Raw genomic sequence first — 56,767 nt, 5'->3', positions numbered from 1 at the left:
GCACGGCCGTGGCGCAGACCGGCCTGATCGCTTTTGTAGGCCTGGCTGCACCCCATCTGGTGCGTTCCATGGTGCGTGCGCTGTACCGCTGGCTGCTGGTGCTCAGCAGCCTGATGGGAGCGGTGCTGCTGCTGGCCGCCGACCTGTTGGCGCGCTGGCTGATTGCCCCCCAGGAATTGCCCGTGGGCGTGCTCACTGCCGTACTGGGCGGCAGCTATCTGCTCTGGCTGATGCACAAACGTGGCGCCATGCCGTCTGGAGAGGGCGCATGAGTAGCAATATCGAGACAGGTATCGCTTTGGCGACCGAGGCCCTGAGCGTGCAACTGGGCGAGCGCGAGGTGCTGCGTGAGCTCAGTCTGCAGATTCCCAAAGGCCGCTGGACGGCCATCGTCGGCCCCAATGGCGCGGGCAAGTCCACGCTGCTGCGCGCCTTGGCAGGCATGCGTGCCGCCAACCAGCTGCAAAGCGGTGCCGTGTTCTTGCAAGGCCGCAAGCTCGGCGACTGGAATGGCCGAGAGCGTGCCAAGGCACTGGCTTGGCTGGGCCAGAATCAGCCCGTTGCGGCCGATATGGCCGTCTATGACCTGGTCATGCTGGGGCGCTTGCCTCACCAGGGCTGGCTGGCTCCGGCCTCAAGCGCCGATCGGCAGGCAGTGGAGCAGGCGCTGCGCCAGACCCATGCCTGGGACTGGCGCCAGCGCAGCATAGGCCAGTTGTCGGGTGGTGAACGCCAGCGCGTGCTGCTGGCGCGGGCCCTGGCCGTGCAGGCACGGACCCTGCTGATGGACGAGCCACTGGCCAACCTGGACCCGCCGCACCAGACCGACTGGATGCTCACGGCCCGCAGTCTGGTGCAGCAAGGCGTGACCCTGATCAGCGTGCTGCACGAGCTGTCCTTTGCCCTGCTGGCTGACGAAATGGTCGTCATGCAGGCCGGCCGTATCACGCACCAGGGCGCCTGCGGTGATCCTGCCACCCATGCCGCGCTGGAGGCCGTGTTTGACCGGCGCATACAGGTGCGCGAACTCGACGGCCTGTGGCTGGCCTTGCCGCACCTGAGCTGAGCTCGGCCGTAGTTCTTGGATTTTTTGCCCTTTAGCCCTTGATAGACAAGCGAGAGTAGCTATGAATATTGAAACTCCTCCCACCGAGAAGCCTTACGAAAAGCCTGAGGGCGAGCGCCGCGGCCTGATCATCGTCAACACCGGCAATGGCAAGGGCAAGAGCACGGCCGCCTTTGGTCTGGCCTTTCGCGCCACGGGCCGGGGCAAGGCCGTCAAGGTCTATCAGTTCATGAAGGTGCCCACGGCCCGCTTTGGCGAGCATCGCCTGGCCGAGCAGGTCGGTCTGCCCATCGAAGGGCTGGGCGATGGCTTCAGCTGGAAGAGCAAGGACCTCGATCACTCCGCCCAGCTGGCGCGTGACGGCTGGGAAAAGGCCAAGGTCGATATTCTCTCGGGCGAGCTGTTTCTGGTCGTGCTCGACGAGATCACCTATCCGCTGATCTATGGCTGGCTGCCGCTGCAGGAGGTGCTGGACACGCTCAAGGCGCGCCCCAAGGATGTGCATGTCTGCCTGACAGGTCGCCGCTGCCCGCAGGAAATCATCGACATCGCCGACACCGTGACCGAGATGACGCTGATCAAACATGCCTTCCAGGCGGGTATTCCCGCTCAAAGAGGTATCGAAGACTGATGGCTTTTGCCATGTCTGTGGCGCGACAATAGTTCCATGACCGAATCCAAGACCAGCTCCTTCGCGACGATTGCCGCAACGCCTTTCACCGAGGCTGAGCGGGCTGCCGTCTACCGCGCCATCTATGAGCGCCGCGACATGCGCCATTTTGCGGGCGGGAAGGTGGCCGACGAGGTCTTGCTGCGCCTGTTGCGCGCCGCGCACCATGCGCCCAGCGTGGGGTTCATGCAGCCCTGGCGTTTTATTCGGGTCAAGAGTGCCAAATTGCGCCTGCAGATCCACGGTCTAATCGAGGAGGAGCGCGTGCGCACCGCCCATGCCCTGGGCGAACGTGAAGAGGACTTCATGAAGCTCAAGGTTCAGGGCGTGCTCGATGCGGCCGAGGTGCTGGTCGTGGCCATGCCGCCGGGGCGCGAGGCGCATATCTTCGGGCGCCGCACCCTGCCCGAGATGGACATCGCCAGCAGCGCCTGTGCCATCCAGAACCTCTGGCTGGCCGCGCGCGCCGAAGGTTTGGGCATGGGCTGGGTCTCGATTTTCGATCCGCTGGCGCTGGCCAGATTGCTGCAGATGCCTGAAGGCGCCCATCCGCTGGGCGTGCTCTGCCTGGGCCCTGTCGATGCCTACTATGCCGAGCCCATGCTGCAGCAGGAGAAATGGGCCTGCCGGGCACCCCTGGAAGATATGCTGATGGATGATGTCTGGGACGACTCGCGTGTGGTGGCTGCGGCCACCAGGGGCAAGCCGGGCAGCGATGCATGCTCCGCGAAGGGCAAGCCAGACGCATGACGAGTTTTGGCTGGACTGAGCTGATCGGTCTTTCTCTCAGTCCGCTGGCATGGCTCTACCAGACATTCACCGCCGGTGATCTGGCGGCGCTCAACTGGGCTGCCAATGTGCAGGCGGGCCTGCTGGCCGTGTTGGTGGCCCTGCTGCTGGACCGGCTTTGGGGCGAGCCACCGGTGTGGCTGCACCCGGTGGTGCTGATAGGCAAATTGCTGGGCTGGTCGGGGCAGGCGCTTGCGCCGCGTGCCGAAGTGCAGAGTGACTATCTGAGATTCTGCCTGGCAGCGCTTGTCTGGTGTGCACTGGCAGCTCTGTTTTTCATGGTTTATGGACTGACCCAGTTCATGCTGGGTTTTGCCCCCTGGTGGCTCTGGGGATTGGTGATGGGGGTGTTGCTCAAGCCGCTGTTGTCCTGGCGCATGCTCAAGGATGAGGTGCTGGCCGTGGAGGCCGCACTGCAGCAATCGCTGCCCGCCGGGCGGGAGCGTCTGAGCTGGCTGGTGAGCCGCGACACGGCACAGCTGGATGCGGCCACCGTGCGTGAAAGCGCCATCGAGACGCTGGCCGAGAACCTCAGCGACTCCGTGATTGCTCCGCTGTTCTGGTTTGCCGTGGCCGGTTTGCCCGGGGCAGCCGTCTATCGTTTTGCCAATACGGCCGATGCCATGTGGGGCTACCCCGGCTGGCGAGGCCAGGGCGATCGCCGCCGCCACTGGCAATGGGCGGGCAAATGGGCGGCCCGCGCCGACGATGTGCTGAACTGGATTCCGGCGCGCATCACCGCAATGTGGCTGGCACTGCTGGCTGGCGGCCTGTCCTGGGCCGGCTTGAGGCGCGATGCAGCCGTGACGCCATCGCCCAATGGTGGCTGGCCCATGGGCGCTATGGCGCAGGCGATAGGGGTTCAGCTTTCCAAACCTGGCGTCTATCGACTCAACCCGCAGGGGCGTGCACCGCAGGCGGCTGATCTGGAGATGTCTGTAAGATTTGCATCAAAAGTGATCGCAGCGCATGTCCTGGTTGCGTTAGCAGCTATGATTTTGATGGTTGTGTGGAGAGGAAGGCTGCTTGCCAATGTTTGATGTGAATGCGGCAGCCATGCATGGCGGTACTGATGCGCAGGGCGTTCCGGCGCATGATTTTTCGACCAATCGCAATGCCTGCGGGCCTTGTCCCATGGCCGTGAAGGCGCTGCAGGCCGCCCATGTCGCGCAGTACCCCGATCCGCAATACAGGGCATTGCGCGTGCAGCTGGCGGCTTTTCATGGCGTGGCGGTAGAGCGCATCCTGATCGGCGGCAGCAGCAGCGAGCTGATTCATCGCCTCTCGCTGCACGCTGTGCGCAGCGGCGCCAAAAGCGTGCAGTTTCCCCAGCATCACTATGGCGACTATATGCAGGCCGCGCGGGTGTGGCGGCTGGCGCTGTGCCGCCGCACAGAAGCGGCCGTGGCGCCGGTGCTCAGCTGGGCCTGCGAGCCGTCAAGCCCGCTGGGAGCGATGGAGGACGTCTGGCCTGCCTGGCAGCAGCCACCGGCGCAGAAGGAATGGCGCGTGCTGGACTGCGCCTATCGCCCGTTATGGCTGGAGGATCAGCCACCCGAGCGCGATCTCGACGGTGTCTGGCAGCTTTGGACGCCCAACAAGGCCCTGGGCATGACGGGTGTGCGCGCTGCCTATGCGATTGCTCCCCTGCATGCCACAGCCGCTGAGCTGCAGGCGCTGAATGCGCTGGCGGCATCCTGGGTGGTGGGCTCGCATGGCGTGGCAATGCTGCAGGCCTGGGTGACGGACGAGGTGCAGCAATGGCTGGCGCACAGTCTGATGACCTTGCGCCGCTGGAAGGCGCAGCAGCTGGCGCTGTGCGAGAGACTGGGCTGGCAGATCGTTCCTGGTCATCAGGCCAATTACTTTGTCGCAGGCCTGCCGCTGGCGGAGCTTGCCGGGCCTCTGACCAGCCTGCGAGCCCAGGGCATCAAGCTACGGGACTGTGCAAGTTTCGGGCTTGGCGGCCATGTGCGGCTGGGCGTGCTGCCGCCCGTGTCGCAGGCTGCGCTGGAGCAAGCCTGGAAAAGCATCCAATGACCTTGCCGATCAGACCTGATGGGTGCAAGGCGCTACCATTTCCCATGGACACTGAAACCTTGAAGCTGCGCTCGGTGCTGGTGGAGCGCTATGTCACGCCACTGCGTGAGGGCGGCTCCATGCCGGCAATTGTCGAGACCGACGATCTGGGCACCTATGTGCTCAAGTTCCGGGGCGCCGGGCAGGGCGTGCGCGCGCTGATGGCCGAGATCATCTCTGGCGGCATGGCTCGCGCGCTGGGCCTGCCGGTGCCCGAGATCGTGCTGCTGCACTTGAACGGCGACCTGTCCCGCACCGAGTCAGACCCCGAGATTCAGGATCTTATTCGCGCCAGCGACGGGCTGAACGTGGGGCTGGACTATCTGCCGGGCTCCATCAACTTTGACCCGGCAGTGGACGCGGTGGACGACGACTTTGCCTCGCGCCTCGTGTGGTTCGACACCCTGGTCAGCAATGTGGACCGCACTGCGCGCAACACCAATATGCTGATGTACCAGAAGCAGCCCTGGCTGATCGATCATGGCGCGAGTCTGACGTTTCACCATGCCTGGAACGGAGTGGTGGCCGATCCGGCCAAGCCTTTTGCGCCCAGTGCCGAACATGTGCTGCTGCCGCAAGCCAGCCAGCTGGCGCAGCTGGATGCGCAACTGGCCGCCAGGCTTGGGCCCGTAGTTCTCAAGAGCATTCTGGACGAGGTGCCCGACTGCTTTCTGGAGCAGGCCGCTGCCGACAAAGAGGGCGATGTGCTCAAGAATGTGCAGGCTCATCGCGCGGCCTATGTGAATTATTTCGTGGCCCGGCTTGCCGAGCGTGGCCGCTGGTTGCAAGGAGTGATCGATGCACGCGCATGAGGTCTACGACTACGCCATCGTGCGGGTAGTGCCGCGCGTGGAGCGTGAGGAATTTGTGAACGCGGGCGTCATCCTCTCCTGCCAGCGCACCGGCCATCTGCAGGCGGCCGTGGCCCTTGACGAACAGCGTCTGCTGGCGCTGGACCCGAATGTGGATCTGGAGGCCGTGCACCGTCACCTGGGCTCCATCGTGGCGATCTGCGAAGGCCGCGCCGATGGTGGGCCGATCGCGCAGCTGCCCATGCGTGCACGCTATCACTGGCTCACGGCCAAGCGCAGTAGCATCATCCAGACCTCGCCTTCGCATATGGGCATGTGTACCCATCCCGGCGAGGCGCTGGCCCGAATTCTGCAGCGAGTGGTGCTGCCGATCCCAACCGAGACCTGAGACATGACAGCACGTTGCATCATGGTGCTGGGCACCAGCAGTGGCGCGGGCAAGAGCTGGGTGGCCACGGCATTGTGCGCCTACTACCGCAGCAAGGGCCTGAAGGTTGCGCCGTTCAAGGCGCAGAATATGAGCAATAACGCGCGTGTCGTCGCCACGCCCGAGGGCCAGTGGGGCGAGATCGGTACGGCGCAGTATCTGCAGGCCCTGGCGGCGGGGGCGGTTCCCGATGTGCGCATGAATCCGCTGCTGCTCAAGCCCGAGGCCGACACGCGCAGCCAGGTCGTGCTGTTCGGCCAGGTCAATGACGAGCTGAGCGCCATGCCCTGGCGAGGTCGCAGCCTCAAGGTCTGGCCGCAGATCGCGCAGGCGCTGGACGAGCTGCGCGCCGAAAACGATGTGGTGGTGATCGAGGGCGCGGGTTCTCCGGCCGAAATCAATCTGCATGCCAGCGATGTGGTGAATATGCGCGTGGCCAAACATTGCAATGCACATTGCTTGCTGGTATCGGACATAGACCGTGGTGGTGCCTTTGCTCATCTCTACGGCACGTGGGCATTGCTGCCTGAGGACGAGCAAAAGCTCCTCAAGGGTTTTGTGCTCAACAAGTTCCGAGGTGATGCAGCACTGCTGGCCCCGGCGCCTCAGATGCTGGAAGAGAAGACGGGTGTGCCCACGGTAGCCTGCATTCCCATGCAGTTCCAGCACGGTCTGCCCGAAGAGGACGGCGTGTTTGATGATCGCGGCAGCACGGGGGCCGGGCAGGCTGTTCACACCACGATCGCCATCATCGCCTATCCGCGCATCAGCAATCTCGATGAATTTCAGCCCCTGCTGCAAGTGCCGGGCGTGCGTGTGGTCTGGGCGCGTTCGCCCGCGCAGCTCGCCGATGCGGACTGGGTCATTTTGCCGGGCAGCAAGGCCACGGCGGCCGATCTCGCCTGGATGCGTGCACAAGGGCTGGATGCAGCAGTCGTCGCTCATGCCGGGCTCGGCAGGCGCGTGCTCGGCATTTGCGGCGGTCTGCAGATGCTGGGCGAGGCGCTGATCGATCTGCATGGTGTGGACGGCAATGCTGCAGGCCTGGGCCTGCTGCCGCTGGCGACCCTGTTTGCGCAAGACAAGACCGTGCAACCCACTACCTTGCAGCTGCCTGCTTTGCAAGCCCCATGGAGTGCCCTGAGCGGCGTATCGGCACGTGGTTACGAGATACACCATGGCCAGACCCAGCTGCGAGCAGACATGCAGACGGCCAGCATGCGACCGGGACAGGAGCTGTTGCCAGGCATGTTATGGCAGGGAGGCAACAGCGCAGTCATTGGTACCTATCTGCACGGCCTGTTCGAAAACGCCGAGGTGATCCATGCGCTGTTCGGCCACGATACACCCAGTCTGGAGCAGGTATTTGAGCGGCTGGCGCAGGGCGTGGAGCAATGGTTCGAGCCGGCTGCGCTCCCGCTTGCTAGCTGATTTGTAGGATTGATCCTTCGGACTCATAGCCGCTGAACCGATAAGCCCTGCCTGAGAGTGCGTGCAAGCTGACCAAGCTATTCACTTTTTGGAATGGAGTTGCGTATGGCTTTTTTCAAGGTTCAGACTCTTCAACTAGCTTTGGGTGCAGCGGTTCTGTCACTGGCAGGCATGGCCAGTGCTCAGGTGGATGCAGCCAAGCCAGCGGCTGAGGCAGCTGCGATGGATGCGGCCAAGCCTGCGATGAAAAAGCACCACCATCGTCACCATCACAAGGGCCAGCGCCCCATGCGCGAGAGCAATTCGTCTTCTCGCGAGGCAATGGCGGCCAGTGCCGAGGCCAAGAAGGGCAAGCTCGACGATGGCCAGGGCATGAGCCAGTACCAGCGCAATGCCTATGCCCGCTGCGCGGTGTTCAAGACAGAAATCGACCAACAGGCCTGTATGGCACGTGTCAAGGATGGCGCGGTCAGTGGTTCGGTCAAGGATGGCGGCATCCTGCGCGAAATCACGGTTGAGGAAGTCATTCGCTGATGCCTTTGCCGCGTCTTCAGCCAAGGCCCTTCGGGGCCTTTTTTCATGCAGCTTCTGGGCAATCGGCGAACTTGGCGTTGCGATGCCGATGAAAGCGCGATACTTGCTAGATCGCAAAAACGTGCCTTCCGTATCCCGGTGGTGGATGGCACCCAGGCCTGATGCACCGGGAATGACTGCACGCATGAGTTCCGCTTCCTTTTCCGAATTCCCACCGTCCACCCTCTGGTCCTGCCCGCAGGTGCAGGACATCCATGATGCGGCGCTGCAAGCCCGGGTTCAGCATCGCCTGGATTTCAAGACCAAGCCCCAGGGATCGCTGGGCGTGCTGGAGCAACTGGCCTTGCGCATTGCCGGCATCGTGGGTTGCGAGACTCCCGAGCTGCATGCACCGCAGATGGTGGTGTTTGCCGCGGATCACGGACTGGCCGCCCAGGGAGTGTCGGCCTATCCGGTCGACGTGACCTGGCAGATGGTGGAGAACTTCCTCGCTGGCGGTGCTGCGGTGAGTGTGCTGTCTCTGCAGAACGGAATTGATCTGAATGTGGTCGACTGCGGCGTGGCCCGCGACTTTGAGGCGCGTGAGCAGGATCCCGCTCACAAGCTTCCGAAGGCCCATGAGCCGCGCCTGTGGCGGCGCAAGGTGGCCTATGGCACGGCGGACTGCAGCCAGGGCCCGGCCATGAGCGAAGCCCAATGCGCGATGGCGCTGCGCAATGGCTCAGAACTGGTCAGGAAACTGCCGGGCAATGCCCTGTTGCTGGGCGAGATGGGTATCGGCAATACATCCAGTGCTTCATTGCTGCTGGCGCGTCTGTGCGGCGAGCCGGTCGAGGAAGTGACCGGGGTGGGCACGGGCCTGAGCAGTGAAGGTCTGGCGCGCAAGATCGCCGTGCTCAGGCGGGTGCTGGACTTTCATGCCGGCGTGCAAGAACCATTGGCTGTGCTGGCTGCCATGGGCGGGCTGGAGATCGCCACCATGACGGGAGTCGTGCTGCAGGCCGCTGCTGAACGACGCCTGATTGTGGTGGATGGCTTTATCACCACGGCCGCTGTGCTGGTGGCCAGCCGCCTGCAGCCCCATGTGCTGCAACGCTGTGTGTATGCCCATCGCTCGGGCGAACCTGGACATGCCCGCCTGCTGGCTCACCTCCAGGCCCAGCCCATGCTGGACTGGCAATTGCGCCTGGGCGAGGGCTCTGGCGCGGCGCTGGCCTGGCCGTTGCTGCGCTCGGCCTGCACCATGCTCAACGATATGGCCAGCTTTGAATCGGCTGGCGTCAGCGGCAAGAGTTGATGAAAAAATATAGCTGAAAGCGCTTTGTTGGTGTGCGTTTAAGGCGGTTTTAGCTCTTTTTTCCTGTTGCCGGTGCCGGGGTCTTGGGCGTGAAATCGCAGTATCTTGAAGCCACGCATTCCCAGCAGCGGGGTTTGCGAGCCTGGCAGACATAGCGACCCAGCAGGATCAGCCAGTGGTGGGAGTCCACCGCATATTCGTCGGGCACGCGCTTGAGCAGTTGCTTCTCGACCTCCAGCGGATTCTTGCCAGGTGCCAGCCCCGTGCGGTTGCCGACACGGAAGATATGCGTGTCCACGGCCATGGTGGGCTGACCGAAAGCCACGTTGAGCACCACGTTGGCGGTCTTGCGGCCCACACCGGGAAGGGCTTCCAGCTCTTCGCGGGTGCTGGGAACTCTGCCGCCATGCAACTGAACGAGCATGCGGCAGGTCTCCATCAGATGCTTGGCCTTGCTGCGGTACAGGCCTATGGTCTTGATATAGCCCTCCAGCCCTTCAAGCCCCAGATCCAGAATGGCCTGCGGAGTGTTTGCGACAGGGAAAAGCCTGCGCGTGGCCTTGTTCACACCCACGTCGGTGGCCTGGGCAGACAGCAGCACGGCGGTCAGCAGCTCGAACACCGTGGTGTATTCCAGCTCGGTTTGTGGCGTGGGGTTGGCGGCCTTGAGCGCAGCAAAAAACGGCGCTATATCGTTTTTCTTCATGGGCGATATTGTGGCTTGTGGTTCAGGGGGCGCAATAAAGAAAAAGCCGCTGCGGCATGCAGCGGCTCGGGAGCGGAGCGGTAGGGGATCAGGGATCCAGGTTGTAGCTCAGCACCAGGCTGTAGCGCAGTTCCCGATCGGGATTGTTGATGGAGCGGTCGCCCAGTGGCTTGCTCATGGCAAGGTCCAATGCGTAATGGCGGCTGTCGGACAGGCGCAGCCCCAGGCTGGCGGAGCGCAGTGTATTGCCTTTGACGCCGCTGGTCTGCTGATGCGTACGTGCCCACTCGTAGAGCAGATAGGGCTCGGCCGACTTGATCCAGGCCTGGTTGACGAGAAACTGGTAGTTGAGCTCGGCGCTGGCGCCCATGCCGGAATCGCCTGAAAACTCGCCCGCCTGATAGCCGCGGCCGAAGCGGGTGGAGCCAAAGGAGATTTTTTCCGGGACGGGAAGGATGTCGGCACTGTATTGCCCGCCCACGGCAAAAGCGGCGCCCATCTTGTTGGCGAAGCGATGGCGCTGTGCATAGTCTGCGGTGATGCGTGTGAAGTCCAGCTTGGCCGGGTTTTCAAGCTTTTGCAGAATGCCCTGCCGATAGTAGAGGTCCAGATTCTTGTAGGCCCCCAGGCTGTCCAGGCCGTGGGCCAGCAGGACCGATGCCGAGCGGTTGGTGGTCTTGCCGTAGGACGCCCAGGCCACCTGCGCATAGAGCGTGCGAACCTTTTCCTCGCGCAGCAGGGAGGCCTGGCTATCGGCCAGCTCGCGGCTGTAGTTGATGGCATACAGACCCGCCGTGGTACTGAGCTGGGTGGTGTTGCTCAAGATCCATGGGTGGCTGATATTGAAGTCCAGCTTGCGCTGCTGCGTCAGGTCGTCAATGCCTGGAATGCGCGTTGCCGGCGGGTTGAGGCTGCGGTAGTCGGAATAGCTGACACGAGCCTGTGTGCCCTCGGGAGTCAGCTGCTGCGTGAAGCCGATGCTGCCGAAGCGCTCCTTATCGGGGTTTTGCAGCATGGCCGAAGCCTGCAGCTGGCTGCCTGACCACAAGGGGTCGTTCAGGGTGAGGGAGGCAATGATGCGTGGTGTGGGCTTGCGTGCTTCGCCACCTACGGTGACGGCGATGGGTTTGTGCTTGGATTTGATGATCAGGGGCACAGCACCGTCCGTGGTGGTCGGAAGATTGGCCGAGGCCGTGATCTGCACTCCGGGCAGGCGTGCCATCAGCTGGGTCTGGTGCTGAAAAGTCTTGGTGGTCAAAGGCCTTTCGTTGAGCAGCGGCTGGGCAATTTCGCGTATCTGGTCCTCGGAGCGGCCGAAATTGCCTTCCAGATTCAGGCTCTGCACATAGCCTTCGACCACGATGACCTGCACCGCGCCATTGGCAAAGTCCTGTGGAGGAAGGTAGGCAAAAGACAGGGCGTAGCCATGGCGCTGGTACAGCTCGCTGACCTTCTGGGTCGCGGCATTGAGTTCACCGACCGTATGCGTGCCATTGATGAAGGGGGTGAAAAGTGCGCTGACCTCTTCGAAAGGAATCGCCGTGCTTCCCTGCACGTTGATGCCACGTACCGCGACCTGGAGGTTGATGAGATCCTGGGGACTTGGCGGGGGCTTGTCGATCTGCACCGGAACCTGCCTGGGCTGCAGTTGCAGATTCCTTGCGGACTCGGGCGTCTGCGGCAGGCTGTTGAGCGGATTACCGCCCTGCTGTGACCAGGCCAGAGGAGCCCAGGCCGCAAGTGCCAATGCCTGAATCCTGTGGCCGGTTCGGCCCTTTGGTTTTGCTTTTGACTGCAAAAGTCCCTCCTGTTCTATTTTTATGGCTCTCATTGTTCCCTACATCCCCAGAACTGGGTATGGGGCTGTCGTAAAAAAGCCCGCCTGAAGGCGGGCCAGGCTCAAGCGGTGCACTGGCCACCGCTGTTTCCCTTACTTGCTGGTGGCTACCGCTCCACCACCCAGGCCAAGCGCCAGATTGCCACCCAGCAGACCGCCCAGCAGGCCACCCGAGGCGCTTGCACCACCTGCAGCACCTGCGCCAGCCGTGACATTGGTCACGCCGCCCAGCACGCCGCCTACGAGGCCGGTGACCGTGCCCACGGTATTACCGACCAGGCCAGTGACTGCGGTGCCGGCATTGCCACTGCCTCCTGCTGCTCCGCCTGCTGATCCTGCGACACCGCCGACCAGCCCGGTCACACCGCCCAACACGCCACCGACCAGATTGCCTGCTCCTGCAACTGGGCTGCCGGCATTGCCGCCGCTCACGCCACCGGTCACGCCGCCCACCAGGCCCGTGACCGAGCCCAGCACGCCGCCGACGATATTGCCGGAGCCGCCGGCAGAGCCACCCGCGCCGCCCGTGACATTGCCGAGCACGCCACCGAGCAGGCCGCCGCTAGGTGTGCCAGGGCCAGTGACCACGCCACCCAGACCGGCCACGGTCTGGCCGACACCCGAAACCACGCCGCCCAGCGGAGCCACAACTGGCACGCCGGTGCTGGTGACGGAAGCTCCCACATGATTGACCACACCGCCCACGGTGCCCAGCAAGCTGTTCACCGGCTGGCCGAGGCCCGTGGTCTGAACCAGATTCTGGGTGGTGCCCAGAACGGTGCTCAACACCGGCGTTGCGACCTGGCTGACCTGAGTGGTCAGACCCGAGACCAGCGGATTGCTGGTCAGCTGAGCAACCGTGCCTTCGACGCCGGAAACGGTGGTGCCGAGGATTTGCACCGTGCCGCCCGCCAGGCCCGCCACATCGCCGACCACACCAAGCTGAGGAGTGTCCAGCGCACTGACCGTCTTGCCTGCCGAAGTGACCGCAGCGCCCAGATAGCCGACGGCGGGAGCCACGCCTTGCAAGGTGGTGCCGATGGGGTCGGCCGTCTTGCCGATTTGACCCAGGCCCGCGCTGACGCCGCTACCCACGCTGTTGACGGCATTGTTCACGTTGCCAAGAATGCCGCTGGCAGGTTGGGCCACACCGCTCAGAGGCGTGCCGCTGGTGGCCGTGCCCAGAGTGGAGGTCACGATATTGTTGACGTCGCTGATGACGCCGGTGGTGCCGGTCAGCGTTCCCGTGACATCGGCCACGGTCTCGCGTACAGGAGTGAGAGGCGTGCTTGCAACGGGCGGATTGACTGTGCCGCCACCATCACCGCCGCCGGTGTTGCCGCCACCGGTGTTGCCGCCACCGGTGCCGCCGCCCGTGCCCCCACCCGTACCACCGCCTGTGCCACCCGTACCGCCTCCGGTACCTCCACCGGCGACAACGTCTCCGCCTCCGGTGCCGCCGAGGTCGCTGCGCAAAGAGCCGCTCGAGCCGCAGGCTGCCAGGCTGGCAACCAGAGCCACGGCACACAGGCTGCGCAAGCTCAACGGGGTCTTGCCATTAATCGCGGCTGACAGGGCCTTGCTGGTAAAAGTGGTAATACGCATAAATCCTCCATCCCAAAAACAAGTGAAAAAATCCGTCAAATACGCGGTCCGTGGATCGGTAGGCGTATGTTCTTGTCAGAGAGGCGGGGCTGTCCAATTCAAAGTTTGAGACACGAAGTTATGCGCAATTAACAATTGCTATCAACTTCAAATGTTTGGTAGGAGTTTGATTACTTGCAGCATGGAATAGCGCCTACACAAAAGCCACTTCCTCTCTCTGGGGCGTTTCGCGCGCCACAATGGACGCCTGCCGCTCAGGCAGCGACGAGATTTCTGTAGCGCTTTAACCAAAAAAACCGTATGCAATTTGCCAAACGACTCGATAACGTAGAAACCTCCGCGATCCGCGAACTCTTCAAGCTGCTGGGCAAGCCCGGGATCATCAGCTTTGCGGGTGGCTTTCCGGACAGCGCCATGTTTGACGTAGCCGGCATCAGCGCAGCCTCTGCTGCAGCCCTGCAGCAGGAGGCGGGATCTGCATTGCAGTACGGTGCAACCGAGGGCTATCAGCCGCTGCGCGAGCAGCTGTCGGCCTTCATGGCCGGCAAGGGCGTGCCCGATGTGGCGCCCGATCAGCTCGTCGTCACCACGGGCAGCCAGCAGGCACTGGACCTGCTGGGCAAGACCATGCTGGACGAAGGTGACAAGGTCATCGTGGAGGGCCCCACCTTCCTGGCCACGATCCAGTGTTTCCGTCTCTATGGCGCGCAGGTGATTTCCGCGCCTGTGGATGAGCATGGTGTGAAGACCGATGAGCTGGAAAAGCTGATTGCCGAGCACAAGCCCAAGCTGGTCTATCTGATTCCCACTTTTGGCAATCCCAGCGGTGCCATGCTGAGCCTGGAGCGCCGCAAGAAGGTGCTGGAGCTGGCCGTCAAGTACCAGACGCTGGTGGTGGAAGACGACCCCTATGGCGATCTGTATTTCAACGAAGCCCCACCTGCCAGCCTGCTCTCGCTGACGCGCGAAGTTCCCGGCAGCCGCGAGTGGCTGGCCCACTGCGGCTCCTTGTCCAAGGTGCTCAGCCCCGGCCTGCGTATCGGCTGGCTGATCGCCCAACCCGAATTGCTGGCTCGCGCCGTGATGTGCAAGCAGTTCAGCGATGCCCATACCAGCACCTTTGCCCAGGCCACCGCCGCCCAGTACCTGAAGTCCGGCGTCATGCCTCAGACCCTGGCCCATGTGCGCGAGGTCTACGCCAAGCGCGCCAAGACCATGGGCGATGCACTGCGTGAGCAATTGGGTGATGCCATCGAGTTCGTCCAACCTGAAGGCGGCCTGTTCATGTGGGTGCGTTTGACGGGCGCTCGCGGCCAGCTGGCGGATGCCGGAGTGCTGGCTAAGAAGGCCATCGAAGAGGGCGTGGCCTTTGTGCCAGGTGCTCCGTTCTATGCACAAAACCCCGACGCAGCGAGCTTTCGCCTTTCGTTTGCCACTGCCGACGAAGACAAGATTCGCGCAGGCATTGCCCGCCTTGCCAAGGCACTCAAAGCATGAGAGACAGCCAGGAAGCGCTGCAAGAGCGAATCATGGAGCTGGAGATCAAGGCCAGCTACACCGAGGATTTGCTCGAGCAGCTCAATATGACGATTTATCGCCAGCAACAGCAGATCGATCTGCTGATTGGCGAAGTGCGGGAGCTGAAGCGCCAGGCGCCCGAAGGCGGCGGAGCGGCGGTGCGCAATCTGCGCGACGAATTGCCACCGCATTACTGACCGCGGCTGTGCCTGGAATTGCCGCTTGAGCTGCGGCCGATTCAAGATGCCTGCGGAGGCTCGAGCTGCAGGCATCTGCGCTGCGGCTGCCTTCTCTGTTGGCGCAAAGCGGGCTTTACCCGCATGAGATCGTGGGCGGCGCATCGCAGGGTGCCTGTTTCTGAGTTTGAAGGAGGCTGGTGGCTTGAGCCAGCGATTGCCGGCCCGGCAGGGACGGCACAGCCTTATTTCAGCGCCGCAAACTCCTTTCGGAGCGCCTGGTTTTTGCGCTGGTAGGCGCGTGGCGGCAGGCCGCACCAGCGCTTGAAGGCGCGGGCAAAAACGCGCTCCGATTCGTAGCCGCAATTTTCGGCGACCTGTACCAGGGGCAGGCCCGATTCCAGCTGCTGGGCGGCATGGGCCATGCGCTGCTGCAGCAGATAAGCCATGGGCGATGCGCCGACCAGGGCCTTGAATTTTTCGGCAAAGCGCGAGCGCGACATGGCGGCTTCCCTGGCCAGGGTCTGCAGGGTCCAATCATGGCTGGGGTTGCCGTGGATGCCGGCCAGGGCAGTGGCAATCTGCGCATCGGCCAGGCCGCGCACCCAGCCCTGTTCACGCTCTTGCTGAGCGGCAAAATAGTTGCTCAGTACATGGACCATGGCCAGTTCGCCAAGGCGCATTGCCGCCAGACGCCAGCCGGGGCGCCGTTCCAGCGAGTCCTCTATCAGTGTCTGCAGCACCTGTCCCAGAATGGCCGGCGGAGTGGCTTGCTGTGCCGGTATGTGCAGCAGCGGTGGCAGCAGGGGCAGGATGGTGTGGCGACAGTGGGCCGATATCCATAGCAGCACCGAGTCGATGCGGGTCTGGGCCCCGCTTCCGCCATGCTCGAAGGTGAGGGGGTTCTCGTCCTTGGGACCCTGGGCAAAGCGCTCGATCATCTGGGCGAACGAAATCGGTGGGAGTGCCAGATCCGAGGCCATCACATGCGGGCTGCCCAGCGGCAGCAGCACCAGGTCGCCCGGCATGACCTGAACCGGAGCCTGGCCTCGTACCTGCAGCCAGTATGGCTGCCCCTGGCCGATGCGGATCATGGTGCCAGGCACTCCTTCGGAGGCCAGCGCCCAGGGGGCGTTCAGGAAAAAGCGCGCCGTTACCGCACGCTCTGCCCGACAGATGGCCAGTACATCGCTTAGATGGTCGTTGCTTTGCTTCATGGAGGATTTGGGACGATTTGTGCCATTTTAAGGATGTACTGCGCTTCACGCCGCCGCAGCTCTTGCCGACACTGGCTGGCACCGGGATCAGGATGCCTGCATGGACCGACCCGAGAAACCCATACCCATATCAAGGAGCAAGCATGAGCAAGACAGGACTGAAGATAGGCATTGTGGGAGGCGGCATCGGCGGCCTGGCCGCCGCCAACGCGCTGCACAACTGCGGACACCAGGTGACGGTGTTCGAGCAAAGCCGGCAATATCTGCGCGTGGGGGCCGACATCAATCTGACGCCCAATGCCGTGCGCGCTCTCGATGGTCTGGGTGCCGGCATCGCGGCCGCCACCCGTGCCTCGGCGGCCCGTCCCACGCACCGCATCAGCCGCAACTGGGACAGCGGCGAGGAAACCTCGCGACTGACGATGGGTAATGAAGCCGAGCGCCAGTACGGCGCGCCGCAGCTCACCATTCATCGCGCCGATCTGTTGGCGGCATTGGCCGATGCCTTTCCCGGCGAGCAGGTGAAGTTCGGAAGACGCGTCAGCCGGATTGCCCAGGACGATGCCGGCGTTGCCGTGGAATTTGCCGACGGCACGCAGGTTGAGGGACTGGATGCGCTGATCGGCTCGGACGGAATTCATTCGGTGGTGCGTTCCGCCCTGTTCGGCGCCGAGAATCCGCGCTTTACCGGTGTGGTGGCGTTCCGCACCGTGGTGCCCACCGAGCGCGTACGCGATGTTCCCGATATCGGGGCCTTCACCAAATGGTGGGGGCCGACTGCGGAGAGTCAGATCGTGACCTTTCCGCTCAACCAGGGGCGCGACACCTTTATCTTCGCCACCACGGCACAGGAATCCTGGCACGAGGAGTCATGGACCACCGAAGGCAGCGTGAGTGAGTTGCGCGGCTTTTATGCGGGCTTTCACCCTCATGCGCGAGCCTTGCTGGACGCCTGCGACAGTGTGCTCAAGACCGCTTTGTACGAGCGCGATCCGCTTGCGCAATGGTCGCAGGGCCGGGTGTCGCTGCTCGGCGATGCCAGTCATCCCATGATGCCGTTCATGGCCCAGGGCGCCGGCATGGCGATTGAAGACGCCGTGGTGCTGGCGCGCAATCTCGATGCAGCGCAGGACGCCGGCGGCGTGCCGCAAGCCCTGCAGAACTACGAAGCCATGCGCAAGCAGCGCACCAGCCAGATCCAGATCGGCTCGCGCGGCAACAACTGGCTGCGGGCCGGCGGCAATGCCGACTGGGTCTACGGCTATGACGCCTGGCAGGTGGCCTTGCCGTCCGAGACTCCGGCCTGCACGGTCTGAGGGGCCGCCGCCCCCGGCAGCCGTCCTAGCTGATGGCGTGCTGCTCAGAGGCCTGCAAGCTGCGCTGCGGCCAGATCTGGTCAAAGGCGCTGGACGGCCGCGTGGCGCTGCGCGATGTCTTGCTGCGGTCTGGGCTAAGCCTGCCTGGAATTTCAGGATTTGCCTAGCGCTGACTTTTTGTGCAAGAGGCCGGGGCGAGGATGTGCGCTCTGGCTTGGACGGCCTTGCGGCGAGCGAGGGCCGGCGGTTTCTGATACAGCCCGGGAAGCTGCGGATTCGGACCCTATTGCCCAGAAATACGTGTCACTGGCGCTTCTCTGACGCTGGGCCGCCCTATGCGGCCAGGTCTGCTGGCCCCGACGCTTGCGTGTGCATGTATTGCAGCAACTGCTCGGTGCTTGCCTGACACGCTACATCCCGCCTTACTCCAGACCCGTTTCGTCTTCGGCGGACCCGGTGGCTGCTTGTTCGCAATGTGCACGCAGGCGCATCAAGGCCCGGTACATGGCGTTGCGCTCATCTTCGGGCAAGGCCCGAATCGCGGCAGCCTGGCTGGCACGCGCCAGGGGCATGACCTGTGCATGCAGGGCCTCGCCCTGTTCTGTGATCCGGCAAAAAATCTTCTTGCGCGGCGTATTGCCTTCACCCTGCAGATCCACCAGACCTTTGGCTTGCAGCCGCTTGAGAGCGCGGCTCACCAGGGCCTTGTCCGAAGTGGACTGTATGACCAGATCCGAGAAGGCCAGCCGCCTGGCGTGGGCAATCAGGGCCAGCAAGCGCCACTCCGAGACCGTCAGATCGTGCTTCTCGGCATAGGGCACGGTAATCGTGCGCCGCAGAGCATTTCCCACCTGGCTCATCAAGGTGGTGATGAAGTCATCCACCGTCAATCCGTCGCCTTGCGCATTGAGCTGCGACCAGGGCGTTTCGCATGTTTTCTTGTTCATGTGCCATTGTTTCATTTGAATTTGCAAATTCAGATGTCAATAGTGAAAACGGCAATTTGATCGATCAACTATAAGCGTATAACTCCGTCTCTTGTTTCTCTTGAGATTCAATGTTTCATTAATGAATCAATTGAGATGAGGCACCAGATTTATACCCACGGCCCAAGGAGAGGCGACCATGTCAGTTGATAGACGCCAGTTTTGCTTTACCGCGCTTGCCTGCGGCACGCTGCTTGCGCAGCCAGTGCTTGCTGAAGAGACTTATCCGAGCAAGCCCATCACGGTGATCGTGTCTTACCCGCCGGGCGGAGATACCGACGCAATCGCCCGCCTCTTTGCCGACAAGCTCAGCCACAGGCTCAAACAGACCGTGCTGATCGACAACCGCCCGGGTGCTGGCGGCGCGATAGGCAACGGCATGGTGGGGCGTGCACGTGCCGATGGCTACACCTTGCTGTTCACTCCCAACCCCTTCACCACCGCTCCCCTGGTCATGAAGCTGTCAGGCGCTGCAGCCTACGACGTGCTCAAGGGCTACGAAGCCATCATCAACACCGCCACCCAGCCCCTGGTGCTGGTCACAAGCCCCAAGCTCGGTGTCAGGAATCTGCCCGAGTTGATTACCAGGGCCAAGAGCGGCGCCACCGTCTCCTATGCCAGCCCCGGTGCCGGCTCGCCCATGCACATCGCCGGCGAGTGGCTGAACAAGGCCGCTGGCGTCAAGCTGTCCCATGTTCCATACCGCGGCGTCGGGCCCTCGGTGACCGATGTCGTGGCCGGCCATGTCGATACTGCCTGGGTCACTTTCGGGCCTGTGCGCCAGTATCTGGACTCCGGCAAGCTGGTGGCGCTGGCCATCGGCGATACCAAGCGCTCATCGCTTGCACCTGCCGTTCCGACATTGACAGAGCTGGGCTACAAGGATGTGGTGGTCAGCGCCTGGAACGGCTTCTTCGCGCCGAAGAAGACGCCGGCAGCGGTGATCAATCTGCTCAACGAGCACCTCAATGCCATTTTGCGAGAGCCCGAAGTCGTGGAAAAGCTCGCGGTCTTCGGTGCCCTGCCTGCGGGTGGATCGCCCAAGGTGCTCAGCGATCTCAATCAACGCGAGTACATGGTGATGGGCCAGGCCATCAAGGAACTCGGCATCGTGGCCGAGTGAAACCGATGAATCGCGCAGGCCCAGGCCCGGGCGATTCGAACTGACCTCTATATGACTGACGTGGCACAAGCCCGGGGTCTGCAGCGACCCGGGCCTTCTGCTGCGAGGCACGGATATGACATCTGCTCTTTCATCTCGATCCACGCTGGGCATGGACACTCCGCAGGTAACGGCTAAGGCCAAGGTGCTTGGCCGGGCCGTCTACGCCGGGGATCTCAAGCTTGCCGGCATGTTGCATGGCAAGGTTCTGCGCAGCCCTTACCCGCATGCGCGCATCGTTCGCATAGACACTGCAGAGGCGCGCGCGCTGCCTGGCGTCAAGGCGGTTCTGACTGGCGAGGATGCTCCCGCCACTCTCTGGGGGGCGCATCACAAGGAGCGCGCCGTCCTGGCCAAGGGTGTGGTGCGTTATTGCGGCGAGGAAGTGGCCGCCGTGGCTGCCGTGTCCGACGAGATCGCACGCGATGCGCTGGATCTGATCCGGGTCGAGTACGAAGAGCTGCCCGCCATTCTCACGCCCGAGGAGGCCATGGACGAGGAGGCCTTCGGAATCCACCCGGGACGCAACAATGTGGCCCAGCATATCCAGTTTGAGCGCGGAGATGTGGATGCAGGCTTTGCCGCTGCGGATCTGATTCACGAAGCTACCTACACCACGCATTCGCAATATCCCGGCTATATGGAGCCCATGGCCACGGTGGCCTCGCTGGACCCCGATGGTCGTCTAGTGCTCTACACATCGACCCAGGCCGTGAATCTGGTGCGCATGCAGGTTGCGATGACCCTGGGTCTGCCGATCTCCCGCGTGCGCGTGATCCAGGCCGCTACCGGAGGCGGCTTCGGCGGCAAGATCGTCGAGGATGACAACCAGTTGCTGGCCGGCCTGCTGGCCCTGCATACCCGACGCCCGGTGCGGCTGGTCAACAACCGGCTGGAGGACTTCCAGGCAGCATGTGCCAGCGTGCCCGAGCGCATCACGCTCAAGCTGGGTATGCAGGCGGACGGCCGCATAGTCGCCAAGCAGGTGGGCATTGTTGCCGAATGTGGTGCATATGCCGGTCTTGCCGGTGATGTGATGCATGTCAGTGCCATGCGCAGCGACAACATGCATCGCAATCCCAATGTGCGCTCCGAAGCCACGCTGTACTACACCAACAATCCGCCACGCGGTGCCTTCCGCGGCTTTGGTGGAACCCAGATGCAGTTCGCGCTCAACAGCCATATTCACACCATGGCGGAGAAGCTCGGACTAGACCCGGTGCAGGTGCACAAGATCAATGCGCTCAAGGCCGGAGAAATTTCGATCCACGGCTGGCATATCGGCAGCATCGGACTGCTGGAGTGCATAGACCAGGCCACCGAGGCCATAGGTTGGGCAAGCAAACGTCAACGCGTCAAGGCCAATGGCATCAAGCGCCGCGGCGTGGGTATGGCCGCAGCCATGCATGTGAGCGGCAACCGCACCATAGGCAACTGGGACGGATCGACGCTGGTCATCAAGATCAACGAAGACGGTCGCGTCTTTCTCATCAGCGGTGAATGCGACATGGGCCAGGGGGCGAGCACCATGCTCAGCCAGATCGTGGCCCATGAGCTGGACCTGCCTCTGGCCGATATTCATGTGCTTGCGCCCGATACCGATGTCTCTCCGGTGGCAGTGGGCACTCTGGCTTCACGCGTCACCATGTCGGGCGGCAACGCGGCCATCATCGCTGCGCGCAAGGCGCGCCAGGAGTTGCTGAGCCTGGCTGCCGAGCGCCTGGGTGTGCCGCCCGATGCGCTGACGCTGGAGGGCGGGGCGGTCTACGTGAGCGCGGAGCCGGAACGCCGCAGCACCGTGGCCGAGCTGGCACGCCAGCATATCTGGCGCCATGGTGGCGGTGGCATCCAGGTCACCGGGACCTGGGACCCCAAGACCGTCATGCATGACGACAAGCTCTACGGCAATATCGCCGCAGCCTACTCCTACGCAGCCCAGGCCGTCGAAGTCGAAGTCGATATCGAGACCGGCCAGGTCAGTGTCATCGACAGCTATGTTGCCGACGACTGCGGCAAGGCGCTCAACCCGATTGCGATCCATGGCCAGACCAATGGCGCCACCGTTCAGGCCATAGGCTGGACGCTGTATGAGCAACTGCACTACGAGGGCGGACGCCTGGCGAACGGCAATTTTGCGGACTACAACATGGCCACTGCCGATGCGGTTCCCATGCTGCGCGGCGGCTTTGTGGAATCCAACGATCCCAACGGTCCCTATGGCGCCAAGGGGGCCAGCGAGACCGCCATCTTGCCAGGCGCACCAGCCATCGCCAACGCCGTCTATGACGCGATAGGCGTGCGCATCACCGATCTGCCCATCACCCCGGAAAAAGTGCTGGCTGCATGGCGCGACAAGCAGCAGCAAGGAGCAAGCCATGCGTGAATTTGATTTTGCGGAGCCCCGCTCGGTAGCGGAGGCCAGCCAGATGCTGGCCGATTACGGTGACGATGCACGCATCATCGCGGGCGGATCGGCCTTGATGCTGGCCATGCGCCAACGCATGCTTGCACCCACGCACTTGATCTCGGTGGCAAGGCTGCCCCGCCTGCATGGTATCGATTTCGATCCGCGCCAAGGTCTGCGTATCGGGGCCATGAGTCGCCATATCGATGTGGCTCGCTCCGAGCTCGTGAAAGCGCATGCACCGGTGCTGGCCCGGATGGCCGCTCAGGTGGCCAATCCCCAAGTGCGCAACCAGGGAACGATTGGCGGCAATCTCTGCTACGCCGACCCCTCCACGGACCCGCCCGGCTGCCTCATGGCCCTCGATGCCTCGGTCGTTCTGGGCAGCACACGCGGAGAGCGTGTGCTGTCGATGGATGAGTTCCTGATCGACTACTACACCACGGCCATGGAGAGTGATGAGCTGCTGCTGGAAATCCGGGTGCCGCTGCAGGCGCCCGGCACCCAGGGGGAATACACGCGCTTTCTGCGCACGGCGGCAGAACACCGGCCTCTGGTCAGCGTGGCACTGGTTGTGCAAAGGGAAGGGCAGATATGCCATCAGGCACGTCTGGCCGTGGGCGCATCCACACCCATTCCCACCAGGCTGCGCCGCGCCGAGGACTGCTTGCGTGGCAAGACCGTGAATGCGCAGCTTGCTGCGCAGGTCGCCGCCATCGTGGCCGAGGACATCCAGCCGGTATCCGATCTGCGGGGCAGCAGCGAGTTCCGTCGCGCCATGGTCCGCACGGTGACCCGCCGCACGGTGTCCACGCTGTTCGGAATCGATATCAATGAAGGAGTTGCCGCATGAGCACGCATCGCATCGAATGCCAGGTCAACGGCGAATCGCACAGCGCCGAAGTCGCATCACGGCGGCTGTTATCGGATTTCCTGCGGGACGACCTGCATCTGACCGGCACCAAGCGGGGTTGCGAGACCGGAACCTGCGGCGCCTGCTCGGTGCTGCTGGACGGAGAGGTCATCAAATCCTGTCTGATGCTGGCCGTGCAGGTTCAGGGGCGCAGCATCACCACCATTGAAGGACTAGCCGCCAACGACCAGCTGCACCCCCTGCAGAAGAACTTCATGCAGTGCGGCGGCCTGCAATGCGGCTACTGCACGCCGGGTTTCATCATGGCCTCCTGCGACCTGCTCAAGAACACGCCCCAGCCCAGCTGCGAGGAAGTGCGCCACGGCCTCAGCGGCAATCTCTGCCGCTGCACCGGCTACACCCAAATCGTCGAGTCCGTGCTGCATGCAGCACAGGAGATGCATCATGGAAATTGAAAAAACCCTGACCGTTTCAGCCCCTCCACAGCAGGTCTGGGATCTGCTCCTCAATCCTCGGATCATGGCCGGCGCCGTGCCCGGGATGAAGTCCATCGAGGTCATCAGCCCCACGGAATACGTGGCCGAGATGCACCAGAAGATTTCCTTCATCAGCGCCAAGTTCAAGCTCAAGACCAGGATTGTCGAGCAGAAGGCCCCGGAATACATGCGCGTCGAAGGCACGGGCGAGGATGCGTCGGTGGCCAGTTCGCTCAAGCAGACCAGCGAAGTGTTTCTGACGCCTGCGACCAACGGCGGCACGGAGTTGCGCATCAAGGTCAATGTGGACGTGCTGGGGCGACTCGGGGCTTTCGGCCTGTCGGTCATGAAGACCAAGGCTGATCGCTTGTGGGAGGAGTTCGGCAGCAATCTGGCGGCGCGCATAGAGGCCGGTGGCCTGGCTCTCGATGCGCCCGGTGCAGCTTCGCTGGCGCCGGTTGCGCCGTCGGTGGCCAGGCAATCCGTCCTCCGGCCCGAAGTGGCTCCTGTTCCTGCACCCGATCCTGCACCAGCGCCGGCTCCCAGCGCGGTTCCGCGAGACACCATGGATGCTGCCATCACGGCCAGCACCGAGGACGCAAGCCCTGATGCCGGCTGGTGGGCGCGCATCTTCGGCACTGCCCGCAACACGCGCCACTCCGGCCAGTTCATACGCGTAGAGGTGCGTCAGCTGGAAAAGACGATCTGTGTCGAGTGGCCTGTCGCGGCTGCGTCCGAATGCCGGGAGTGGCTCAGGTCGCTGCAGAAATAAACGCGTTTCCCCATAGACCCGAAAGGAGGTTCAGGACCCAAAAGACCAATCGCATCAAGCCACGCATGCAAATAACTAAACGAAATTGGAAACTGGAGACATTCATGCTGAAAAAAATAGCAGGCGCGGTTGCGCTACTAGGGGTGGGAGGTTTTGCCCATGCACAATCGTCGGTGCAGATCTACGGCATCATGGACACGTCTGTCGAGACCATGAACCATGTGGGCGCGAGCAGTTCTACCTTGACGCGCATGCCCAATCTCTCGGGCAGCGTTCCTTCGCGCCTGGGATTTCGCGGCCGCGAGGATCTGGGCGGCGGCCTGAGCGCATCCTTCACGCTGGAGATGGGCATAGGCCCAGACAGCGGTGCGCTCAACCAGGGCGGACGCGGTTTCGGCCGCCAATCGTTCGTCAGCCTGAACGGGCCCTGGGGCTCGCTGGGCCTGGGCCGCCAGTACACCATGCTGTTCTGGTCCGTGCTCGATGCCGATGTGATCGGTCCAAGCCTGCACAGCATGGCCAGCCTGGATAGCTACTTCCCCAATGCACGGGCCGACAATGCGATTTCCTACAAAGGCACGTTCTCGGGCCTGACCATTGGCGCGACCTATAGCTTTGGGCGCGATGCCGTCAATGCCGGCCCCAGTCCTTCAGGCACCAACTGCGCAGGTGAGAGCAGCACGGACTCCAAGACCTGCCGCGAGTGGTCGGCCATGCTCAAGTACGACAGCGCGACATGGGGTGCAGCATTCGCCCATGATGAGCTGCGTGGCGGCCCCGGCGCTTTCGCTGGACTGAGCAGCAGCGGCAAGGCCGACAAGCGCACCATGCTCAACGGCTATGTGAAGCTTGGCGGTGCCAGAGTTGGCGCCGGCTATATGCGCCGCAAGAACGACGGCTATATCGCCTCACCGCGTAATGACCTGTGGTTTGTCGGCGTGAGCTACCCCATGGGTCCCTGGACGCTGGATGCTCAGTACAACCAGCTCAAGTACAAGGACAACGCGGACAAGGGTCAGCTGATGGTGCTGCGTGGCACTTACAACCTCTCCAAGCGCACGGCAGTCTATGCCTCGCTGGGCTATATGAAGAACAGCGGCAATGCGGCTTTTGGAGCCAGCAGCGCTCAGGCTGGAGGAACGCCAATGCCGGGCGTGAATCAGATGGGCTTTGGCGCGGGCTTGCGCCATACGTTCTGACTTCAGAACTAAACAGGCGAGTGCGGGAAGCCTGGTGGCCTGCACTCGCTTTCTTGAGAAGCTGCAGCAGCCTGACACATTGATGCTAGGCGGTGTCTGCTTCGTGGTACCCAGTGTGGCATCGATGTAGAACAGTGCAGTGTCCTCACCTCCTTGAAGCCACTGCCGATGCAGTTCATCGTCTGCAGCAGCTTGTCCAGTAAGCGCCAAGGCTGAATGGGCTAGCCAAACGCTCGCACAAAGTCTGGAATGCCAAGCCCGGGGTATAGCGGCAGGCATCGAGCGTCCACACAACGGCAACGATGACGATGTCGCCCAGTAAAGGGTTTAGGGGAACGGAAGTCGCATGGCGCCGATTCCAGTCACAAACAGAATGCTTCGATGCAGCGTTCAAGGCTGGAATCTCTTTTGATCACGTATGCACTCAACCTGCGCTTCAAAGCGTCTTTGCTGAAACTTCACACAGGCTGCAGGAGGCCGTTTCCTTCCTGTGAACTGTTGAATGTGTCAGTGAAATGGCTTCACCATTGCTTTGTCATGAAATCGCCACATAGCGTGCGTAACATTTACTCACAATGATTCCTTTGGCGACGCTGCATGCCTGAAATCCCCGAGTATCTGAGCGACTTCCGGCCACGCTTTCGCCCACCGAGTGCTGCCGATCTCTGCACCGAGGTCCCGTGCATGACAACCGATGACACGAATGAGAAAGTCATGGAGGTTTTCAGCCGCTACCGTGACCTCGTCAGCCTTCCCGTTGTTGAGGGTAAGCAGCCCATCGGGCTCATCAACCGCAACATCTTCCTGTCGCAGATGAGCAAGCAGTTCCGCATGGAACTCTATGGTCGCAAGAGCTGTATCGCATTCATGGACAAAGAGCCGCTGATCGTGGATGCAGCTTTGGACATCGAGGCGCTGACTTTCAAAACCGTGGAGTACGGCGAAAAAGCGCTGTCCGACGGCTTCATCATCACCCGAGATGGCGTGTTTGCCGGAACGGGCAATGGGCTTCAGCTCATGCGGGTGGTGGCGGATATGCAGGCTTCGCGCAATCGCCAGATCATGCATAGCATTGAATATGCCAGCGTGATTCAGCAGTCGACACTTCGCAGCTCCCTGGATGCGCTCGCCAGAGCCTGTCCCGAAGCCCATCTGGTGTGGGAGCCTCGTGACATTGTTGGTGGCGATTTCTACCAGTTCAGCACCAACTCCGATGGCTGGTTTGCGACCGTGGCCGATTGCACGGGGCATGGGGTGCCAGGTGCTTTCATGACCTTGATTGCGTCGACCAGCCTCAACCAGGCGATAGAGCAGAACGGGTCCCGCGACCCGGCCAGTCTGCTGGGCCATGTCAATCGCAGCATCAAGCAGATGCTGGGTCAGGTCGACGGTCAGGACGCGACACCGGGCTCGGACGACGGCATGGATGCGGCCTGCTTCTGGTTTGAGCCCGCAAGCGGGCGCTTGACCTTCGCGGGCGCACGGCTGTCCATGTTCCTGCTGCGTCCTGATGCGGACACCGTTGAGATGCTGGAGGGGCAGCGCAAGGGAGTCGGCTATGTCGACAGCGAAATCGATTTTGCCTGGCTTAACCAGGAAGTGAGCCTTCCAAGCGGCACGCTTGTCTTTGTCAGCACCGATGGACTGATTGACCAGATTGGCGGTCCACGCGGTATCGCTCTTGGCAAGCGCCGGGTGCGGGAATCACTGCTCGAGCATCGGCAGAAGTCTCCTTCAGAGGTCAATATGGCCTTGCTCGAATTTCTGCGCGTCTGGCAAGGTGAACACCACCGCCGCGACGATCTGACTTTTTTCTGTTTTCGTACCTAGTCTCAAGGCCCATATATGCCTTCCCCCATGATTGCCGAGAAGTACGGATCCTTCTTCAATTTGGCGCGCCAGCACCAGGTCATTTTTTACTACGTCGGGTATTTCTCGCAGCACATCGTTGCGGCCATGGCCGATGCAGTGAAGTTGCAGCTTGAAGTTGCCGGGGTTGCCGCTCCAACCCGACGCAAGCTGTTTTCCTCATTCGTGGAGATGGCGCAGAACATCATTCACTACTCAGCGGATTCGCTGACTCCCTCCAGTCTGAATGACGGGGAGCTACGTCATGGCTCGGTTTGCATCCGTCGAGAGGAGGACGGCAGTTTTTTGCTGCTTTGCGCCAATCCCATCGAGCCAGTAATGGCCGAAGCGCTTCGGGTGAAACTGAATGCACTGCGGAGCATGACGCTTGAAGAGATCAAGCAAGCCTATCGACAGACACTTCGCGAGGAGACGCCTGAGGGGAGCAAGGGTGCGGGCATGGGTTTCTTGACCGTTGCCCGGGATGCCAGAGAGCCGTTGGAGTTCGACTTCGACGCGGAGTCTGGCGACTCGCCTGTTTTCTACCTTAAAGCGGCCATTTAGGCACGGCGAGACCGTCAACGAATAAAGAAAACTGATGGAAAACCTCTACATTGCCCCAACGCCCAGCTCTCCCGAGGTGGATTTCATTTTTGATGCGCATACCTTGAGCATGCGCGGCGAGTCCTATCCGGAAAATGCTGCAGCTTTCTACAGCGACATCATTTCTCGGCTCAAGGACTACCTGTCCGCACAGATAGAGACAAAGATCGAAGTGAATATTGCGCTGGCGTATTTCAACAGCTCCAGCACCAAAATGCTCTTCAATCTGATAGAGGCTTTGAGCAACTGCGCAGAGGCCGGTAATCATGTGGTGCTCAACTGGTATCACGATGAAGAAGACGACACGATTCTTGAGTTCGGGCAGGAGCTGAGCGAGGACTTTCCTGCTCTCGAGTTTGTCGCCCATCCAGTTGGAGCAACCTGAATGGACAGCGCTGGCACTTCAGCGGCGCCAGATCTGTTTGAAGCAGAGAATCAGGCTCTGTTGACTGCGCGAGCGGCACATGCCGGCTGCGCCTGCACAGCGCCAGCTCAATGCAAACAGGCTTTGGGTGAGCTGCTTCTTGCATACGAAAGGCTGTTGCGAGAAACGCGCCGGCTGGTGCGCCGCAGCGATCGCGCGGAACTGGAGATGAATCAGTTGAATTCCCGGCTTCAGGATCTGGCGGCAGAGCTTGAACATCGGGCTACTCATGACACGTTGACGGGTGTCCTGAACCGAGCTGCCGTCATCGAGCTGGTGAACCAGTATTTTGTGCATGATGATCTTTCACTGATCGTGCTGGATATCGATCACTTCAAAAGAATCAACGACAGTTTTGGCCATCCCACGGGTGACAGGGTCATCCTCGGCGTTGTTGCTTGTCTTCAGGCCGTGGTGCCTTCCTCCGCGCAGATCGGCCGGGTCGGCGGTGAGGAGTTCACTGTGGTGTTACCTCGTCAGAGCGCGGACGTTTCCGAAAGACTTGCACAGGATCTCAGGCGCGCAATTGAAATCTGCGATTTCGATCTGCCCGATGGAAGTGGTGTCACTGCCAGTTTTGGCGTGAGTTGGGCGCCTCCGGGCGGCGATTTCGACAGCGCGTATGGCTTCGCCGACGAAGCGCTTTACGTCGCAAAGCGAGGCGGACGCAACCAAGTCTGCCTCTCGTCGTGTTTTTTGCAGTCTCTTGAGCATGAGACCTGAGCCAGCTCCAAGGGGAGATCACTCGCGCCTGGTCTCCGCCGATGCAATGCCAAGCGCAGACCCGACCTTTGGTCCCAGGTGGCGCATCCTCATTGTGAGCGAAGACCCCGAGGTGCACGCGGCAAGCCGTGCCTCCTTGCATGCGCAGATGCTGTTCGAGCGCCCGCTGATGTTTTTGAATGCGTTTTCTGGCGACGAGGCAAGACAGCTGCTTCTGAGCGAAACCGACCTGGCCGTGGTCATACTCGATCTTGCGATGGAGCGGGCTGGCGTGAGACTCGATCTGGTGAAGTTCATACGCCATGCAGCGGCCCTGCGCAATACCCGCATCATTCTCCTTTCCGGCCAACCGGGGCAGGAGCCCGGGCTCGATGCACTGATTGAAAATGACATCAGCGACTACAGAACTAGAGCGGAACTGACTGCGGATCGTTTGCACGTCATCGTTGCCACGGCAGTTCGCTCCTACAAGCAACTGTGCGCGGCGGACACAAGCCGAGGCGGCCTGGAGCATGTTCTGCGATCCAGTGCATCTCTGCTGGAGATCAAGGATTGCTACGAATTCGCATCCGGCGTACTGACACAGCTGGCAGCTTTGCTGAAGGTTGCGCAAGTAGGTGTGGTGTGTGCCCAGGAGGTGGCCAATCCCGACGGCTGCTACTTCGTGCAGGCGGCAACGGGCCGATTCTCCGAGCTGATCGGGCGTCCTCTGGAGTTGTTGCCACAGACCGCGGAGCTGGGCTTGCTAAGAAAGGCCGTTGAAGGCCGCTGCAATGTCTATGGCGAGACTGGCGGGCTGGCACTGCATATCGGCCACGACGATGGACAGAACTTTGTGGTGTTCATCGATGTGCCTAGGCACCATGCCGTGCTGCATCCGCAACTGCTGGATGTCTTCTGTGCCAACCTGAGTACATTGCTGCATAACCGCGGTTTGCTCGGGCGCCTGAAAGAGAGTGCCTATCATGATCCTCTGGTGAATCTTCCCAATCGCGCCCATTTCGTCGAGGCAGTTGATGAATGCGCAAGGCAGGGCCTGCACGACTGCATTCTGGCGCTGATCGACATTGACGATTTCAGTGCCACGAACGACCTGATGGGGCATCTGTTCGGGGACCGTCTTCTGGAACGCGTTGCCCGCTGTCTCGAAGATGTGCTGCCAGGCGATGTGCTGTTGGCCAGGTTGGGCGCGGACACTTTTGGGGTATTGGGGGGCGTTGAACAGGTGCAGCCCAGGCGTTTGCTGGAGTGCGTGCGCCAACCACTGAGTATCGATGGCGTCCCTTACAAGGTCTCCCTCACCTGTGGCTATGTGCTCTTGCCTCAAGAGTTTCGAGCAGGGGCGGACTTGGTCAAGGATGCCACGATTGCACTCAAGCGTGCGAAGCGAGATCATCGCGGCCAGGAGTTGCAGTACTCCGATCAGATGGGAGCCGAGGCACGATCCAGGGCATTGCTTCTGTCCGAGCTCAGAGAGGCGATCGAGAACCAGGAACTGTTTCTGGTATATCAGCCTCAACTCAACTTGGTGACGCGCAGCGTCGTCGGAGTTGAGGCGCTTCTGCGATGGCGCACGGAGGATGGTCGATTCGTGCCTCCGGACAAGTTCATCCCCGTTGCCGAGCACTCGGGTCTCATTGTGGCCCTTGGCCAATGGGTGCTCATGGCCGCATGTGCAACGATGCGCGAATTGCTGGATGCGGGTGTCGCGCCTCAGCGCATCGCAGTCAATGTCTCGACGGTGCAACTGCAGGACCCGGGATTCCTCGAGACCGTCTGTGCTGCGCTTGCCGGCAGCGGATTGCGAGGAGATCATCTTGAGTTGGAGATCACTGAATCCGTGGCGGCGCTTCCCACTGATTTGCTGAAATCAACGCTGTCGGCGCTGAGGGCAGAGGGCGTCTCCATCGCCATCGATGATTTCGGCACCGGCTACTCTTCGCTGAGCTATCTGGAGCAGCTTCCTCTGGACCGGATCAAGGTAGACCGATCCTTTGTGTGTCAGCTTGGTGAACCGGATGGCGCACGGATAGCGGAAATGGTCGTTCAGCTGGGTCGCAAGCTTGGGCTGGGCGTGCTCGCCGAAGGAATCGAGGACGCCACTGTGTGCCGGGCGTTGCTCGCCATGGATTGCTATGAAGGACAGGGCTATCACATCGCGAGGCCCATGGACAAGAGCGTTCTCCTGGCATGGCTTCAGGCGCATTGCCTCAATGCAGACTCAGAAAGTCGCACCCAGCTGATGGTGCCACCGGTCGAACTCTCTTTTGATTCACGGGGTGCTGCCGCGTTCGGTGCGGAACAATCAGCAGCGGCTGTCCTCCCTGCAGTAAGCAGCTCCTCAAGACATGGTGTGCGAGACAGGGACTGGCATACATGCGCTTGACCTTGGCGCTTTCTTTCTGCTTGTGCCCTGGTGCACAGGCATTCCGGGCTGTTGGTCTTTATGTGGCCAACGTGGTGTTTGCCGCTGGCATGGCAGATCGTGGCGCTGAGCCCAACCTGTTGGGATAGACCTGTGGCGCGCGCTTCACTGCAGCTGGATTTTCTTCGGCAAGTAAATGCCCCGAGCACTCTTGGTCGACTCTTGCTTCTTGACGCGTAAAGATTCAAGAATGCCTTGAAACCCAATAGCCAAGTCTTTGACAACTATTCGCAGAAACTCCAGGCAAGAAAAAGGCCCCTTCAAGAGGGGCTGAGAGAGCTTGCACTGACTCTTCGTCCTGGATCGATAAATTGCCGAGGATTAACGAACTCATCGGCTTTTTGCGTTCAATCCACGTTATCCCGCCAGCAACTCAAGGCAGTACCTACGCAGCATGCAGCGAAGCTCGGGACTATTCCAGCGGGGTGCTTGCAACGTTTTTCATCTTGCCCATGAAGAGGCGGGTGAAGAATGCGGCCATGACGATGATCAGCACAATCACGGCCAGGCTCATCAGCCCGTAGTCGGTGGAAAAGAGATCGATCATCAGCTTCATGGTTCCTCCCTGTTGAGTCTCCGCAGTCTTGCGGGCATGTCTCACTATGGCTGCTTGGCCGGGCCGGGGGCTTGTGTTGCATCAAGCTTTGGCAGCCGTCGCGTTGAGGCAGAGCAAGCAGGTGTACAGGGGGAAGATCAATCCTGTCAGACGCTTTCAGGAAATCTGGCCGCGAAGTGCTGTGATCGTTTTCAGGGTAAGGGGCTCACTTCTCTCTTATTTGCGCAGAAAAGGCAAGGCTACCTCGGCGGGAATGGGGCAGACATAGGGCTTGCCTTCACGGCGCTGCAGCAACTCCTCCTTGGCGCGCTCCAGCAGTTCGGGCTGGGCCAACAACTCCACGGCGGTGGCCGTGAGAATCTTTGCAGCATGCACCATGCCGATGTGGGCCAGACCGGACTGGCCTTGCGACACCATCTGCCAGGAGTGCAGAGGCGTGCCAAAGGCATAGCAGGCCACCCAGGCCTGAACCGTGGGCGTGATCCAGCTCACATCAGCTACGTCGGTGGAGCCGAACATGATGTCGCTGGTATCGGGGTCATAGGGAGTCAGACCTTCAAAAATGGCCGGCACCCTGCCGTGCAGCACGCTGGCGAGCGGGCGGCTGACGGCCTCGACATCGTTTTTGTCCAGTGTGGCCTGGAACTGACCGGCAACTGCATGCGCCCGCGCATCGGCCTGCAACTGTCCCAGTGCCTGCATCTGTGCGTACATCACGCCGTTAAGTGTGCTGTTTTGCAGCAGGTTGGAACAGGCTTTGTCGAAGACGATGTCGAGCCTGCAGTCCGTCATCAGCGCGGCGCCGCGAGCCACGTTCTGTACGCGTTCATAGAGTTCGGCGGCTTCATGGTTGCGCGCGGCCCGCACCAGGTAGAGCACTTCGGCACGCGCCTGCACGACATTGGGCGACAGGCCCCCGCTATCGGTGATGGCGTAGTGCACACGGGCATCGGAGGGCATGTGTTCGCGCAGATAGTTCACTCCCACGTTCATCAGTTCCACGGCATCCAAGGCGCTGCGGCCCAGGTGCGGCGAATGAGCGGCATGCGAGGCCTTACCGTGGAAGACAAACTTGGCCTGGATATTGGCCAGCGTGCTCTGGCTGAACAGCCCGGTGTAGCTGGCCGGGTGCCAGGTTAATGCTGCATCCACATCATCGAACACGCCAGCGCGGGCCATGAAGGTCTTGCCGGAGCCGCCTTCCTCGGCCGGGCAGCCGTAGTAGCGCACGCGTCCGCTCAGGCCTGTGCGTTTCAGATGCTGCTGCAACGCAATGGCCGCAAAGTGTGCCGAAGTGCCCAGCAGATGGTGGCCGCAGCCGTGACCGGCCAGACCAGGGCTGTCGATGGATGGGGTGCATACCAGAGCGCCGCTTTGCTGGTTCAGACCTGAAAGGGCGTCGTACTCACCCAGCAAGGCAATGACCGGGCCGGCATCGCCCCATTCGGCCATGAAGGCGGTGGGAATGTCAGCCACATCACGCGTAATGCGAAAGCCAGCCTGCTCCAGGGCATTGATGTGCAACTGGGCCGAAGCATTTTCGGCATAACGCAGCTCGGCCAGCGACCAGATCTGGTCGGCCAATGCCGTCATGCGTGGTGTCTCGCGGTGAAAAAAATCCTGCAGGGCGCTCATCGCTTGCATGGCAAAGGGTCCTTGAGCTGTGGTGAAGAAGACGGGGTGTGAAAAGCAGGCAACCGGGCGAGGTGTGCGCCCGATGCCGAGCCGGCTCTTATTCGGGCTTGACGCCGGCCTTGTCGAGCAGGGCCTTGTTGCGCTTGAGTTCAGCGGCAATCTGGTTCGGGAACTGGGTGGGTACCGTCTCGGTGGCCGTGGCGCCCAGATTCTTCAGATGCTTTTGCACCTCTGGCAGGTGCACGGCCTTGACGGCCGCGTCCTGCAGTTGCTTCACGACGGGCGCCGGGGTGTTGGCGGGGACGACCAGCCCGAACCAGCTGATACCGAGTTCGTTGAGTTCGTCGTAGCCCAGTTCCTTGAAGGTCGGCACATTGGGCAGATCGGGCGAGCGGCCATGCGAAGCGACCACCACCGGAAGCAGCTTTCCGCCCCTGATCTGGGGCATGGCCGAGGGCAACTGGTCGGTCATGATCTGAACCATTCCGGCCAGGGCATCGTTGAGCGCAGGGCCGTTGCCGCGATAGGGCACGATCTGGATCTGGGTCTTCATGGTCTCGTTGAACGAGGCAACCATCAGATGACCCAGCGTTCCAAGGCCTGGCACCCCGGCGCTGTAGGCGCCAGGCTGGGCCTTGATCTTGGCGAGAAAGTCCTTGAAGTTGTTCACGCCCATCTTGGGGTGAGCCATATAGACCGACGGCATGGTCACGAGATTGGCCACCGGCAGCAGCTTGCCCTCGATCTTGCTGGCGCGATGGTAGAGCAGGGGATTGATGGTGGCCGTGCTCACGGTCGCCATGCCGATGCTGTAGCCATCGGGAGCGGCCTGGGCAATGGCTTCGCTGCCGATCAGCCCGCCGGCGCCGCCCTTGTTGTCAACGATCACAGGCTGACCCAGTGTGGTTCGCATGCCTTCGGCAATCACGCGCGCCACGATGTCGGTGGAGCCACCAGCGGCAAAAGGCACGATGAGCTTGACGGGCTTGCTGGGATAGGTGTCAGCGGCCAGTGCCTGCGAGGCTGCCAGGGCCCATAGTGAGCTGGCAACAGCCAGCGAGAGCCGGCCGAAGCGGCCAGTGAGGCCATTGGTGCGGCCGCGAGTGCGTGAAGAGATGGACATGGAAGGCTCCTGAAGGATATCGGCCGAGCCGTGTCCACAACATCAGTGCTGTTCACGAATTTCTGCCGTCATGGAAACGAAATATAGAAACTTGGGAGCCTTGGCAGTACATGCTATTTGCTGATAGCTATAAGCTTCGCCAATACCTGGGGCGTGCTTGTCTCTGGGTGTGTTGACGCTGCTGTCTTTTATTGAGGTTCGTCGCCCCGAGCATAGTTCGTCGCAACTAATGAAACCTTGAGGCCGGAGGCTCTCGCATCGGTGAAGCGCTTCAATGTTTCTTCAACGGGTTCGGCGCTGCCCCAATTTGAGCAGCAACTGCATGCGTTAGGCCGTGAAGTGAGACGGTTGCAGTTGGAACGGGAGTTATTGAAGAAGGCGAACGAGGTCCTCAAGAAAGACCAGTGCATCGAACTTCATCTCCTGACCAATCACGAGAAGACACTGCCGGTTGATGCCCTGCGCCATGCGTACTCGTTTGCCGAGTTGCTCACCTTTCTAGTCTTTGCTCGCAGTTCCTGCTTCTGCCATCGAGCGCGGCTCAACACTGACTAGTGGTATGCCGCGTGCGCCGAATGATCGCGGACATCTTCAAGCGCAGCTACAGCCTGGTCCTTTATGGGTTGTGCCCGACCTGTCAGTGACCATGCTCGGCGTTAGCAATGCTGCATCGGGCTAAAGCGTGCACCACGCTATGCCGACCAGTCTGCGCGAACCTGATCAGATTCATTGGAGCCGGCAACAACAGGCTGCTAAGCCAACCTGAGAGAGATGGTTCGCAAACGGCCGCATGGGGTCGGCAGCACTTATTCGTTGGCCGATATGGCGGATTTCCAGCCGACTAAGCGTCGAGTTATCTATAGGCTGAGCTTTTCAGGCGCACTACAAGCGCCGTCAATGCAGGGGCAGTTGCCAATGCAGTCACTGGCATCCAGTGGAACAGCGCAACCAGGGCAGACCCGATTGCCATGCCGGTGAACAGTGCTGCGTTGAGACGGCTGCGATCGCTGGCATCAATGATCAATGCCGTAAACGATGGTGATGGTCTGGTGGGCGATCAGCGAGGCTTGGTTGCCCGGCTCGAAACCTATGGCTCCGGCCAGCCCGAAAGCGCCTGCTTTGCGCGCGCTGGATAAAGCCCGGGCTCTGCAGCGTTTGCGCGATGTAGACGTCTTAGTTGTTGCTTCGCCGCATGGGCTTGAAGCCTGCCATGCCGCGTATTCCGTTGTGAGTGCTGACAATGCTCATCAGCTCCTGTGGCCTGGCCAGGGTAAAGGCCCGCTGCTAGCTTGCCTCTTGGAGGGTCAAAGCCTCAGGCAGCATCGGGATGCAGGCGCCTGATGCACGCGGTGTAGCTTGCATGCTGCAAAGGGGCCGCAACACCAGTCCGCCAAGACTGCCCCAGCCGAGATTGCAGGGCAGGGCGAGGCAATTTCCGCTGCTTGCCAGCTGGCCGTTACAGCAGATGCAAGGACTTGCAAAGCCCTTGCGCGGGCTGAGTTCTAAGCCGGCTTTTGTATGTTGATGTAAATGAGAATGAATTAGAATCACGCGCTCAAACATCTTCTAAAACCAGTGGCCAGCTCTCTCGAGTTGGCTTGTGCCGGCAGCCTGCTGCCAAGGTTTCGGCACCACCTCTCGCCACTCCATCGTGACTCTCTCTCTTCGCTCCACACTGGGCCTTTATGGCCTGGCCGCCTGTGCTGCCGTGCCCGCTCTGGCACAGACCACAACCGAAAACCAGACCCAGCCCACGGCCGAGCAGCACCAATTGCCCGAGGTCATCGTGCAGGAGAAAGCCCAGGAAATCGGCTACCAGCCAAAGCGCGCGACAACGGCCACCCGCTCCGATGCTGCGCTGCGCGACCTGCCGCAAGCGGTGGCCGTGGTGCCGGCACAGGTGCTGCAGGACCAGCAGGTGCGCAATATCGACGAGGCGCTTTACTATGTCAGCGGCATCACCCAGGCCAACACCCTCGGCGGCACGCAGGATGCGCTGATCAAGCGTGGCTTCGGCTTCAATCGCGACGGCTCCATACTGCGCGATGGCGTGCGTACTGTGCTGGCGCGCAATCTGACCTACACCACGGATCGCGTGGAAGTGCTCAAAGGACCATCCTCCATTCTCTACGGCAGCATGGACCCGGGCGGTGTGGTGAATATGGTCACCAAGAAGCCACAACTCGAATTTGCGGGCCAGGCTGCGCTGAGCGCGTCCAGCTATGGCGGCGGCGGTGCCTCGGTGGACCTGACCGGTCCCCTGGGCAGCAACGGCCTGGCTTATCGCCTGATCGCCGACACCAGCAATGTGGATTACTGGCGCAATTTCGGCGTCAACAAGCAGACGGTGATCGCGCCTTCGCTTGCCTGGTATGGCCGCGACACCTATGTGCGCATGTCCTATGAGCACACTGAATACGAGCAGCCCTTTGACCGCGGCACCGTCATTGACAGCCGTACCGGCAAGCCTGTGGCCATAGACCCGCGCCGCCGCCTCGACGAAGCCTATAACCGCACCATCGGGGATTCGGATTTTTTCACCGTGCAGGGCCAGCACTCGCTGAATTCGCAATGGAAGCTCAACGCCACCTATAGCTACAACCGCAATCGCTATGACGACTACCAAGCCCGTCCGGTATCGCTGAACCCGGTCACCGGCGTGCTCACCCGCCGCCCGGACGGTACGCGCGGCGCGCTCAGCCAGCAGCATGTGGCCCAGCTGAACTTGCAGGGCAATGTGCAGTGGGGTGGCGTCCGCCACGAGATACTGAGCGGCCTAGATATCGAGGACAGCGATATTTACCGCCGCGACCTGATTCGCGGCAGCAACAGCACCAGCTTCAATGTCTACAACCCGGTCTATGGTCTGCTGCCGTATTCCACCACCATCAGCGCTGCAGACAGCGACCAGCGCGACAAGATCAGGCAGCAGGCCTTTTTCTTCCAGGACAATATTCGCTTGTCCGAGCAGTGGATAGCCCAGGCTGGGGGCCGCTGGTTGCACTATGACCAGGAAGCGGGCAAAGGCAGGCCTTTTGTCGTGGGCAGTGCCTCCGACGGCTGGCAGTTCGTGCCGCGCGTGGGCCTGGTGTGGCAGCCTGATTCCAACTTGTCCTTCTATGGCAGCTACAGCGAGTCGTTCAAGCCGCAAAGCAGCGTGGGCACGGTGATAGGCGCATTGCCACCGGAAGAGGCCAAGTCCTGGGAGCTAGGAGCCAAGCTGGAGCTGGCGCGTGGCATCAGCGCCACGGCAGCGCTCTACGACATCCGCAAGCGCAATGTGGCGGTGAGAATTCCCGTCAACGGCGATCTGGCTACCCGCGCCGCTGGTGGCGCCCGCTCGCGGGGCCTGGAAGTGGATGTGGCCGGTCAGATCAGCCGCCAGTGGCAACTCATAGGCAGCTATGCCTATACCGACGCCTGGGTGTCCGATGATCCGCAGCTGCAGGGTAAGCGCCTTGCCAATGTGGCACGTCAGAGTGCTTCGATGTTTGCGGCCTATACCTTTGAGCGCAGCAGCTACGGTCAGTGGCGTGCTGGTGCCGGTGTTCGCCACGTGGGCAAGCGTGCCGGAGATGCAGCCAACACCTTCGACAACGATGCCTACAACGTCGCCGATGCCTTTGTCTCCTACGAAACCCGCTGGGACAACCGCCCCGTGCGCCTGCAGCTGAACATCAAGAACCTGTTCGACAAGAACTATGTCGTTTCCTCGGGCAGCAATATCTATGTCTCGCTGGGCGAGCGCCGCCAGGCCGTGCTGCGCGCGGTCATGGACTTCTGACGGCATGCAGCGCCCGCTGTTGCGCTGCGCAACCAGGCCGCAAGGCACTGCATCCTCTAGCCGGCTGTAGCGTCGGCTAGTGGCAACCGATATCAAGCTCACTGATTTTCTATGCCGTCCTTCAAGCAACTCTGGTTTCAGCTGCACTGGTTTGTCGGCATCACGGCCGGCACGGTGCTAATCGTTCTTGGTCTGTCTGGGGCGGTGTTTTCCTTTCATGAGGAAATACTGGACTGGCTGAACCCCGGCACTGCGCGCGTGCAGGCGCGTAGCGACCTGGCACCCATGACGCCTGCGCAATTGCTGCAGACGCTGCGTGCGCAGGGCGAGGAGCGCGTGGTGCAGCGCATCACCGTGCACTCCGAAGCGGGCCGGTCGGCCCAGATCAGCTTCAAGCCGCTCAAGGGGCAGCGCCGCGGCGAGACGGTCTTTGTAAACCCCTACACCGCAGCCCAGCTACCGCCCCAGAAGGGCGCGCAGTTCTTTGAATGGGCGGAGCGCCTGCACCGCTGGCTGCTGCTGTCGCGCGATGATGGCAAGCCCATCACCGGTACGCTGGCCGGCCTGTTGGTGCTGCTTTCACTGTCCGGCCTGTATCTGCGCTGGCCGCGCAAGCCCATGGACTGGCGCAGCTGGCTATGGCTGGACATGCGCCTGAAGGGGCGCGGCTTTCTGTGGAATCTGCATGCTGTGGCGGGCACCCTGGCGCTGCTGGTCTATCTGGTGCTGGCGCCCACTGGCATGTACTGGGCTTTCGACGGCCTGCGCCGCACGGTCGATACCTGGGCGGGCGTGCCGCCGCGCGCTGCTGTTGCCAAGCCCGCCAAGCCCGACAGAGAGTCCGCCGCGCCGACGCCGGACCTGACGAGCGCATGGCAGAGCTTTCAGCATCTGGCACCGGGCTGGCAGTTTGCCCAGTTGCGCCTGCTCGAGCGCACGGGCGAGCCCGTGCAGATTGCCTGGTTCGACGAGACCGCGGCCCATGAGCGTGCGCGCAACCAGTTGCGCCTGACTCCCGAGGGCCGCGTTCAGCAGGATGAGCGCTATGCCGATCTGCCCGCTGGCCGCCGCGCCGTGGGTGCCATCTACCCGCTGCATATGGGCACGTATTTCGGACTGACGGGGCGCATCATCGTCACCTTGGCGGCGCTGATGATGCCGCTGTTCGCCATCACCGGCTGGCTGCTCTATCTGGACCGCCGCCGCAAGGCCCGTGCCTTGAACGGTGAACGCCGGGCCTTGGCCGAAAGTTCCCCTGCTGGCCAGGGACAGGACAGCGTTCTCGTGGCCTATGCCAGTCAGACTGGCCATGCCGAACGCCTGGCCCTGCGCACCGCGGCCGCGCTGCGCGATGCGGGGCTGGCCACGACGCTCAAGCCCATGGCCCAACTGGACACGGAGCAGTTGCGCCACCATGGCAGGGCTCTTTTCATTGCCAGCAGCTTTGGCGACGGCGAAGCACCTGACAGCACGCGTCGCTTTGCCCGCGCGCTGGATGCCGCCGCAGCCAATCCCCTGGCCACGCTGCACTACGGCCTGCTGGCGCTGGGCGATCGCCAGTACACGCGCTTTTGTGGTTTTGGCCGTGCACTCGATCATCAGTTGCAACGCCTGGCTGCGCAGCCGATTTTCCCCCGTGTGGAAATGGATGGCGAAGACGGCACTGCCTGGAGCGCCTGGCAGCAGATGCTCAGCGGCCACTTCCATACCGCCCGTCAATTGCCTGATGCACCCGCCGCTCCCGCGTTTGCGCCATGGACGCTGGCAGAGCGCAGTCTGATCAATCCGGGCAGTCTGGGCACACCGCTGCACAGCCTCACGCTGACGCCGCCAGCAGGACTGGACCTGGACTGGCGCCCGGGCGCGCTCGTGGAAATCTGCCCCCGGCATGCACCCGAAGCCATTGCCGCCTGGCTGCAGCAGCTGGCGCTGGACGGCACTGCTGTGGTTCGGTGGCAAGGCCAGAGCCAGACGCTGCAAGCCGCACTGTCGGCAAGCGTCCTGCTTCAGGCCAGCGACTTGCCTGCAGATGCTTCGGCGCAGGCCGTGGCCGATGCGCTGCAGCCGCTGGCCGCGCGCAGCTATTCCGTGGCGTCCTTGCCAGCAGACGGCCATGTGCGGCTGCTGGTACGCCAGGCCCGCCATGATGCGGGTCTGGGGCTGGCCTCAGGCTGGCTCACCGCCTATGCGGCTCCGGGCGCAGCGGTCATGTTGAGGCTGGTGGACAACAGGGCATTCGCGCCCATCGATGATGCTGCAGCGCCGCCCGCCATCTTCATCGGCAACGGCTCCGGCTATGCAGGCCTGCGCGGTCACCTGCTGGCGCGCATGCGTGCGGGCCAACATCGCAACTGGCTGCTATTTGGCGAGCGCCAGCAAGCCCATGATGGATATGCCCAAGCCGAAGCCCAGGCCTGGCTGCAGGCAGGGCAGCTGGCGCGCGCAGACTTTGTCTATTCACGCGACCAGGCCGAGCGCCGTTATGTGCAAGACGGCTTGCGCGATGCAGCGGACCTGCTGCGCAGCTGGATCGACGAAGGCGCCGTGATCTTCATCTGCGGCAGCCTGCAAGGCATGGCCGCAGGCGTGGATACTGTGTTGCAGGAACTGCTGGGCTGCGACGCTCTCGACGAGTTGATCGCCCAGGGCCGTTACCGCCGGGATGTGTACTGAGCGCCTGTATCCGCAGCAGGCCGCAAGCAGGAGTGAGGCGAGGGCAGGGCTGCAAGGTATTCAGCAGGCGGGCCGGATGTCCTGCAAGAGCACTCCAAGGCCGGCCTGCTGCCTGACCCCGCCTGCCCCGATTCGACTAGATCTGGCCTGTGACGCCCTGCACCAAGGCCGCGCCACCGTACGAGCCGCTCCATGGCCAGCCGGCCTGAGGTGGCGTCTCTGGATGGCTCCTGCAATCCATGCGAGTTGTCATAATCGGCCCTTGTCGCAGGGCGCGCGGCCTGTATTGTGTGCACAATGGTGTCCGGCCCGGACCGGCGGCATGTGTATTCCGTCGCTGCTTTATATTGATTCGCATCACCGACCATCCAAGAACACCGCATGTCGACCCAATCCATTTTCAAATCCACCGTGGTGGCGCTGACGATCGCGGCCAGCGGTTCGCTTTTCGCACAGGGCACGCCCATCAATGCAGCGGCCTATGACGCTCTGGTGGCGCAGGGCCCTGTTGCCGATGCGGCGACGATTGCGTCCAGCACCTGGGCCAGCAAGATCAAGCAGGCCGGCACGCTGCGTCTGGGCAGCACGCAAACCTCGAATCTTTTCTCTTTGCTCAACGAGAAGGACGGCAAGATCCGTGGCTTCGACCTGGGCCTGGCACAGCTCATCACCCGTTACATCCTGGGCGATGCTGCCAAGTACCAGTTCACCCAGGTGACCTCGTCCACGCGCGAGCAGGTGCTTATCAACAATCAGGTGGACATGGTCTTCGCCACCTATTCCATCACTCCTGCCCGCGCCGAGAAGATCTCGTTTGCCGGCCCTTACTACACATCGCAGTCCGGTGTGCTGGTCAAGGCGAACAACAAGACGCTGCAGTCCTACAACGACCTGGGTGGCAAGAAGGTGGCCACGCAAGCTGGCTCCACGGGGCCTGCGATACTGGCCCAGTACGCCCCCAAGGCCGTCGTGCAGGAGTTCCAGACGCATCAGGAAGCCCTCGATGCCCTGCGTCAGGGCCGTGTCGATGCCTATGTGACCGACTACACGCTGCTGCTCAACGCCCTGAGCCTTGGCACCAGCAATGCGCGGCTGGCGGGGGCTCCATTCGGTGCCCAGGATCCTTATGGCGTGGGACTGCCCAAGGGCTCGGACGGCGTGGCCTTCATCAATGCCTTTCTCAAGAAGCTGGAAGCCGACGGTACCTGGGCCAAGCTTTGGACTATTTCCATTGGGCAGCGCACTGGCAGCACGACAGTTCCGACTCCGCCCGCTCTGCCTTGAGCAATGGGTGAGGTTTCAAGGCTTTTGGCTGACCACGGGCCTGCCTTCTGGCAGGCCTTGTTGCTGACATGGAAGCTCACGCTGGTGTCCTTTGTGCCCGGCGTCCTGCTGGGCGTGCTCGTCGCTGTGCTCAGGCTCTTGCCCCTGCCGCCGCTGCGCTGGGCTCTGAGCGTCTATGTCGAGATCTTTCGCAACATTCCCAGTGTGGCGCTGCTGATCTTCATCGTCTTCGCGCTGCCCGATCTCAATATCGTGATCGATTACGAGCCCAGCGTGATCCTCACGCTGACGCTGGTCTGCTCTGCCTTCACGGCTGACTACCTGCGCGCGGGCATCAACACGATTCCGGGCAGCCAGATCGAGGCTGCGCTCAGCCTGGGCATGCGCCCGCTGCAGATTGTGTCTGCCGTGGTCCTGCCGCAGGCGCTGCGCTCGGTGGTGCAGCCCATGACCTCGCTGCTGATTGCCCTGATGCTCTCGACTTCCCTGGCGTCGCAGCTGCCGTTTCCCGGCCGCGAGCTCACGGCCCTGGTCTCCAAGATCGCCAATGATTCGGCGCTCGGCATTGCCGCGTTCGCTGTGGCGGCCACCATGTATGTGGTGACAGGTCTGCTCATCGCCTGGGCCGGCGCGGTTCTGGAAAAGAAAGTGCGGATACTGCGATGAGCCGTTCGCTGGAAGAAATTCTGTTTGCCGCGCCAGGCCTGCGGGCCCGAGCCGTCACCAAAGCGGTGAGCATGACCGCCGCAGCCCTGCTGCTTCTGCTTGCGGTGGCGATCGTGTGGCAGTTCCATTCGGCAGGCCAGCTTGAAGCACCGTACTGGGAATTCTTTGCCTGGGCTACGACCTGGAGCTTTCTTGCCAAGGGGCTGCTCGGCACGCTGGCATCGTCGGCGATGGCCGCCGTGATTTCCCTGGCCCTGGGACTGGTGCTGTTGCTGGGGCGGCTGTCGCGGCTCAGGTTGCTGCGCTGGCCCAGCATTGCCGTCATAGAGTTCCTGCGCGGCACGCCGACGCTGCTGCTCATCTATGTCTGCTTTCTGGTGCTGCCGTCGGTAGGCATCAAGCTGAGCACCTATTGGATGCTGACCCTGCCCATAGGTCTGAGTACCGCAGCCGTGGTCGCCGAGGTATATCGCGCAGGCGTGCTCGCCGTGCCGCGCGGCCAGACCGATGCCGCGCGAAGCCTAGGGCTGACCGAAGTCCAGGTCTTTTTCTCCGTCGTCTTTCCTCAGGCCCTTCGCTACATTGTTCCGGCATTGGTTGCGCAACTGGTTATCGTGGTCAAGGACACCACCTTCGGCTATGTCGTCACCTACGGTGAACTCATGCAGAACGCCAAGGTGCTGATAGCGAACTACCACTCGCTGGTGCCTGTGTACCTGGTCGTGGCAGCGCTTTACTGCCTTGTGAACTATGGGATTTCAAAGGCCAGCCAGCGTCTGGGCCGGCCCATGCATTGAGCGCCGGCCAGGGCAAAAGGCTTAGTGGCAGCACCGGCAGGCTGCACGGCCTTGGCGCAGCAGCGATAAAAGCCAGGCCTGATCGATGCTGGTCTCAGTCCAGCCGCGCGCTTGCCTGCCTGGAGGCAGGCAAGCGCGCACAGTTCAGCGCGGAGCCCGTCTCAGCAGGCCGTACCAGATGCCGCAAACAGTAGGTATGCCCAGACATATGCCGGACAGGGTATCGCCCAGGCCGCCGTCGCTGAACAGAGCAGCGATCAGCCCTATGCCGGTCAGCAGGCCCAGCGCGACAGGCCAGCCCCAGATGGCGAGCAAGCGGGATGACGTGTTCTTCATGGCACAACCTCCTCAGAGATCCTGGGCTGGCTGTTCTGACGGCTCTTGGGCTCGGTGCTGCGGCCCTTTTTGATCCAGAGATAAAGTCCGGTGCCCAGCACGACAATGCTGGCGATATCCAGCAGTGCCCAGATGATCTGCATCACGCGGCCGCCGTAGTCGCCGAAATGCAGCGGCTGCGACACCAGCAGGGCGGCAAGATACCAGGGCAGTTCCGGTGCGGCAGTGACCTGGGCCGACTTGGCATCGACCAAGACCGGATAAAGCAGGCGAGAGGTCAAAGGCTCGTTGCCACGCAGGAAGATGGTGTGGTGGTGGGGACTGGAAAAACTGGTCCCAGGGAAGGCGATGAAGGACAGCTTGGTATCGGGTGCCTGATGTCGGGCCACTTCGAGCGAACGTTGAACCGAAGCACGTTCGGTCACGGGCACGGTGGGCTGACCCTGGTAGGGCGCCAGCACGCTGCTGAGCTGGTCATGCTGCCAGTATTTGATCACCAGATCGGCCCAGGTATTGATCATGCCGGTGGCACCCACCACAAACAGCCAGACCAGAGTCACGATGCCCAGGAGATTGTGCAGATCCAGCCATTTCAGGCGTGGCTGGCGATCACGGCGGACTGTCCCGAAGTCCAGCTTGCGCATGAAGGGTGCGTAAAGCACCACTCCGCTGACAATCGCTATCAGCAGCAACAATCCCATCAGGCCCAGGAAGAGCTTGCCGGGCAGGCCTGCAAACAGGTCCACATGGAGCTTGAACATGATCCACATAAAGCCCTGATCGAAGCGCGGCTGGGCCAGCAGCTCGGCAGTGCGGGCATCGACGACCACCGAACGGAAGTCGTCGGTGGGCGCAGGGGTCGGCGTCATGGTGATGAACCAGAGATCGTCGGTTTCATCGGACTTGGACGCGAACTGAACCACGCGATCCGGATACTGGGCGCGAGCAACTTCCAGTACCTTGTCCAGGCTGGCATGCGGCGTGCCCTCGGGCATGGGCGGAGCTTCGACCTCGGTGCCCAGCAGGTGTCCGATTTCATGGTGAAAGATCAGGGGCAGGCCGGTGAGGCACAGCAGCAGCATGAACACGGTGCAGACGAGGCTGCTCCATTTATGCACCCAGGCCCAGATCTTGATGGTGTGGCTTTGCATTTGATTCGTTCCAATGGATGAAATCCCCCGAGGCACTGCCCAGTGCAGCTGTGCCTCGGAGGTGCAGGACTGGCTCAGCCGCTTAGAAGTCCATCTGCGCTGACAGCATCAGCGTGCGAGGAGCTCCAACGGTGGCGTAGCTGGGGTTGGGCGTAGCTACCCAGTAGCCCTTGTTCGCCACGTTCTCCAGGCTGGCGCGCAGCACCAGGGGCTTGTTGGCCAGCTTGGTGCGATAGCGGGCGCCAAGGTCCAGGCGCGTCCAGCCGGGCATGCGCAGCAGATTGGCAGCGTCGAAGTACATGGCAGAGGTGTGGATCACGCGGCCGTTGAAACTCAGGCCCGTCACCCATGGCGTATCCCAGTCCAGGCCCACGTTGTAGGTCCGCTTCGGGACGCCGTTGGCCTGGTTGCCCTGATTGCTGCCGCTGGCGGTGCGCGTCAGCTTGGCATCGTTGAAGGCGGCACTGGCCATCAGGCGCAGGCCGCGCTGGATCTCGCCATAAGCCGTCAGCTCCAGCCCGCGATTGCGTTGCTCGCCGCCAAAGCTGTAGACATTGTTCTCGGTGATGCTGGCCGGTTGCGTGATCTGGTAGATGGCGGCCTGAGTCATTAGCACGCCCCAGTCCACCTTGACGCCTGCTTCCAATTGCTTGCTCTTCTGAGGTGCAAAGACCTGCCCCTCGTTTGCCAGGCCCACGCCTGCAGTGCCCCCAGCCGTCAGGCCCGCCGTGTAGTTGGCATAGATGGAGGTATTGGGTGTGGCCTTGAACACCAGACCCGCCAGCGGCGTGACTGAGCTGGCCTTGTAGGCGGTCGAGCCATTCACGCTCTTTTGATTGATGCTCTGGTCGCGCAGTCCCAGGGTCACGAAAATGCGTTCATTGAACAATGCCATGGTGTCCGCGATGGCCACACTGTGCTGTTCCAGTTCGGCCGTCTTGCTGGGCGCAAGACGAGGCGTGGTGATCACGGGCAGGGGAGAAGGACGGTACAGATTGGAGGGGGTCGAGCCGGTACCGGTGTAGAAGTAGCCGGTCTCGCGCGCCATATGGTTGGCAGACAGCACCAGCGTGTGACCTATGCCTGCTGTCTTGAAGCGTGTGCGCAGGCCGATGTCGGCCGAGGTCGTCTTGTTGTATTCGTCGTAGTAGCCGTTGGAAACGCTGAAGTTGCCCTGAGAGTCGGGCTCGGTGCCCCAGGCACCCGGGAAGTTCTGGTAGCTCTTGACGTCGCTGTAGCCAATGCCGCCGTACACCGTGGTGTTGGCGTTGATGTCGTATTCGAGGCGGGATATAACGGTCCTGGCTTTGTCCGTAAGTGCCGTGCCCGGGTAGAAGTTCAGACGTGCGTCAGGCACGGCAGGCACCTCGGTAATCCCGCTGCGAAAGCCCACCTGGGGGCGGAATTCGTTGGTCTTGCCGTTGGCGGAGAGCGCATCGAGGGACCAGCGCAGTTTCTGGCCCGCATAGTCCAGGCCCAGCGATCCCAGGCCCAGGCGCTGGCGTCCGCCGTCGATATTGCCCTCGCCGTTGCGCCATACGCCGTTGACGCGCACCCCCCACTGATTGTCCTCGCCAAAGCGGCGCCCCACATCCAGGTGGGTGCCGAACTGGGCCTTGCCCATATAGGTGCCGGTCAGGCGCGTCAGCGGCACATCTCCGGCGCGCTTCGTGACCAGATTGATGTTGCCGCCCACGCTGCCACTGGGGCCCACGCCATTTGTCAGCGAGCCCGGGCCTTTGAGTACCTCCACCCGCTCGATCATCTCCAGCGGCACGCGTGTGGAGGGAACGAGGCCGTAGAGGCCGTTCATGGAGACGTCACGCATACCGACGGTAAAGCCGCGGATCTGAAAGTCTTCTCCATAGCCGCCGCGGGCCTGGAGAGTGCGAACCGAAGCATCGCTCATCACCACGTCGGAGATATTGAGCGCCTGTTGATTCTCGATCAGCTCCGACGTGTAGTTGGTCGTGCTGAACGGCACATTCATCAGGTCGGTACGGCCCAGAATGCCCAGGTCGCCGCCACGGGCCAGCTGTCCGCCCGAGTAGGTTTTCTGCAGGCCGCCGATGGCTTCAGCCTGGTCAGCCACGACCACTTCCTGAAGGGCGGTATCGCTGCTGGCGGTCTGGGCCGCCACGCCGAAGGAGGCCACGGCCATGCCGGTTCCCAGGCATTGGCCGAGGAGCCTGACCAAGGGTTGTAGTGCAAAACGCGAATGGGTAGAGGAAGAGCGATTTTTCATGAACTTCAAGTCGGAGGTGATGCGGAAAGGAAACAGGAAAGGCGTGGCCGGTGATCGGCTTCAGAAGTTCGCGCGCAGCGACAGCGTGACCTTGCGTGGCTCGCCGTAGTAGTTGTTGAAATACGTGCTGTTGGGCGAAAACTTGGCGTAATAGACTTTGTCGAACAGGTTGTTGACATTGAGCTGCAGGGTGTAGGTCGGGTTCAGGCGATACACGAGCAATGCGTCAAAAAGTGCGTAACCACCCTGGCGGGTGGTTAGGTTGCCGACGCTGGTGTAGGTATCGCTCTGCAGTCGCACTCCTGCCCCCACTGTCCAGCCCTGCCATGGGCCGCTGAGCCGGTGACTGGTATGCAGACGCAAGCTATGTCGCGGGTCCGCCGGGCGCAGAGGCTGGCCGACCAGGGCCGCCGTCTCGTCGCGCAGATACTGGGTGCTGGTGTAGGTGTAGCTGGCCATCAGCTGCCAGCCCGGTCTTGGCTCGCCGCTCAGCTCGGCCTCCCAGCCTCGGCTGCGGCTTTTGCCGCCGGCCAGATAGCAGCGGCCTGCGAGGTAGTAAGGAACACAGGGCATGGCCGAGCTGCTGTCTTCCATGGCGTCGCCGAGAAACTGAATGTGGAACGCCGACAACGAACCCCGCAGCCGCCCATCCAGGAATTCGGTCTTGAGTCCGGCTTCCAGGTCCTGGCCCCGGATGGGCGCCAGCAGGCTGCCGGCGCTGGTCTTCTTGTTCTGGGGGCTGAAAATCCTGCTGTAGCTGAGATAGGCATTGGTGTGATCCGACAGCTTGTGGATCAGGCCTGCATAGGGCGTGAGCTCATGCTGCACGCCATAGCTGCTTGCCGGCGTGGCAGGCTCGCGATAGTTCCACCAGCTCAGACGCGTACCGAGCACGACGCTGACCGAGTCGGTCAGCGACAGCAGCGCTCTGGCGAAGCCGCCATGTTGGCGCACCTGCGACATGGGCGCAGAGTAGGCATTGCCGTTGCCTTCGCTATAGAAGGGCTCCGGGTAGCTGGTATAGGGGTTCCAGCTGCGGATATCCACACCATAGAGCGGGCTGATGCCCCAGTGACCGGAAGTACCAATCGCGCGCACCCTTTGCAGGTCCACGCCCAATGCCAGTTCATGCCTTCGTCCCAGCGCCTCCAGGGGACCGGTTGCCTGCAGGCTCCAGGTGCTCTGGCTGCTGGCCTCGCCGTCGTAGATGGAGGTGTTGACATCCACCAGGAAGGGGTTGGTGGTGCTGGCGCTTGAAAACGAGGTCTGCTTGAAGCCCGCCGAATGAAACTGGGTACGCGCTGCCTGCGCCTTGAGTTTCCAGCCGTTTCCCAGGGCATGATCCAGCTCGATGAAGGCTTGCCGATTGCGCCGATTCCAGGTATTCCAGGCGGTTCCAAGATAGGTGCTGCGCGGCAGATCAAGCTGGCTGCCGTCCAGGGCGGCAGGCAGTCCTCCCCAGGAACCCGTGGCTTCCAGCTCTGTGTGCTGAACGCTGGCGGTCAGCAATGTCCGGGGCCCCAGATCCGCTTCCAGCACGGCATAGAGGCTTTTTCGATTCTCGTGACGTGCTGTCTGGAATGAAGCCTTGTCATCGGCCAGTGCCACGAGGCGGCCCCGCAGGGTGCCTGCCGCGTTGAGAGAGCCAGACAGGTCGGCTTCCTGTCGTCGCCTGTTCCAGGAGCCCAGAGTCAGGGCTGCAGATCCCTGGAAATCCTGCGTGGGGCGTTTGCGCACCATGTTCACCACGGCTGAAGGGTTGCCAGCGCCACGCAGCAGGCCGGATGCGCCGCGCAAGACTTCCACCCGATCGAGCATGGCCGTGTCTGGCTGAATGAAGGTCGGGGCTGAAGTGACCTGGTTGATGCTCAGCCCGTCGATCTGCAGCGAGTCGATCTGATAGCCGCGCGCATAGTAGTTGATGCGTTCGCTGTCGATGTAGTCCACCGTCACGCCGGCGGTGTTGCTCATCACCGCGTGCAGGTCGGGCAGGGCCTGGTCATCGAGCCATTGGCGGGTGAGCACGGTAACGGGCTGGGGAATGTCGCTCACCAGCTGTTGTCCGACGTTGCCGGTGACCCGCGCCGCTGCATAGCTGCCGGAGCTCTCGGTCGTTGCGCTGACCTCTGCTTTGGCGCTGACCGTGACAGTCTCCAGCAAAGGCGCCCCTGCCGCTCCCTTGGGAGTCAGGGAGCGCAGGGTATAGACGCCGCTGGACTCGCGCACGGCTTGGAGCTCAGTGCCTTCAAGCAACCGGGCAAAGCCGTCCTCTACAGCGTAGGAGCCGTGAAGACCTGCAGAGTGGCGCTGGCCAGTCTGGGCCGCATCAAAGGACAGGGCCACGCCAGCCTGGTTGGCATAGCGGGCGATGACTTCCGAGAGAGGGCCGGGAGCAATGGCGAAGCTGCGAACTCCTGTTCGCGCATCGATGTTCGGTTGCGGCTGTGCGAAAGCCGGGGTGACTGCCTGGGCTGTCGCCGCAAGAAGCAGCCAGACCAGCAGCAATTCTGTCTGGCGGCGAAAAATGCCGGATGCAGGCCTATGCGGCACATGCCGCAAGACGGCAGGAAGGCCGTGCTGTGGCAGTGAGATAGGAGGGCGGAGCATGGCGTCGAAGAAAATGAATGAGGTTTCCTCGTATGCCGAACAAGCCCTGCCAATCCTGCAACTGCCTCGGCATTTTTTTCAATGCATTCGCTTTCTGATAAAGCATATTTGCCCTGAAACGCAATGCTGAAAAGGGATGAGTGCTATGTTTTTATTTTTGAAATCGACAGCACTCAGCGCTACGGATTGCGAGCCTCCACGCGAACCCAGTAGCGCGTATGGCTGCGCAGTTGCAAGGGGAAGCGGCTGACCAGTGCAGCCAGGGCGCGGTCCGTGTCATCGATGGGAAAGGCGCCTGAGACCTTGAGCTGCGCGACTTCAGGTGAGCATCCCAGGTAGCCCTTGCGATAGCGCGACAGCTCGGCGATCAGCTCGCCCAGCGCAATGTCCACCGCCACCACTCCACCTTCATGCCAGCTGGTGCCGAATGGATCTGCCTTGGTAGCGGATCGCGTGGCGTCGGCCGTGAACCGGGTCTGTTCGCCTGCACGCAGCTCCTGAGGGTCTGCTGCTGCGGGGAGCACGCGAACCGCCTTTTCCTCCACCTGAACATGGCTTTGCCCACTGTCATCCAGGCGCACCATGAAACGTGTTCCCAGTGCCAGGACTCTGCCCTGGGGGGTCTGGACGCTGAAGGGGCGCCCCTGAGAGTCGGGATGGGTGCTGATCAGTATGCGGCCGCTGTGCAGGCGAAGCAGACGTTCGCGGTCGTTGAAGTCCACATCCACGCTGCTGGACGTGTCCAGCGCCAGCAGGGAGCCGTCGGGCAAGCTGATGTCCAGACGCTCGCCGGTGCCTGTGCGATGGGTGGCCTGCCACTGCTGCCAGGGCAGGCCTTGCCAGCCCATCCAGGCAGTGGAGCCGGCCCCGAGGCCGATCACCAGACTTCTCATTACCGTGCGCCGTGTGCGGCTCGCGGGCTTGCCCAGGGCCTGGCTGGCCAGCGAGGGAGGCAGGGCGGCGAGTTGAGCGCTGACGGACTGAACCCGCTGCCAGGCGCGCTGATGGGCAGGGTCTGCCGCATGCCACTGCTGCCAGGCCTGCCGGGCATTGTCCGGGGTCGATGGATCTCTCAGGCGCACATGCCATGCTGCCGCTTCATGCAGGGCCAGGCGTTCGATGTCGTCGACGGGCCTCATGCAAGAACCAGGCAGCAATGTTCCATGGCGCGAGTCAGATAGTTGCTGACCGTGCGCAGCGAGATGCCCAGGCGTTCGGCGATCTCGGGGTAACTCAGCTCCTCGAACTGGGCCAGCACGAAGGCCTCGCGCACCTTGGGCGGAAGTTCCTGCAGCATGCGGTCCACATCCAGCAAGGTCTGCTGGATGATGGCCTGCTCCTCGGTGGACGGAGCGAATTCGGGCGGCACCGTGGCGAGATAGTCGAGGTAGGACTGCTCCAGCGAGCGGCGACGGAACAGATCTGCAGCCAGGCCTTTTGCAATGGTGGCCAGATAGCGCCGGGGTTCCCGTATCTGCTCCTGCGGCATGGGGGAGCGCAGCAGGCGCATAAAGGTGTCCTGTGCCAGATCTGCCGCATCTTCTCGATTGGAAAGCCGCTTGCGCAGCAGGCTTTGCAGCCAGGGGTGGTGGTCTTGGTAGAGGCTATGCACAGAAAATACGTGGCATAAGCAAGCAAGAAAGGCCACGGGGTCATGTTTTGAGAATGGTTATCATTATCTTGCATGTGGGCCGGATTTCCATTTTGGCTTTTACTTAGTGGTGTTTTTCCAAGGGGCGTGGTCTACAGGGGGGCGGCAGGGATCGCCCGAAGCCGTTCACCGGCAATGCTGCTATATGCCTCGATCCGGACTGCTAGGTCGCCGTTTGCATGTCATGGCGTATGACGGCGTATCTTGACGGGGCAGAAGTCATGACCCGGCATCAGCAGACGGGTCGATTGCCGCGACAATGCGGTGGTGCGGTGTTTCCTCCGACCGCTCGAGCATGAGGGCATGCACCGGCAGATGCGCGCAAGCTATCCGACTCTCGGTCATTCCGGCGCTTGATGCAGGAGGCTCGCTCTCGGCGAGCGGGCGAGTTCGGCGCTCGCGCTGGCGAGATTTCAAGGCTTGCCGAACTTTGTTGAAACGATCTGACACCTGTTGGAATCATGGCTGCTGACTCTTCTTTTTCTCAGAGGCAAGCCGGTGCAGGGGCTGCAAGCCCCGAGGGCCGCTTGCTCTTTTCTCGTATGGTCAAGCAGGTACGGTTGCGTCAGTTGCAGCTTTTGCAGGCTTTGCAGCAATGCGGCTCGGTCATGCAGGCGGCAGCGGAGCTGAATATGAGTCAGTCGGCGGCTACCCAGGCCCTGGCCGAGCTTGAGCGGGTATTGGACATCAAGCTCTTCGAGCGCCATGCACGCGGCATACGGCCCACAGTGGCAGGCCAGGCCTTGGTCGATGCAGCACGCGGCATGCTGGTGGGGTTGCAGGATGTGTCCGAATCGCTGGCATCCATCCGGCGCGGGGCTTCGGCGGCTTTGCGTCTTGGAGCCATTCCGGCAGCTGCGTTTTCGGTGCTGTCCCAGCTGCTGCCGTGCTTTTACGAGGCTCATCCGCAGGTCTATGTGGATGTGCATGAGGACGGCAGCGCCCCCTTGCTGTCGCAGCTCATGGCTTCGGGCCTCGATGTGGTGTTCTGTCGCCAGCCCCAGCTTTTGCCGGTGGAGTTTTCCTTCGAGCCGCTGCTGCTGGATGCTGCCGTGGTGATTGCGGATGCAGACCATCCTCTCGTCGGGCGTCGCGATGTGCCGCTGCCTGCCTTGAGGGGGGCGCGCTGGGTGCTGCCAAGCTTTGGCATCGCGGTGCGCCATATCGTGGAGACCGAGGTGCTGCCCGTGCTGGAGGATGCTTCCTGGTTTCCGGCCTCCACCGTGTCCCTGCCTGTGCTCGAGGGCCTGCTCACCCAGCCTGGGGCTGTATCGCTGGTACCTCGCAGCATTCTTCCGGGACTGCGTTCCCAGGGGCGTGTGTGTGCGCTGGATGTGCGTATCGAGGGGGGCTTGCCGCCGTTGGGTGCGGTGTATCGCACAGACCATGCGCCAGTGCTGCTGCAGGAGATGCTCAAGCTCTGGCATCGGCTTAAGCTGCCTCATGCGGCAGCACCGGCATTCGCATAGACGGTTACCGGCAAGCAGGCTGAACGCCCCGGGCTATCGAGACCTTGCAGACATGAGGCGCTCCGTGCGCTGATCGGGTGTGACGGCCGGGCGACGGATGCGCCTTGGCAAGCCAGGGTCAGGTGGCAGCGACCCTGCGCAGCAGATAGATGTCCATGATCCAGCCATTTTGCTCACGGGCCTGGGTGCGCCTGCTGGTGATCTCTGACGCGATATCGCAAAGCCTGCCGTGCATGAGCAATTGCTGGGGCATGCCGAGATAGGCGCCCCAGTAGATGTCGACATCGGTGTCTTGCAACTGCTCATAGCTGCGTTGACCATCCAGCATCACGACCAGGGTGTTCACCCCGGATGGCCAGCCGTTTTCGCGCAGCTGGCGACCGGTGGTGATCAGAAAGGGTTCACCGATTTCATTGAGAGCGATGCCGTGGGCACTGCACAGCACCTGCATGGAGGTGATGCCGGGCACGACGCGCACCTGTTCGCGGGCCAGGCCCAGACGCGACGCAATGCGCAGCGTGCTGTCATAGAGGGCCGGATCGCCCCAGACGAGCAGGGCCACGCGCCCCGAACGAGCAGGCAGATGGTGTTGAAGACTGGCTTGCCAGCGCCGGGCAATGGCATCGTGCCATTCATCCACCTGCTGGTCGTAGTCGTTGCCCTGCTGGCGACGTTGAGGCATGTCGAAGTGGGCAATACGGTTGTGCTGCACATCCAGTTCCTGCAGCAGGGACAGACGGACCTGGGCCAGTTCGGCCTTGCTGTCTTCCTTGTGCGGCAGCAGAACCAGGTCGGCGCTGCGAATCGCTTTTTCGGCTTCTCGGGTGAGGTGATCGGGGTTGCCGGTACCGATGCCGATCAGAAACAGCTCCAGCATCAGGCGCCTTCGGTTCCGCGAGGGAAGCGCGGTTCGTCGCCGCGCGGACGGTAGCGGCGATCATAGTCATTGGCATAGAGCCGGCTGTTGCCGAAGTCCTGCTGGCTCAGCGTGGCACCGACCAGAATCAGCGCGCTGCGCTGCAGCGGATTGGACTGGGCTGCGCTGGCAATATCTCCGACACGGGTGCGCAGCAGCTGCTCGTCGGGCCACGAGGCACGCCAGACAATGGCTGCAGGGCAGTCTGCGCCGTAATGGCTGGTGAGTTCCTGCTGCACCTGCTCGGCCACATGAACCGACAGATGAATCGCCAGCACGGCACCGGTCGCCGCAAAGGCGGCCAGGGTCTCGCCCTCGGGCATGCTCGAGGCCCGGCCCGAGGTACGTGTCAGCACCACCGACTGGCAGGAGCCGGGCAGAGTCAGCTCGGCTTCCAGCGCGGCGGCTGCGGCACTGAAAGAGGGGACGCCGGGTGTGACGGTGTAGGGGATGTCCAGTTCGCGCAGGGCGCGCAGCTGCTCTCCCATGGCAGACCAGATGCTCAGATCACCGGAGTGAAGGCGGGCGACATCCTTCCCTTGCTCATGTGCGATCTGGATTTCGGCCACGATGCCCTCCAGCGACATGGGGGCGGTGTTGACGAGACGGGCACCTGCAGGGCAGTGCGCCAGCAGCTCGCTGGGTACCAGCGAGCCTGCGTACAGACACACAGGCGAGGCGGCCAGCAGATCACGCCCGCGAACGGTGATGAGGTCGGCCGCACCGGGGCCGGCTCCGATGAAATGAACGGTCAAGGCAAAACTCCAGGGATCAATGAGGTGGGCAGCGGCAGGCCGGCAATCGCCAGCGTGGCCCGACGGTCTGCCGAAACGGTGCGCAACACCAACAGCCGGCTTGAAGCATTGGCAGCGCTGGCATGTAGGGCCAGGGCTTCCGCGACGCTGCCGGTGGCAAAGCGCTGCTGCAATCTTGGGGAATGCGACGGCGTGGCTATATGCGCAATCGCGCTGTCGGCAAAGCTTTCCCAGTCTATCTGAGCAAGCCTCTGGCGGGCCCAGTCCTGCAGGGCGCCAGCCGCCAGCGTCTGGCTTCTGCTGGAGAGCAGGGCGAAGGTCCAGCGGCAGCCGGCCGTGTCTGCGCTCGCCAGGGCCTGGGAGGCCTGGCTCCAGCAGCTTTCAAATGATTGAGGCAAGGCGCCGGCTTGAAAGCCCCAGCCTGCGAACAAATGGCTCATGGGCTGTTCCAGACCCACTGCACCAGCGGGCGGGCGGGCGACCAGGACTGCATGCTGCCCAGGCTTTGCGCTTCGCTCCATTGCAGCTGGTAGAGCTGGCCGCCATGCGTGCGGTGCAGCTCCAGCAGCAGCGCCTGGGTGTGCAGCGCCACGGCATTCACCACCAGACGCCAAGGCCCGGAAAGACGCGTGCACAGGGCATCGAACAGCTCAGCGCTAAAGCCGCCGCCGACAAAGACAGCCTGCGGCTCTGGTTGCAGACGGGAAACGGCCGCCAGGGCCTGGTCATGAACCACTTCGATCGCTGCCGCATAGCGCTCAGCGTTCTGCGCAATATTGGCCGCACGCGCGGCATGCTGCTCCACGCAGATGGCCTGGCCGCCAGCCAGGCACCACTCGACGGCGACCGAGCCCGAACCTGCCCCCAGATCCCAGAGCCACTCGCCTTGACGCGGAGCCAGCGCAGCCAGCGTCATGGCGCGCACCGGGCTTTTGGTGATTTGTCCGTCATGTGCAAACTCACTGACGGGCAGGCCTGGCACCTGGGACAGACCTTTTCCGCCGCGCGCTTCGAAAGCCGCAGTCACGGGGGCCTTGGCAGGCTGGGTTGCCAGCAGGGCGGCCAGCTCGCGCGCTGTGCCGCTGCGTATGTCCTGCTGATCGCTGCCTGCCTGCTCCACCAGCCACAACGGGCTGTCGCCCCAGCCCTGCTGCAGCAGCCACTGCGCCAGGGTGTGAGCGGCCGGGCCATCACGCAACAGGCAGATAAAGCGCTCGTGAGGTGCCAGCAGAGGCGTCAGGCTGCTCAGACTGCGAGCATGCAGGCCCAGACAATGGGTGCGCTCCTGGGACCAGCCCAGCTCGCCTGCAACCCAGGAAAATGTCGAGGCTTGAGGGTAGTTGCGCCACTCGCCCAGTTCCAGGTGCCTGGCCAGCGATGCCCCGGCACCGAAGTGAAACGGATCGCCTGACACCAGCACGGCCACGCCTTGCTGTCCACGCAGTTGCAGCACGGGATCGACGCTGAAGGGGACGGGCCAGGCACTGCCGCGCGTCCCTGCTTGCGCCAGCGTCAGATGGCGCGGACTGCCGAACACAACACTGGCATCATCCAGGGCTCGTCGCGCTGCAGGGCTAAGGCTTTCCAGCCCTGATGGATGAATTCCGATAATTGAAAGCCACGGATTGGCCATGACCCAAGTTCTCCTGTTAGGCGGCACTTTCGATGCCTATATGTTGTCCACGCTGCTGCATGAGGCCGGGGTGCAAGCCATCTATTCCTATGCCGGGGCTACCCAGACGC

Annotated in this window: 50 protein-coding genes and 2 pseudogenes (2 of these 52 only partly in view); 33 read left to right on the top strand and 19 right to left on the bottom strand. The window is 62.2% G+C overall.

From position 1 onward, the window contains the following. From F3J24_RS20635 to cobT, 11 genes are all read left to right on the top strand, one after another. Positions 1-272: the final stretch of an iron ABC transporter permease gene (locus F3J24_RS20635; RefSeq protein WP_205244890.1), read on the top strand. The gene continues 772 nt to the left of window position 1, outside the view; only the last 272 of its 1,044 coding nucleotides appear in the window; its start codon lies off the left edge, out of view; the stop codon is at positions 270-272. After that, positions 269-1,066 (top strand): ABC transporter ATP-binding protein, encoded by a 798-nt coding sequence (locus F3J24_RS20630; protein ID WP_167010233.1) that lies wholly within the window; start codon positions 269-271, stop codon positions 1,064-1,066. Before F3J24_RS20635 ends, F3J24_RS20630 begins: the two co-directional genes overlap by 4 nt. A 61-nt stretch (positions 1,067-1,127) precedes the next feature. Then, the gene (gene cobO, locus F3J24_RS20625; protein WP_167010231.1) at positions 1,128-1,697 is read left to right on the top strand and encodes a cob(I)yrinic acid a,c-diamide adenosyltransferase; all 570 of its coding nucleotides are present in this window, start codon (positions 1,128-1,130) and stop codon (positions 1,695-1,697) included. A 36-nt stretch (positions 1,698-1,733) separates the two neighbouring features. Next, the gene (gene bluB / locus F3J24_RS20620; RefSeq protein WP_167010229.1) at positions 1,734-2,486 is read left to right on the top strand and encodes a 5,6-dimethylbenzimidazole synthase; all 753 of its coding nucleotides are present in this window, start codon (positions 1,734-1,736) and stop codon (positions 2,484-2,486) included. After that, positions 2,483-3,565 carry an adenosylcobinamide-phosphate synthase CbiB gene (cbiB, locus tag F3J24_RS20615; protein WP_167010227.1) on the top strand — a complete coding sequence of 361 codons (1,083 nt, stop codon included), beginning with the start codon at positions 2,483-2,485 and terminating at the stop codon, positions 3,563-3,565. Before bluB ends, cbiB begins: the two co-directional genes overlap by 4 nt. Beyond that, entirely contained in the window at positions 3,558-4,565 is a 1,008-nt protein-coding gene (locus F3J24_RS20610; RefSeq protein WP_167010225.1) for an aminotransferase class I/II-fold pyridoxal phosphate-dependent enzyme, read from the top strand. The genes cbiB and F3J24_RS20610 overlap by 8 nt, the downstream gene beginning before the upstream one ends. 65 nt (positions 4,566-4,630) lie before the next feature. Then, positions 4,631-5,416, top strand: a complete 786-nt coding sequence (locus F3J24_RS20605; RefSeq protein ID WP_167010484.1) for a HipA family kinase — start codon at positions 4,631-4,633, stop codon at positions 5,414-5,416. Next, positions 5,403-5,804, top strand: coding sequence for a DUF3037 domain-containing protein (locus F3J24_RS20600; RefSeq protein WP_167010223.1), 402 nt, complete (start codon positions 5,403-5,405; stop codon positions 5,802-5,804). Before F3J24_RS20605 ends, F3J24_RS20600 begins: the two co-directional genes overlap by 14 nt. Positions 5,805-5,807: 3 nt before the next feature. Then, entirely contained in the window at positions 5,808-7,274 is a 1,467-nt protein-coding gene (locus F3J24_RS20595) for a cobyric acid synthase (RefSeq protein WP_167010221.1), read from the top strand. 105 nt (positions 7,275-7,379) lie between these two features. Beyond that, positions 7,380-7,808 carry a hypothetical protein gene (locus tag F3J24_RS20590; protein WP_167010219.1) on the top strand — a complete coding sequence of 143 codons (429 nt, stop codon included), beginning with the start codon at positions 7,380-7,382 and terminating at the stop codon, positions 7,806-7,808. Between the two features lie 184 nt (positions 7,809-7,992). Beyond that, positions 7,993-9,105, top strand: coding sequence for a nicotinate-nucleotide--dimethylbenzimidazole phosphoribosyltransferase (gene cobT / locus F3J24_RS20585; RefSeq protein ID WP_167010217.1), 1,113 nt, complete (start codon positions 7,993-7,995; stop codon positions 9,103-9,105). Between the two features lie 49 nt (positions 9,106-9,154). On the opposite strand, the gene nth is transcribed toward cobT, so the two are convergent. The 3 genes from nth to F3J24_RS25075 form a co-directional block, all read right to left on the bottom strand. Then, a complete protein-coding gene (nth, locus tag F3J24_RS20580; RefSeq protein ID WP_167010215.1) occupies positions 9,155-9,811 on the bottom strand; it encodes an endonuclease III in 657 nt (218 codons plus the stop codon). Positions 9,812-9,899: 88 nt separating this feature from the next. Further along, positions 9,900-11,558 carry a ShlB/FhaC/HecB family hemolysin secretion/activation protein gene (locus tag F3J24_RS20575; protein ID WP_167010213.1) on the bottom strand — a complete coding sequence of 553 codons (1,659 nt, stop codon included), beginning with the start codon at positions 11,556-11,558 and terminating at the stop codon, positions 9,900-9,902. Positions 11,559-11,741: 183 nt separating this feature from the next. Then, entirely contained in the window at positions 11,742-13,253 is a 1,512-nt protein-coding gene (locus F3J24_RS25075) for a collagen-like triple helix repeat-containing protein (protein ID WP_167010211.1), read from the bottom strand. A gap of 300 nt (positions 13,254-13,553) precedes the next feature. On the opposite strand from F3J24_RS25075, the gene F3J24_RS20565 reads away from it, so the two are divergent. Continuing rightward, a complete protein-coding gene (locus F3J24_RS20565) occupies positions 13,554-14,750 on the top strand; it encodes a PLP-dependent aminotransferase family protein (protein ID WP_167010209.1) in 1,197 nt (398 codons plus the stop codon). Further along, on the top strand, positions 14,747-14,968 hold the full coding sequence (locus F3J24_RS20560) for a SlyX family protein (protein WP_167010207.1): 222 nt from the start codon (positions 14,747-14,749) through the stop codon (positions 14,966-14,968). Before F3J24_RS20565 ends, F3J24_RS20560 begins: the two co-directional genes overlap by 4 nt. A gap of 224 nt (positions 14,969-15,192) precedes the next feature. On the opposite strand, the gene F3J24_RS20555 is transcribed toward F3J24_RS20560, so the two are convergent. After that, on the bottom strand, positions 15,193-16,164 hold the full coding sequence (locus F3J24_RS20555; RefSeq protein WP_167010205.1) for an AraC family transcriptional regulator: 972 nt from the start codon (positions 16,162-16,164) through the stop codon (positions 15,193-15,195). Between the two features lie 143 nt (positions 16,165-16,307). Between F3J24_RS20555 and F3J24_RS20550 the strand changes: the two genes are divergently transcribed. Next, complete coding sequence (locus F3J24_RS20550) at positions 16,308-17,480, top strand: FAD-dependent monooxygenase (RefSeq protein WP_167010203.1); 1,173 nt, start codon at positions 16,308-16,310, stop codon at positions 17,478-17,480. A gap of 422 nt (positions 17,481-17,902) precedes the next feature. On the opposite strand, the gene F3J24_RS20545 is transcribed toward F3J24_RS20550, so the two are convergent. Further along, entirely contained in the window at positions 17,903-18,427 is a 525-nt protein-coding gene (locus tag F3J24_RS20545; protein ID WP_167010201.1) for a MarR family winged helix-turn-helix transcriptional regulator, read from the bottom strand. Positions 18,428-18,605: 178 nt separating this feature from the next. On the opposite strand from F3J24_RS20545, the gene F3J24_RS20540 reads away from it, so the two are divergent. The 11 genes from F3J24_RS20540 (at position 18,606) to F3J24_RS20490 (ending at position 31,337) form a co-directional block, all read left to right on the top strand. Beyond that, positions 18,606-19,589, top strand: a complete 984-nt coding sequence (locus F3J24_RS20540) for a tripartite tricarboxylate transporter substrate binding protein (RefSeq protein ID WP_167010199.1) — start codon at positions 18,606-18,608, stop codon at positions 19,587-19,589. Positions 19,590-19,704: 115 nt separating this feature from the next. Beyond that, positions 19,705-22,011: a xanthine dehydrogenase family protein molybdopterin-binding subunit gene (locus F3J24_RS20535; RefSeq protein ID WP_167010197.1), complete on the top strand. Its 2,307-nt coding sequence runs from the start codon at positions 19,705-19,707 to the stop codon at positions 22,009-22,011. After that, positions 22,004-22,885 carry a xanthine dehydrogenase family protein subunit M gene (locus F3J24_RS20530; protein WP_167010195.1) on the top strand — a complete coding sequence of 294 codons (882 nt, stop codon included), beginning with the start codon at positions 22,004-22,006 and terminating at the stop codon, positions 22,883-22,885. Before F3J24_RS20535 ends, F3J24_RS20530 begins: the two co-directional genes overlap by 8 nt. Beyond that, positions 22,882-23,361 (top strand): (2Fe-2S)-binding protein, encoded by a 480-nt coding sequence (locus F3J24_RS20525; RefSeq protein ID WP_167010193.1) that lies wholly within the window; start codon positions 22,882-22,884, stop codon positions 23,359-23,361. The genes F3J24_RS20530 and F3J24_RS20525 overlap by 4 nt, the downstream gene beginning before the upstream one ends. After that, entirely contained in the window at positions 23,351-24,154 is an 804-nt protein-coding gene (locus F3J24_RS20520) for a CoxG family protein (protein ID WP_167010191.1), read from the top strand. Before F3J24_RS20525 ends, F3J24_RS20520 begins: the two co-directional genes overlap by 11 nt. A 104-nt stretch (positions 24,155-24,258) precedes the next feature. Further along, positions 24,259-25,353 carry a porin gene (locus tag F3J24_RS20515; RefSeq protein ID WP_167010189.1) on the top strand — a complete coding sequence of 365 codons (1,095 nt, stop codon included), beginning with the start codon at positions 24,259-24,261 and terminating at the stop codon, positions 25,351-25,353. A 597-nt stretch (positions 25,354-25,950) separates the two neighbouring features. Beyond that, on the top strand, positions 25,951-27,183 hold the full coding sequence (locus F3J24_RS20510) for a SpoIIE family protein phosphatase (RefSeq protein ID WP_167010187.1): 1,233 nt from the start codon (positions 25,951-25,953) through the stop codon (positions 27,181-27,183). Positions 27,184-27,198: 15 nt separating this feature from the next. Beyond that, entirely contained in the window at positions 27,199-27,765 is a 567-nt protein-coding gene (locus F3J24_RS20505; protein ID WP_167010185.1) for a SiaB family protein kinase, read from the top strand. Between the two features lie 34 nt (positions 27,766-27,799). Next, positions 27,800-28,189, top strand: a complete 390-nt coding sequence (locus F3J24_RS20500; RefSeq protein WP_034369559.1) for a DUF1987 domain-containing protein — start codon at positions 27,800-27,802, stop codon at positions 28,187-28,189. Continuing rightward, a complete protein-coding gene (locus tag F3J24_RS20495; protein ID WP_167010183.1) occupies positions 28,190-28,951 on the top strand; it encodes a GGDEF domain-containing protein in 762 nt (253 codons plus the stop codon). 148 nt (positions 28,952-29,099) lie between these two features. Beyond that, a complete protein-coding gene (locus F3J24_RS20490; protein ID WP_167010482.1) occupies positions 29,100-31,337 on the top strand; it encodes a bifunctional diguanylate cyclase/phosphodiesterase in 2,238 nt (745 codons plus the stop codon). Positions 31,338-31,788: 451 nt separating this feature from the next. On the opposite strand, the gene F3J24_RS20485 is transcribed toward F3J24_RS20490, so the two are convergent. The 3 genes from F3J24_RS20485 to F3J24_RS20475 form a co-directional block, all read right to left on the bottom strand. Then, positions 31,789-31,932, bottom strand: a complete 144-nt coding sequence (locus tag F3J24_RS20485; protein WP_205244879.1) for a DUF3149 domain-containing protein — start codon at positions 31,930-31,932, stop codon at positions 31,789-31,791. A 216-nt stretch (positions 31,933-32,148) separates the two neighbouring features. Then, positions 32,149-33,576: a M20 family metallopeptidase gene (locus F3J24_RS20480; RefSeq protein WP_167010181.1), complete on the bottom strand. Its 1,428-nt coding sequence runs from the start codon at positions 33,574-33,576 to the stop codon at positions 32,149-32,151. Between the two features lie 88 nt (positions 33,577-33,664). Next, positions 33,665-34,690 carry a tripartite tricarboxylate transporter substrate-binding protein gene (locus F3J24_RS20475; RefSeq protein WP_167010179.1) on the bottom strand — a complete coding sequence of 342 codons (1,026 nt, stop codon included), beginning with the start codon at positions 34,688-34,690 and terminating at the stop codon, positions 33,665-33,667. Positions 34,691-34,918: 228 nt separating this feature from the next. Here F3J24_RS20475 and F3J24_RS20470 point away from each other — a divergent pair. Then, positions 34,919-35,310 (top strand): annotated as a pseudogene (locus F3J24_RS20470) (IS3 family transposase); the annotation flags it as partial. A 233-nt stretch (positions 35,311-35,543) separates the two neighbouring features. Here F3J24_RS20470 and F3J24_RS25215 read toward each other — a convergent pair. Then, a pseudogene (locus F3J24_RS25215) lies at positions 35,544-35,784 on the bottom strand (MFS transporter); the annotation flags it as partial. A gap of 557 nt (positions 35,785-36,341) precedes the next feature. Here F3J24_RS25215 and F3J24_RS20465 point away from each other — a divergent pair. From F3J24_RS20465 to F3J24_RS20445, 5 genes are all read left to right on the top strand, one after another. After that, positions 36,342-38,474 carry a TonB-dependent siderophore receptor gene (locus tag F3J24_RS20465; protein WP_370527752.1) on the top strand — a complete coding sequence of 711 codons (2,133 nt, stop codon included), beginning with the start codon at positions 36,342-36,344 and terminating at the stop codon, positions 38,472-38,474. A gap of 111 nt (positions 38,475-38,585) precedes the next feature. Further along, positions 38,586-41,147 (top strand): sulfite reductase flavoprotein subunit alpha, encoded by a 2,562-nt coding sequence (locus tag F3J24_RS20460; protein WP_167010175.1) that lies wholly within the window; start codon positions 38,586-38,588, stop codon positions 41,145-41,147. Between the two features lie 381 nt (positions 41,148-41,528). Next, entirely contained in the window at positions 41,529-42,431 is a 903-nt protein-coding gene (locus F3J24_RS20455) for a glutamate ABC transporter substrate-binding protein (RefSeq protein ID WP_167010174.1), read from the top strand. Positions 42,432-42,434: 3 nt separating this feature from the next. Then, a complete protein-coding gene (locus F3J24_RS20450; RefSeq protein WP_043372265.1) occupies positions 42,435-43,097 on the top strand; it encodes an amino acid ABC transporter permease in 663 nt (220 codons plus the stop codon). Further along, complete coding sequence (locus tag F3J24_RS20445; protein WP_167010173.1) at positions 43,094-43,894, top strand: amino acid ABC transporter permease; 801 nt, start codon at positions 43,094-43,096, stop codon at positions 43,892-43,894. The genes F3J24_RS20450 and F3J24_RS20445 overlap by 4 nt, the downstream gene beginning before the upstream one ends. Positions 43,895-44,038: 144 nt before the next feature. On the opposite strand, the gene F3J24_RS20440 is transcribed toward F3J24_RS20445, so the two are convergent. From F3J24_RS20440 to F3J24_RS20415, 6 genes are all read right to left on the bottom strand, one after another. Continuing rightward, entirely contained in the window at positions 44,039-44,230 is a 192-nt protein-coding gene (locus F3J24_RS20440) for a hypothetical protein (RefSeq protein ID WP_167010172.1), read from the bottom strand. Next, positions 44,227-45,381: a PepSY domain-containing protein gene (locus F3J24_RS20435; RefSeq protein WP_167010171.1), complete on the bottom strand. Its 1,155-nt coding sequence runs from the start codon at positions 45,379-45,381 to the stop codon at positions 44,227-44,229. The genes F3J24_RS20440 and F3J24_RS20435 overlap by 4 nt, the downstream gene beginning before the upstream one ends. 82 nt (positions 45,382-45,463) lie before the next feature. Next, positions 45,464-47,578 carry a TonB-dependent siderophore receptor gene (locus F3J24_RS20430; RefSeq protein ID WP_240154409.1) on the bottom strand — a complete coding sequence of 705 codons (2,115 nt, stop codon included), beginning with the start codon at positions 47,576-47,578 and terminating at the stop codon, positions 45,464-45,466. Positions 47,579-47,686: 108 nt separating this feature from the next. Next, positions 47,687-50,233: a TonB-dependent receptor gene (locus F3J24_RS20425; RefSeq protein WP_167010169.1), complete on the bottom strand. Its 2,547-nt coding sequence runs from the start codon at positions 50,231-50,233 to the stop codon at positions 47,687-47,689. A 179-nt stretch (positions 50,234-50,412) separates the two neighbouring features. Beyond that, positions 50,413-51,372 carry a FecR domain-containing protein gene (locus tag F3J24_RS20420; RefSeq protein WP_167010168.1) on the bottom strand — a complete coding sequence of 320 codons (960 nt, stop codon included), beginning with the start codon at positions 51,370-51,372 and terminating at the stop codon, positions 50,413-50,415. Further along, on the bottom strand, positions 51,369-51,845 hold the full coding sequence (locus tag F3J24_RS20415; protein WP_167010166.1) for a sigma-70 family RNA polymerase sigma factor: 477 nt from the start codon (positions 51,843-51,845) through the stop codon (positions 51,369-51,371). Before F3J24_RS20415 ends, F3J24_RS20420 begins: the two co-directional genes overlap by 4 nt. A 500-nt stretch (positions 51,846-52,345) precedes the next feature. Here F3J24_RS20415 and F3J24_RS20410 point away from each other — a divergent pair, with 500 nt between their 5' ends. After that, positions 52,346-53,353, top strand: coding sequence for a LysR family transcriptional regulator (locus F3J24_RS20410; protein ID WP_167010164.1), 1,008 nt, complete (start codon positions 52,346-52,348; stop codon positions 53,351-53,353). 118 nt (positions 53,354-53,471) lie between these two features. Here the strand turns inward: F3J24_RS20410 and cobF are convergent, their stop codons facing one another. The 4 genes from cobF to cbiT are packed head-to-tail and all read right to left on the bottom strand — an operon-like array spanning position 53,472 to position 56,657. Next, positions 53,472-54,230 carry a precorrin-6A synthase (deacetylating) gene (cobF, locus tag F3J24_RS20405; protein ID WP_167010162.1) on the bottom strand — a complete coding sequence of 253 codons (759 nt, stop codon included), beginning with the start codon at positions 54,228-54,230 and terminating at the stop codon, positions 53,472-53,474. Continuing rightward, positions 54,230-55,024: a precorrin-4 C(11)-methyltransferase gene (gene cobM / locus F3J24_RS20400; RefSeq protein ID WP_167010160.1), complete on the bottom strand. Its 795-nt coding sequence runs from the start codon at positions 55,022-55,024 to the stop codon at positions 54,230-54,232. Before cobM ends, cobF begins: the two co-directional genes overlap by 1 nt. Beyond that, entirely contained in the window at positions 55,021-55,464 is a 444-nt protein-coding gene (locus F3J24_RS20395; RefSeq protein ID WP_167010159.1) for a cobalamin biosynthesis protein, read from the bottom strand. Before F3J24_RS20395 ends, cobM begins: the two co-directional genes overlap by 4 nt. Then, complete coding sequence (gene cbiT, locus F3J24_RS20390) at positions 55,461-56,657, bottom strand: precorrin-6Y C5,15-methyltransferase (decarboxylating) subunit CbiT (RefSeq protein WP_167010157.1); 1,197 nt, start codon at positions 56,655-56,657, stop codon at positions 55,461-55,463. Before cbiT ends, F3J24_RS20395 begins: the two co-directional genes overlap by 4 nt. On the opposite strand from cbiT, the gene F3J24_RS20385 reads away from it, so the two are divergent. Next, positions 56,650-56,767, top strand: the beginning of a protein-coding gene (locus F3J24_RS20385) for a cobalt-precorrin-6A reductase (protein ID WP_167010154.1). 638 nt of this gene lie beyond the right edge of the window; the window shows 118 of its 756 coding nt (coding positions 1-118); the start codon lies at positions 56,650-56,652; its stop codon lies beyond the right edge, outside the window. The two genes, cbiT and F3J24_RS20385, sit on opposite strands and share 8 nt — an antisense overlap.

Source organism: Comamonas sp. Tr-654 (assembly GCF_011752915.1).
Lineage (GTDB): Bacteria > Pseudomonadota > Gammaproteobacteria > Burkholderiales > Burkholderiaceae_C > Comamonas.
The sequence above is the reverse complement of the archived record's forward strand: the minus strand, read 5'-3'. Positions and strand labels throughout refer to the sequence as shown.

Bases quoted from the DNA above. Each gene is read 5' to 3' on its own strand.
- F3J24_RS20460 (WP_167010175.1), top strand. From the start codon at position 38,586: ATGCCGTCCTTCAAGCAACTCTGGTTTCAGCTGCACTGGTTTGTCGGC.
- F3J24_RS20480 (WP_167010181.1), bottom strand. From the start codon at position 33,576: ATGCAAGCGATGAGCGCCCTGCAGGATTTTTTTCACCGCGAGACACCA.
- F3J24_RS20510 (WP_167010187.1), top strand. From the start codon at position 25,951: ATGCCTGAAATCCCCGAGTATCTGAGCGACTTCCGGCCACGCTTTCGC.
- F3J24_RS20450 (WP_043372265.1), top strand. From the start codon at position 42,435: ATGGGTGAGGTTTCAAGGCTTTTGGCTGACCACGGGCCTGCCTTCTGG.
- F3J24_RS20565 (WP_167010209.1), top strand. From the start codon at position 13,554: ATGCAATTTGCCAAACGACTCGATAACGTAGAAACCTCCGCGATCCGC.
- F3J24_RS20475 (WP_167010179.1), bottom strand. From the start codon at position 34,690: ATGTCCATCTCTTCACGCACTCGCGGCCGCACCAATGGCCTCACTGGC.
- bluB (WP_167010229.1), top strand. From the start codon at position 1,734: ATGACCGAATCCAAGACCAGCTCCTTCGCGACGATTGCCGCAACGCCT.
- cobO (WP_167010231.1), top strand. From the start codon at position 1,128: ATGAATATTGAAACTCCTCCCACCGAGAAGCCTTACGAAAAGCCTGAG.
- F3J24_RS20455 (WP_167010174.1), top strand. From the start codon at position 41,529: ATGTCGACCCAATCCATTTTCAAATCCACCGTGGTGGCGCTGACGATC.
- cobT (WP_167010217.1), top strand. From the start codon at position 7,993: ATGAGTTCCGCTTCCTTTTCCGAATTCCCACCGTCCACCCTCTGGTCC.
- F3J24_RS20610 (WP_167010225.1), top strand. From the start codon at position 3,558: ATGTTTGATGTGAATGCGGCAGCCATGCATGGCGGTACTGATGCGCAG.
- F3J24_RS20490 (WP_167010482.1), top strand. From the start codon at position 29,100: ATGCTGTTCGAGCGCCCGCTGATGTTTTTGAATGCGTTTTCTGGCGAC.
- F3J24_RS20445 (WP_167010173.1), top strand. From the start codon at position 43,094: ATGAGCCGTTCGCTGGAAGAAATTCTGTTTGCCGCGCCAGGCCTGCGG.
- F3J24_RS20420 (WP_167010168.1), bottom strand. From the start codon at position 51,372: ATGAGGCCCGTCGACGACATCGAACGCCTGGCCCTGCATGAAGCGGCA.
- F3J24_RS20440 (WP_167010172.1), bottom strand. From the start codon at position 44,230: ATGAAGAACACGTCATCCCGCTTGCTCGCCATCTGGGGCTGGCCTGTC.
- F3J24_RS20505 (WP_167010185.1), top strand. From the start codon at position 27,199: ATGCCTTCCCCCATGATTGCCGAGAAGTACGGATCCTTCTTCAATTTG.
- nth (WP_167010215.1), bottom strand. From the start codon at position 9,811: ATGAAGAAAAACGATATAGCGCCGTTTTTTGCTGCGCTCAAGGCCGCC.
- F3J24_RS25075 (WP_167010211.1), bottom strand. From the start codon at position 13,253: ATGCGTATTACCACTTTTACCAGCAAGGCCCTGTCAGCCGCGATTAAT.
- F3J24_RS20550 (WP_167010203.1), top strand. From the start codon at position 16,308: ATGAGCAAGACAGGACTGAAGATAGGCATTGTGGGAGGCGGCATCGGC.
- F3J24_RS20590 (WP_167010219.1), top strand. From the start codon at position 7,380: ATGGCTTTTTTCAAGGTTCAGACTCTTCAACTAGCTTTGGGTGCAGCG.
- cobF (WP_167010162.1), bottom strand. From the start codon at position 54,230: ATGCTGGAGCTGTTTCTGATCGGCATCGGTACCGGCAACCCCGATCAC.
- cbiT (WP_167010157.1), bottom strand. From the start codon at position 56,657: ATGGCCAATCCGTGGCTTTCAATTATCGGAATTCATCCATCAGGGCTG.
- cbiB (WP_167010227.1), top strand. From the start codon at position 2,483: ATGACGAGTTTTGGCTGGACTGAGCTGATCGGTCTTTCTCTCAGTCCG.
- F3J24_RS20535 (WP_167010197.1), top strand. From the start codon at position 19,705: ATGACATCTGCTCTTTCATCTCGATCCACGCTGGGCATGGACACTCCG.
- F3J24_RS20630 (WP_167010233.1), top strand. From the start codon at position 269: ATGAGTAGCAATATCGAGACAGGTATCGCTTTGGCGACCGAGGCCCTG.
- F3J24_RS20600 (WP_167010223.1), top strand. From the start codon at position 5,403: ATGCACGCGCATGAGGTCTACGACTACGCCATCGTGCGGGTAGTGCCG.
- F3J24_RS20560 (WP_167010207.1), top strand. From the start codon at position 14,747: ATGAGAGACAGCCAGGAAGCGCTGCAAGAGCGAATCATGGAGCTGGAG.
- F3J24_RS20435 (WP_167010171.1), bottom strand. From the start codon at position 45,381: ATGCAAAGCCACACCATCAAGATCTGGGCCTGGGTGCATAAATGGAGC.
- F3J24_RS20395 (WP_167010159.1), bottom strand. From the start codon at position 55,464: ATGAGCCATTTGTTCGCAGGCTGGGGCTTTCAAGCCGGCGCCTTGCCT.
- F3J24_RS20545 (WP_167010201.1), bottom strand. From the start codon at position 18,427: ATGAACAAGAAAACATGCGAAACGCCCTGGTCGCAGCTCAATGCGCAA.
- F3J24_RS20500 (WP_034369559.1), top strand. From the start codon at position 27,800: ATGGAAAACCTCTACATTGCCCCAACGCCCAGCTCTCCCGAGGTGGAT.
- F3J24_RS20485 (WP_205244879.1), bottom strand. From the start codon at position 31,932: ATGAAGCTGATGATCGATCTCTTTTCCACCGACTACGGGCTGATGAGC.
- F3J24_RS20520 (WP_167010191.1), top strand. From the start codon at position 23,351: ATGGAAATTGAAAAAACCCTGACCGTTTCAGCCCCTCCACAGCAGGTC.
- F3J24_RS20555 (WP_167010205.1), bottom strand. From the start codon at position 16,164: ATGAAGCAAAGCAACGACCATCTAAGCGATGTACTGGCCATCTGTCGG.
- F3J24_RS20495 (WP_167010183.1), top strand. From the start codon at position 28,190: ATGGACAGCGCTGGCACTTCAGCGGCGCCAGATCTGTTTGAAGCAGAG.
- F3J24_RS20425 (WP_167010169.1), bottom strand. From the start codon at position 50,233: ATGCTCCGCCCTCCTATCTCACTGCCACAGCACGGCCTTCCTGCCGTC.
- F3J24_RS20595 (WP_167010221.1), top strand. From the start codon at position 5,808: ATGACAGCACGTTGCATCATGGTGCTGGGCACCAGCAGTGGCGCGGGC.
- F3J24_RS20540 (WP_167010199.1), top strand. From the start codon at position 18,606: ATGTCAGTTGATAGACGCCAGTTTTGCTTTACCGCGCTTGCCTGCGGC.
- F3J24_RS20525 (WP_167010193.1), top strand. From the start codon at position 22,882: ATGAGCACGCATCGCATCGAATGCCAGGTCAACGGCGAATCGCACAGC.
- F3J24_RS20515 (WP_167010189.1), top strand. From the start codon at position 24,259: ATGCTGAAAAAAATAGCAGGCGCGGTTGCGCTACTAGGGGTGGGAGGT.
- F3J24_RS20530 (WP_167010195.1), top strand. From the start codon at position 22,004: ATGCGTGAATTTGATTTTGCGGAGCCCCGCTCGGTAGCGGAGGCCAGC.
- F3J24_RS20410 (WP_167010164.1), top strand. From the start codon at position 52,346: ATGGCTGCTGACTCTTCTTTTTCTCAGAGGCAAGCCGGTGCAGGGGCT.